The organism is Mycobacterium paraffinicum (genome assembly GCF_001907675.1).
Lineage (GTDB): Bacteria > Actinomycetota > Actinomycetes > Mycobacteriales > Mycobacteriaceae > Mycobacterium > Mycobacterium paraffinicum_A.
Genome location: NZ_MPNT01000002.1, coordinates 167330 through 224372, shown reverse-complemented (window position 1 = coordinate 224372; position 57043 = coordinate 167330). Strand labels below are relative to the sequence as shown.

Annotated in this window: 57 protein-coding genes (2 of these 57 cut by a window edge); 40 read left to right on the top strand and 17 right to left on the bottom strand. The window is 69.7% G+C overall.

Features of this window, described 5'->3' with window-relative positions; translation table 11 throughout:
* Positions 1–1171, bottom strand: the 5' portion of a protein-coding gene (locus tag BRW65_RS03765; RefSeq protein WP_073871421.1) for an LLM class flavin-dependent oxidoreductase. Its footprint begins 17 nt before the window's first position; only the first 1171 of its 1188 coding nucleotides appear in the window; the start codon lies at positions 1169–1171; the stop codon falls past the left edge of the window.
* A complete protein-coding gene (locus BRW65_RS03760) occupies positions 1168–2136 on the bottom strand; it encodes an alpha/beta fold hydrolase (protein ID WP_139272870.1) in 969 nt (322 codons plus the stop codon). The genes BRW65_RS03765 and BRW65_RS03760 overlap by 4 nt, the downstream gene beginning before the upstream one ends.
* 134 nt (positions 2137–2270) lie before the next feature.
* Between BRW65_RS03760 and BRW65_RS03755 the strand changes: the two genes are divergently transcribed.
* The 20 genes from BRW65_RS03755 to BRW65_RS03655 all read left to right on the top strand — a co-directional run bounded on the left by BRW65_RS03755 (position 2271) and on the right by BRW65_RS03655 (position 21051).
* Positions 2271–2687, top strand: coding sequence for a VOC family protein (locus tag BRW65_RS03755; RefSeq protein WP_073871743.1), 417 nt, complete (start codon positions 2271–2273; stop codon positions 2685–2687).
* A gap of 292 nt (positions 2688–2979) precedes the next feature.
* Positions 2980–5388: an ATP-dependent zinc metalloprotease FtsH gene (gene ftsH / locus BRW65_RS03745; RefSeq protein ID WP_073871417.1), complete on the top strand. Its 2409-nt coding sequence runs from the start codon at positions 2980–2982 to the stop codon at positions 5386–5388.
* 15 nt (positions 5389–5403) lie between these two features.
* Positions 5404–6018: a GTP cyclohydrolase I FolE gene (gene folE / locus BRW65_RS03740; protein ID WP_073871415.1), complete on the top strand. Its 615-nt coding sequence runs from the start codon at positions 5404–5406 to the stop codon at positions 6016–6018.
* 19 nt (positions 6019–6037) lie between these two features.
* Positions 6038–6871 (top strand): dihydropteroate synthase, encoded by an 834-nt coding sequence (gene folP / locus BRW65_RS03735; RefSeq protein WP_073871739.1) that lies wholly within the window; start codon positions 6038–6040, stop codon positions 6869–6871.
* Positions 6864–7265, top strand: a complete 402-nt coding sequence (folB, locus tag BRW65_RS03730; RefSeq protein WP_073871413.1) for a dihydroneopterin aldolase — start codon at positions 6864–6866, stop codon at positions 7263–7265. Before folP ends, folB begins: the two co-directional genes overlap by 8 nt.
* The gene (gene folK / locus BRW65_RS03725; RefSeq protein ID WP_073871411.1) at positions 7262–7795 is read left to right on the top strand and encodes a 2-amino-4-hydroxy-6-hydroxymethyldihydropteridine diphosphokinase; all 534 of its coding nucleotides are present in this window, start codon (positions 7262–7264) and stop codon (positions 7793–7795) included. The genes folB and folK overlap by 4 nt, the downstream gene beginning before the upstream one ends.
* Complete coding sequence (locus BRW65_RS03720) at positions 7795–8271, top strand: DUF3180 domain-containing protein (RefSeq protein WP_073871409.1); 477 nt, start codon at positions 7795–7797, stop codon at positions 8269–8271. The genes folK and BRW65_RS03720 overlap by 1 nt, the downstream gene beginning before the upstream one ends.
* Positions 8272–8357: 86 nt before the next feature.
* Positions 8358–9743: a DUF6779 domain-containing protein gene (locus BRW65_RS03715; protein ID WP_073871407.1), complete on the top strand. Its 1386-nt coding sequence runs from the start codon at positions 8358–8360 to the stop codon at positions 9741–9743.
* Positions 9744–9870: 127 nt separating this feature from the next.
* Complete coding sequence (locus tag BRW65_RS03710; protein WP_073871405.1) at positions 9871–10782, top strand: Rossmann-like and DUF2520 domain-containing protein; 912 nt, start codon at positions 9871–9873, stop codon at positions 10780–10782.
* Entirely contained in the window at positions 10779–11717 is a 939-nt protein-coding gene (gene panC, locus BRW65_RS03705) for a pantoate--beta-alanine ligase (protein ID WP_073871403.1), read from the top strand. The genes BRW65_RS03710 and panC overlap by 4 nt, the downstream gene beginning before the upstream one ends.
* Positions 11717–12136 carry an aspartate 1-decarboxylase gene (gene panD / locus BRW65_RS03700; RefSeq protein ID WP_073871401.1) on the top strand — a complete coding sequence of 140 codons (420 nt, stop codon included), beginning with the start codon at positions 11717–11719 and terminating at the stop codon, positions 12134–12136. Before panC ends, panD begins: the two co-directional genes overlap by 1 nt.
* 2 nt (positions 12137–12138) lie before the next feature.
* Positions 12139–12954 (top strand): type III pantothenate kinase, encoded by an 816-nt coding sequence (locus BRW65_RS03695; protein ID WP_073871399.1) that lies wholly within the window; start codon positions 12139–12141, stop codon positions 12952–12954.
* A 119-nt stretch (positions 12955–13073) separates the two neighbouring features.
* On the top strand, positions 13074–14585 hold the full coding sequence (lysS, locus tag BRW65_RS03690) for a lysine--tRNA ligase (RefSeq protein ID WP_073871397.1): 1512 nt from the start codon (positions 13074–13076) through the stop codon (positions 14583–14585).
* Positions 14586–14709: 124 nt separating this feature from the next.
* A complete protein-coding gene (lsr2, locus tag BRW65_RS03685; RefSeq protein ID WP_003875617.1) occupies positions 14710–15048 on the top strand; it encodes a histone-like nucleoid-structuring protein Lsr2 in 339 nt (112 codons plus the stop codon).
* A gap of 316 nt (positions 15049–15364) precedes the next feature.
* Positions 15365–17899, top strand: coding sequence for an ATP-dependent protease ATP-binding subunit ClpC (gene clpC1, locus BRW65_RS03680; RefSeq protein WP_073871395.1), 2535 nt, complete (start codon positions 15365–15367; stop codon positions 17897–17899).
* A gap of 78 nt (positions 17900–17977) precedes the next feature.
* Positions 17978–18358: a YbjQ family protein gene (locus BRW65_RS03675; protein ID WP_067268786.1), complete on the top strand. Its 381-nt coding sequence runs from the start codon at positions 17978–17980 to the stop codon at positions 18356–18358.
* 139 nt (positions 18359–18497) lie between these two features.
* Complete coding sequence (locus tag BRW65_RS03670; protein ID WP_073871737.1) at positions 18498–18707, top strand: CbtB domain-containing protein; 210 nt, start codon at positions 18498–18500, stop codon at positions 18705–18707.
* Between the two features lie 4 nt (positions 18708–18711).
* Entirely contained in the window at positions 18712–19488 is a 777-nt protein-coding gene (locus BRW65_RS03665; RefSeq protein WP_073871393.1) for a CbtA family protein, read from the top strand.
* Positions 19485–20015: a histidine phosphatase family protein gene (locus tag BRW65_RS03660; protein ID WP_073871392.1), complete on the top strand. Its 531-nt coding sequence runs from the start codon at positions 19485–19487 to the stop codon at positions 20013–20015. The genes BRW65_RS03665 and BRW65_RS03660 overlap by 4 nt, the downstream gene beginning before the upstream one ends.
* Positions 20016–20061: 46 nt before the next feature.
* Positions 20062–21051 (top strand): alpha/beta fold hydrolase, encoded by a 990-nt coding sequence (locus BRW65_RS03655; RefSeq protein WP_244167976.1) that lies wholly within the window; start codon positions 20062–20064, stop codon positions 21049–21051.
* A gap of 14 nt (positions 21052–21065) precedes the next feature.
* On the opposite strand, the gene BRW65_RS03650 is transcribed toward BRW65_RS03655, so the two are convergent.
* Complete coding sequence (locus tag BRW65_RS03650; protein WP_073871391.1) at positions 21066–22430, bottom strand: serine hydrolase; 1365 nt, start codon at positions 22428–22430, stop codon at positions 21066–21068.
* Positions 22405–22725, bottom strand: a complete 321-nt coding sequence (gene mhuD, locus BRW65_RS03645) for a mycobilin-forming heme oxygenase MhuD (protein ID WP_068076877.1) — start codon at positions 22723–22725, stop codon at positions 22405–22407. Before mhuD ends, BRW65_RS03650 begins: the two co-directional genes overlap by 26 nt.
* Before the next feature lie 63 nt (positions 22726–22788).
* Here mhuD and BRW65_RS03640 point away from each other — a divergent pair, with 63 nt between their 5' ends.
* The 8 genes from BRW65_RS03640 (at position 22789) to BRW65_RS03605 (ending at position 31008) form a co-directional block, all read left to right on the top strand.
* Complete coding sequence (locus tag BRW65_RS03640) at positions 22789–23559, top strand: alpha/beta fold hydrolase (protein WP_073871390.1); 771 nt, start codon at positions 22789–22791, stop codon at positions 23557–23559.
* Between the two features lie 96 nt (positions 23560–23655).
* Positions 23656–23994, top strand: a complete 339-nt coding sequence (locus BRW65_RS03635; RefSeq protein WP_139272868.1) for a lsr2/espR transcriptional regulator — start codon at positions 23656–23658, stop codon at positions 23992–23994.
* Positions 23995–23999: 5 nt separating this feature from the next.
* Complete coding sequence (locus tag BRW65_RS03630) at positions 24000–24479, top strand: NADH-quinone oxidoreductase subunit B family protein (protein WP_073871388.1); 480 nt, start codon at positions 24000–24002, stop codon at positions 24477–24479.
* Entirely contained in the window at positions 24422–26452 is a 2031-nt protein-coding gene (locus BRW65_RS03625) for a proton-conducting transporter membrane subunit (RefSeq protein ID WP_084187692.1), read from the top strand. Before BRW65_RS03630 ends, BRW65_RS03625 begins: the two co-directional genes overlap by 58 nt.
* On the top strand, positions 26449–27408 hold the full coding sequence (locus tag BRW65_RS03620) for a respiratory chain complex I subunit 1 family protein (RefSeq protein WP_073871387.1): 960 nt from the start codon (positions 26449–26451) through the stop codon (positions 27406–27408). The genes BRW65_RS03625 and BRW65_RS03620 overlap by 4 nt, the downstream gene beginning before the upstream one ends.
* The gene (locus BRW65_RS03615; RefSeq protein ID WP_073871386.1) at positions 27405–28067 is read left to right on the top strand and encodes a hypothetical protein; all 663 of its coding nucleotides are present in this window, start codon (positions 27405–27407) and stop codon (positions 28065–28067) included. Before BRW65_RS03620 ends, BRW65_RS03615 begins: the two co-directional genes overlap by 4 nt.
* Positions 28067–29533 carry a proton-conducting transporter membrane subunit gene (locus BRW65_RS03610; RefSeq protein ID WP_073871385.1) on the top strand — a complete coding sequence of 489 codons (1467 nt, stop codon included), beginning with the start codon at positions 28067–28069 and terminating at the stop codon, positions 29531–29533. The genes BRW65_RS03615 and BRW65_RS03610 overlap by 1 nt, the downstream gene beginning before the upstream one ends.
* The gene (locus tag BRW65_RS03605) at positions 29530–31008 is read left to right on the top strand and encodes an NADH-quinone oxidoreductase subunit C (protein ID WP_073871383.1); all 1479 of its coding nucleotides are present in this window, start codon (positions 29530–29532) and stop codon (positions 31006–31008) included. Before BRW65_RS03610 ends, BRW65_RS03605 begins: the two co-directional genes overlap by 4 nt.
* A gap of 29 nt (positions 31009–31037) precedes the next feature.
* Here BRW65_RS03605 and BRW65_RS03600 read toward each other — a convergent pair whose 3' ends face one another.
* Positions 31038–31949 carry an A/G-specific adenine glycosylase gene (locus BRW65_RS03600; RefSeq protein WP_073871381.1) on the bottom strand — a complete coding sequence of 304 codons (912 nt, stop codon included), beginning with the start codon at positions 31947–31949 and terminating at the stop codon, positions 31038–31040.
* On the opposite strand from BRW65_RS03600, the gene BRW65_RS03595 reads away from it, so the two are divergent.
* Together BRW65_RS03595 and BRW65_RS03590 are read left to right on the top strand one after the other, a co-directional pair.
* Positions 31948–32565 (top strand): carbonic anhydrase, encoded by a 618-nt coding sequence (locus BRW65_RS03595; RefSeq protein WP_073871379.1) that lies wholly within the window; start codon positions 31948–31950, stop codon positions 32563–32565. The genes BRW65_RS03600 and BRW65_RS03595 overlap by 2 nt on opposite strands.
* A 136-nt stretch (positions 32566–32701) precedes the next feature.
* A complete protein-coding gene (locus BRW65_RS03590; RefSeq protein WP_139272840.1) occupies positions 32702–33508 on the top strand; it encodes a hypothetical protein in 807 nt (268 codons plus the stop codon).
* Here BRW65_RS03590 and disA read toward each other — a convergent pair.
* From disA to BRW65_RS03575, 3 genes are read right to left on the bottom strand one after another with little or no spacing between them, the layout of a single operon-like run.
* Positions 33505–34578, bottom strand: coding sequence for a DNA integrity scanning diadenylate cyclase DisA (gene disA, locus BRW65_RS03585; protein ID WP_073871375.1), 1074 nt, complete (start codon positions 34576–34578; stop codon positions 33505–33507). The genes BRW65_RS03590 and disA overlap by 4 nt on opposite strands.
* Positions 34575–36002, bottom strand: a complete 1428-nt coding sequence (gene radA / locus BRW65_RS03580; RefSeq protein ID WP_073871373.1) for a DNA repair protein RadA — start codon at positions 36000–36002, stop codon at positions 34575–34577. Before radA ends, disA begins: the two co-directional genes overlap by 4 nt.
* Before the next feature lie 59 nt (positions 36003–36061).
* Positions 36062–36628, bottom strand: coding sequence for a hypothetical protein (locus BRW65_RS03575; RefSeq protein WP_073871371.1), 567 nt, complete (start codon positions 36626–36628; stop codon positions 36062–36064).
* Positions 36629–36926: 298 nt separating this feature from the next.
* Between BRW65_RS03575 and carD the strand changes: the two genes are divergently transcribed.
* The 6 genes from carD to BRW65_RS03545 are packed head-to-tail and all read left to right on the top strand — an operon-like array spanning position 36927 to position 41968.
* Positions 36927–37415 carry an RNA polymerase-binding transcription factor CarD gene (carD, locus tag BRW65_RS03570; protein ID WP_003419482.1) on the top strand — a complete coding sequence of 163 codons (489 nt, stop codon included), beginning with the start codon at positions 36927–36929 and terminating at the stop codon, positions 37413–37415.
* Between the two features lie 16 nt (positions 37416–37431).
* Complete coding sequence (gene ispD / locus BRW65_RS03565; protein WP_073871369.1) at positions 37432–38118, top strand: 2-C-methyl-D-erythritol 4-phosphate cytidylyltransferase; 687 nt, start codon at positions 37432–37434, stop codon at positions 38116–38118.
* Positions 38115–38594 carry a 2-C-methyl-D-erythritol 2,4-cyclodiphosphate synthase gene (ispF, locus tag BRW65_RS03560; protein WP_073871367.1) on the top strand — a complete coding sequence of 160 codons (480 nt, stop codon included), beginning with the start codon at positions 38115–38117 and terminating at the stop codon, positions 38592–38594. Before ispD ends, ispF begins: the two co-directional genes overlap by 4 nt.
* A gap of 48 nt (positions 38595–38642) precedes the next feature.
* Positions 38643–40052 (top strand): cysteine--tRNA ligase, encoded by a 1410-nt coding sequence (cysS, locus tag BRW65_RS03555; protein ID WP_073871365.1) that lies wholly within the window; start codon positions 38643–38645, stop codon positions 40050–40052.
* The gene (gene rlmB, locus BRW65_RS03550; RefSeq protein WP_073871363.1) at positions 40053–40985 is read left to right on the top strand and encodes a 23S rRNA (guanosine(2251)-2'-O)-methyltransferase RlmB; all 933 of its coding nucleotides are present in this window, start codon (positions 40053–40055) and stop codon (positions 40983–40985) included.
* Between the two features lie 5 nt (positions 40986–40990).
* Positions 40991–41968 carry a glycerophosphodiester phosphodiesterase gene (locus tag BRW65_RS03545; protein WP_073871361.1) on the top strand — a complete coding sequence of 326 codons (978 nt, stop codon included), beginning with the start codon at positions 40991–40993 and terminating at the stop codon, positions 41966–41968.
* Positions 41969–41970: 2 nt separating this feature from the next.
* Here BRW65_RS03545 and BRW65_RS03540 read toward each other — a convergent pair whose 3' ends face one another.
* Complete coding sequence (locus tag BRW65_RS03540) at positions 41971–43368, bottom strand: FAD-dependent oxidoreductase (RefSeq protein ID WP_084187691.1); 1398 nt, start codon at positions 43366–43368, stop codon at positions 41971–41973.
* 179 nt (positions 43369–43547) lie between these two features.
* Between BRW65_RS03540 and BRW65_RS03535 the strand changes: the two genes are divergently transcribed.
* Both BRW65_RS03535 and BRW65_RS03530 read left to right on the top strand, forming a co-directional pair.
* Positions 43548–46166 (top strand): LuxR C-terminal-related transcriptional regulator, encoded by a 2619-nt coding sequence (locus BRW65_RS03535; protein WP_073871359.1) that lies wholly within the window; start codon positions 43548–43550, stop codon positions 46164–46166.
* Between the two features lie 89 nt (positions 46167–46255).
* Positions 46256–46567 (top strand): DUF3303 domain-containing protein, encoded by a 312-nt coding sequence (locus BRW65_RS03530; RefSeq protein ID WP_067279019.1) that lies wholly within the window; start codon positions 46256–46258, stop codon positions 46565–46567.
* Here BRW65_RS03530 and BRW65_RS03525 read toward each other — a convergent pair.
* Genes BRW65_RS03525 through BRW65_RS03495 form a run of 7 tightly spaced genes read right to left on the bottom strand, consistent with a single transcriptional unit; the run spans position 46564 to position 52901 of the window.
* Positions 46564–47805, bottom strand: a complete 1242-nt coding sequence (locus tag BRW65_RS03525) for an SLC13 family permease (protein WP_073871357.1) — start codon at positions 47803–47805, stop codon at positions 46564–46566. The two genes, BRW65_RS03530 and BRW65_RS03525, sit on opposite strands and share 4 nt — an antisense overlap.
* Before the next feature lie 15 nt (positions 47806–47820).
* Positions 47821–48738, bottom strand: a complete 918-nt coding sequence (locus BRW65_RS03520; protein WP_073871355.1) for an MBL fold metallo-hydrolase — start codon at positions 48736–48738, stop codon at positions 47821–47823.
* Positions 48738–49496 carry a LamB/YcsF family protein gene (locus BRW65_RS03515; RefSeq protein ID WP_073871353.1) on the bottom strand — a complete coding sequence of 253 codons (759 nt, stop codon included), beginning with the start codon at positions 49494–49496 and terminating at the stop codon, positions 48738–48740. Before BRW65_RS03515 ends, BRW65_RS03520 begins: the two co-directional genes overlap by 1 nt.
* A gap of 50 nt (positions 49497–49546) precedes the next feature.
* On the bottom strand, positions 49547–50260 hold the full coding sequence (locus BRW65_RS03510) for a sensor domain-containing protein (protein ID WP_073871351.1): 714 nt from the start codon (positions 50258–50260) through the stop codon (positions 49547–49549).
* 36 nt (positions 50261–50296) lie between these two features.
* The gene (locus tag BRW65_RS03505; RefSeq protein ID WP_073871349.1) at positions 50297–51157 is read right to left on the bottom strand and encodes a metal ABC transporter permease; all 861 of its coding nucleotides are present in this window, start codon (positions 51155–51157) and stop codon (positions 50297–50299) included.
* On the bottom strand, positions 51154–51978 hold the full coding sequence (locus BRW65_RS03500) for a metal ABC transporter ATP-binding protein (protein WP_073871347.1): 825 nt from the start codon (positions 51976–51978) through the stop codon (positions 51154–51156). The genes BRW65_RS03505 and BRW65_RS03500 overlap by 4 nt, the downstream gene beginning before the upstream one ends.
* Entirely contained in the window at positions 51975–52901 is a 927-nt protein-coding gene (locus tag BRW65_RS03495) for a metal ABC transporter solute-binding protein, Zn/Mn family (protein ID WP_073871345.1), read from the bottom strand. The genes BRW65_RS03500 and BRW65_RS03495 overlap by 4 nt, the downstream gene beginning before the upstream one ends.
* A gap of 129 nt (positions 52902–53030) precedes the next feature.
* On the opposite strand from BRW65_RS03495, the gene BRW65_RS03490 reads away from it, so the two are divergent.
* A complete protein-coding gene (locus BRW65_RS03490) occupies positions 53031–54155 on the top strand; it encodes a LacI family DNA-binding transcriptional regulator (RefSeq protein ID WP_139272839.1) in 1125 nt (374 codons plus the stop codon).
* Here BRW65_RS03490 and kstR read toward each other — a convergent pair.
* Complete coding sequence (kstR, locus tag BRW65_RS03485; RefSeq protein WP_040621610.1) at positions 54152–54751, bottom strand: cholesterol catabolism transcriptional regulator KstR; 600 nt, start codon at positions 54749–54751, stop codon at positions 54152–54154. The genes BRW65_RS03490 and kstR overlap by 4 nt on opposite strands.
* A 336-nt stretch (positions 54752–55087) precedes the next feature.
* On the opposite strand from kstR, the gene BRW65_RS03480 reads away from it, so the two are divergent.
* A protein-coding gene (locus BRW65_RS03480; RefSeq protein WP_073871340.1) for an acyl-CoA dehydrogenase crosses the window boundary here: on the top strand, positions 55088–57043 show its 5' portion. Its footprint extends 162 nt past the window's final position; the window shows 1956 of its 2118 coding nt (coding positions 1–1956); it begins with the start codon at positions 55088–55090; the stop codon falls past the right edge of the window.

Sequence of the window (57043 nt, the reverse complement as noted above, 5' to 3'; positions counted from 1 at the left end):
TCTGTTCGTCGACATGTTCGGTGATGGCCTTCACCACGGCCTCACCGGCCCGTCCGATCAACTGATCGCGATTGCCCTTGGCCCAGTCGTGCGACGAGCGTGACGCTTCGAGCTGCCCCTTGAAATGGGGAATCACCTTGCGCGCCATCAGGTCATAACAGTGGTACGTCGCATCGGGGGAAGCCCAGTCGTGGCCCAGCATCAGCAACGTGCCGAAACCGCCGGAGCGCTCGAGCAGGTCTTCGATGTGGGCGATGGCGTCGTCGGGGGTGCCGATGCAGCAGTTGCCCTTGGCTGCGTAGTCCTCGACGAACTCGTGCGGTGACTGGGCACCTTCGACGGAGTTGGCCAACGGCACGAACCCGGCCGCGCCGAAGTAATTGGCGAAATCCTGCAATCCGTAAGTGCAGTCGTCGATGGCCTTCTCGCGGCTGTCCGCGATGTGCATGATGCTGAGAACACGCCAGTCGGCCCGGTCCGGCTCGTCGCGGCCGACTTTGGCGGCCTGCTCGCGCACCACGTCCCAGGTGGTTTCCAGGGCGGCGAAACCGCCCGGCACCGACATGGACAGCGACAGCAATGACGTGCCCAACGCGCCTGCCAGTCGTGGTCCGGACGGCGAAATCATTGCCGCCGTGGAAATCTCCGGGTAGGGCCAGGTGTAGGGCCGGATGTGCAGTTGCGCATCGCGCAATGTGAACCAGTCGGTGTGGCGGTCGATCCGCTCCGACGGGCCCGCCCGGAACAGAGCGAGGATCGCCTCGAGCGACTCCTGCATCATGTGCCGTTGATCGACTGGGTCGATGCCCATCATGTAGGCGTCCGACGGCAGCGCGCCTGGGCCGGTGCCGAACATCACCCGGCCGCGGGTGAGGTGGTCGAGCAGCACCCACCGATCGGCCACCATGAGTGGATGGTGGTAGGGCAGCGAGACCACTCCGGTGCCCAGCCGGATGTGCTTCGTCCGCTCCGCGGCGGCCGCGATGAACACCTCCGGGCAGGCGATCAGTTCGTAGCCGCCGGAGTGGTGTTCGCCGAACCACGCCTCATCGAAGCCGAGCCGATCCAGCGCGACGACGCGTTCCATGTCGTATTCCAAGGCCACCGTTGGTGATTGGCCGATCGGGTGGAACGGTGTGATGAAGACACCGAACCGGAGGGGGGCGGTCATCGCAGCTCCAATCCGTTGAGGAAGTCCAGCAGGGCGGCGTTCACCTCGTCCGGCCGTTCCTGCTGCAGCCAGTGCCCCGCGTCGTCGATCATCACCTGGCGGTAGGGGCCGGTGATCAACTCCGACGCGCGGTCGGGGCGGGTGAACGTCAGCACCGGATCGGCGGTCCCGCCGATAAAGAGTGCGGGGACAGTGATCTTGGCGTCGGCCAGCTCTGGCGTGGTCTCCCAGTTGCGGTCGAAGTTGCGGTACCAGTTCAGGCCACCGGTGAACCCGGTGCGGGAGAACTCGCTGATGTAGTGGTCGAGCTCGCCCTGGCTCAGCCAATCGGGCAGGTGGTCGGGTTCGGGAAGCCGGTCGATGAAACCCTCGGTGCCGGGCGCCACCATGCGCGACGAGGCGAGCGGGTCACCCGACGTCCGCAGGCCGCCCAGCATCCTGCGCATGGTGCGGGCCGGATCACCGTTGAGCTCCGCGTCGGCGACGCCCGGCTCCTGGAAGTACAGGATGTAAAAGAAGTTCTGGCCGAACATCTTGCGCCACGCCTTAGTCGGTGCCGCGTGCGAGCGGGGCACCGCGGGCACGCTGAGCGCAGCGACGGCCGCGACTCGATCCGGGTGCAGCAGCGGCGCATTCCAGACCACGGCGGCGCCCCAGTCGTGTCCGACCCAGACAGCGCGCTCGGCGCCGACGTCGTCGAGCAGACCGACCAGGTCGGCCGTCAGCTGGTGGATGTCGTAGGCCTCGATCGGTTCGGGGCAAGAGGAGCCGCCGTAGCCACGCTGATCGGGCGCCAGCACGTGGTAGCCGGCCTCGGCGAGGACGGGAATCTGGTGGCGCCACGAATAGGCCAACTCGGGAAAGCCGTGGGCCAAGATGACCACGGGCGCGCCGCGCTCTCCAGCCTCGACCACCCGTAGCTGTACACCGTTGGTTTCCACTAACCGTTCGGTTGATCTGGGCACCATGTCACCAAAGCACACCCCCTCCGGTGCTGAAAAGAAATCGCGCTGATTGCGAATAGCATTCCAACGGCTTTGGTCGCCTGGTAGATATCGCCGTGAAGCCCACGGATTTCTTGGAAGTAGGTGGAGGCGACATGAGGCGGCTCGATCACGTCGTCGTCTGGACGAATAATCCGCGCGCGTCGATGGATTTCTATGCAAGGGTGGTCGGGTTGGCGCCGGTCCGGTTTGCCGAGTTCGAGGCGGGCGACGCGCCGTTCCCGAGTGTCCGGGTGTGTGAGGACTCGATCATCGACCTGTCGCCGATTGCCAATATCGCTGACACCGAGACGCTGACGCGGGTGGACGGCAGCGCCGGCCACCCGGTGAATCATGTTTGCCTTGCGCTGTCGAAGTCGGAGTACGACGCATTGGATGACCGCCTGCGAGCGGAGGGGGTGGACACCAGCGCGCGGTTGGGCCCTACCTTCGGGGCGCATGGCTGGGCGCCGCAGGCGTTCTACTTTGCCGACCCGGACGGCAACGTGATCGAGGCCCGCTATTACGAGTGATGCGATCCCGACGGCTGTGATCGCCACCGAGCGTCACGCTGGCGTGACCGCCGCAGCCGACCGCCGCGCTGGCGTGACGCTAGGCGCGACGAGCGGGAACCCCTGCTCGTTATATCGACGGCGACCCGCTGCGCCCCGGCTCTGCCGGGGCTGGCGATCGCCACGGTGCAAAACGGTGGCGACCCGCTGCGCCCCGGCTCTGCCGGGGCTGGCGATCGCCACGAGCGGTAACCTGGACTTTTCCAGCTGCGTGAATATCGGGGAAGGACCTGGCCAGCAAGGCCGATGATTGATGAACCGGAAAAACGTTATCCGCACCATCACGGCGATTGCCGTCGTGGTGCTGCTCGGTTGGTCGTTCTTCTATTTCAGCGACGACACCCGCGGCTATAAGCCCGTCGACACGTCGGTGGCGGTGGCCCAGATCAACGGCGACAACGTCAAGAGCGCCCAGATCGACGACCGCGAGCAGCAGCTGCGGCTGACCCTGAAGAAGGGCAACAACGACACCGAGAATTCCGACAAGGTCATCACGAAATACCCGAGCGGGTACGCGGTCGACCTGTTCAACGCGCTCAGCGCCAAGAATGCGAAGGTCAGCACGGTCGTCAACCAGGGCAGCATCCTGGGCGAGCTGCTGGTCTACGTGTTGCCGCTGCTGTTGCTGGTGGGCCTGTTCGTGATGTTCTCCCGCATGCAGGGCGGGGCCCGAATGGGCTTCGGGTTCGGCAAATCGCGAGCCAAGCTGCTCAACAAGGACATGCCCAAGACCACGTTCGCCGACGTCGCCGGCGTCGACGAGGCGGTCGAAGAGCTCTACGAGATCAAGGACTTCCTGCAGAACCCCGGCCGCTATCAGGCACTGGGGGCCAAGATCCCCAAGGGCGTGCTGCTCTACGGCCCGCCGGGGACGGGTAAGACGCTGCTGGCCCGCGCCGTCGCCGGTGAGGCCGGAGTCCCGTTCTTCACCATCTCCGGCTCCGACTTCGTCGAGATGTTCGTCGGTGTCGGCGCATCGCGGGTACGCGACCTGTTCGAACAGGCCAAGCAGAACAACCCGTGCATCATCTTCGTCGACGAGATCGACGCGGTGGGCCGCCAGCGCGGCGCCGGCCTCGGCGGCGGTCACGACGAACGCGAGCAGACGCTGAACCAGCTGCTGGTCGAAATGGACGGCTTCGACCCACGCGCCGGTGTCATCCTCATCGCGGCCACCAACCGGCCCGACATCCTGGACCCGGCGCTGCTCCGGCCCGGCCGCTTCGACCGGCAGATCCCGGTGTCCAACCCCGACCTGGCGGGCCGGCGGGCCGTCCTGCAGGTGCATTCCAAGGGCAAGCCCATCGCCCCGGACGCCGACCTCGACGGGCTGGCCAAGCGCACGGTCGGCATGACCGGCGCCGACCTGGCCAACGTCATCAACGAGGCCGCGCTGCTGACCGCCCGGGAGAACGGCACCGTCATCACCAGCGCCGCGCTCGAAGAGGCGGTGGACCGGGTGATCGGCGGCCCGCGCCGCAAGGGCCGGATCATCAGCGAGCAGGAAAAGAAGATCACCGCCTACCACGAGGGCGGGCACACCCTCGCCGCCTGGGCGATGCCGGACATCGAGCCGATCTACAAGGTGACCATCCTGGCGCGCGGGCGTACCGGCGGGCACGCGGTCGCGGTGCCCGAGGAGGACAAGGGCCTGCGGACCCGCTCGGAGATGATCGCGCAACTCGTGTTCGCGATGGGCGGGCGTGCCGCCGAGGAACTGGTGTTCCGGGAGCCGACGACGGGCGCGGTGTCCGACATCGAGCAGGCCACCAAGGTGGCCCGCGCCATGGTCACCGAATTCGGGATGAGTTCCAAGCTGGGCGCGGTCAAGTACGGCACCGAACACGGCGACCCCTTCCTGGGCCGCACCATGGGGACGCAGGCCGACTACTCCCACGAGGTCGCCCGCGACATCGACGACGAGGTCCGCAAACTGATCGAGGCGGCCCACACCGAGGCGTGGGAGATCCTCACCGAATACCGCGACGTGCTCGACACCTTGGCCGGCGAGCTGCTGGAGAAGGAGACGCTGCACCGCGCCGAGCTGGAGGGCATCTTCGCCGACGTCGAAAAGCGGCCCCGGCTCACCATGTTCGACGATTTCGGTGGCCGCATCCCGTCGGACAAGCCGCCGATCAAGACACCCGGCGAGCTGGCGATGGAGCGTGGCGAGCCGTGGCCGCCGCCGGTCCCCGAGCCGGCGTTCAAGGCGGCCATCGCGCGGGCCAGTCAGGCCGCTGCGGCCGCGGGAGCGGACGCCGACCGAAACAACAACGGCGGCAACGGTTCTCAGGGCTCTCATGGATCCGGCCATCGTCCGGGCGCGCCGCACGCCCCCACCCAGCCGGATTACGGTGCGCCGGCCGGCTGGCACGCGCCGGGATGGCCGCCCCAGGACCAGCAGCCGAATTACTGGTATCCGCCGCCGCAGGCCCCACAGCAGCCGTACTGGCCTCAGCCGGCGGGGCACTACCCGGGCTATCCGGGTCAGCAAGGCCACCCGGGCCAGCAGGCCCACCCCGGTCAGCATGGTCAGGCGCAGCCCCCTTACCCGCCGTATCCGCCCTACCCGCCGCCGAGTCTGCCCGACCCCGACGGGGCAAGGTCTCCCGACCAGCAGGACGACGACGTAAGCCGGTCCAACCCGCCCGCTCACGGCTGACGAACGGAGGATTCGATGGCAGTAACCGGTTTTGGCCCGGACACCGCCTCTGCATCGACCCGGGTGTTCGACCAGGACCGCGCCGAGGCTGCGGTCCGCGAGTTGCTGTACGCCATCGGCGAGGACCCGGACCGGCACGGCCTGCGGGAGACGCCGGCCCGCGTCGCGCGCGCCTACCGCGAAATGTTCGCCGGTCTCTACACCGACCCCGACAGCGTGTTGAACACCATGTTCGACGAAGAACACGACGAACTGGTGCTGGTCAAGGAGATCCCGCTGTACTCCACCTGCGAACACCATTTGGTGTCGTTCCACGGGGTCGCCCATGTCGGGTACATCCCCGGCGCCGACGGACGTGTCACCGGGCTGTCCAAGATCGCCCGATTGGTCGACCTTTACGCCAAGCGCCCGCAGGTGCAGGAACGACTGACCAGCCAGATCGCCGACGCCCTGATGAAAAAGCTCAACCCGCGCGGGGTCATCGTCGTGATCGAGGCCGAGCACCTGTGCATGGCCATGCGGGGCGTTCGCAAGCCCGGCGCGACCACCACCACCTCGGCGGTGCGCGGGCAGTTCAAATCCAACGCTGCGTCTCGAGCCGAAGCGCTCGACCTCATCCTGCGTAAGTGAGCCGGCGCCTGTGCGGGTGATGGGAGTCGTGAACGTCACTGACGACTCGTTCTCCGATGGCGGCCGCTATCTCGACACCGGCAACGCCGTGGCGCACGGGGTGGCGCTGGCCGCCGAGGGTGCCGACATCGTCGACGTCGGGGGCGAGTCGACCCGGCCCGGCGCCACCCGGATCGACGCCCAGATCGAGACCTCCCGCGTGATCCCCGTCGTCAAAGAGCTTGTGGCAGAGGGTCTTACGGTGAGCATCGACACCATGCACGCCGATGTCGCACGCGCGGCGCTGCAGAACGGCGCGCGGATCGTCAACGACGTGTCGGGCGGGCGAGCCGATGCCGCGATGGCGCCGCTGCTGGCCGACGCGGGCGTGCCGTGGGTGCTGATGCATTGGCGCTCGGTGTCCGCCGAGCGCCCGCACGCGGCCCCCCACTACGGCGACGTGGTGGCCGAAGTGCGCGCCGAGCTGCTCGGCAGCGTCGACGCCGCGGTGGCCGCGGGCGTCGACCCCGCCAAGCTGGTGATCGACCCCGGACTCGGGTTCGCCAAGACGGCTCAACACAATTGGGCGCTGCTGCGCGCGTTGCCGCAGTTGGTGGCGACCGGAATCCCCGTGCTGCTGGGCGCATCACGCAAACGGTTCCTCGGTACGTTGTTAGCCGGGCCGGATGGCTCGCCGCGACCGCCCGCCGGCCGCGAGACGGCGACCGCGGTGATCTCGGCGTTGGCGGCGCTGAACGGGGCGTGGGGCGTTCGCGTTCACGACGTGCGGGCCACGGTCGACGCCCTCAGGGTGGTGGGGGCGTGGACGCAGACCGAAACGCAGCGGACCGAGCTGGCTGGAGACGATGGCTGATCGAATCGAATTGCGGGGGTTGACGATTCGTGGGCGACACGGAGTTTTCGATCACGAGCGCGCCGACGGGCAGGACTTCGTCATCGATATGACGGTGTGGATCGACCTCGCGGAGGCCGCCGCCAGCGACGAGCTGGCCGATACCTACGACTACGGCCGCCTGGCCGAACTGGCGGCCGACATCGTGGCCGGGCCGCCGCGAAACCTGATCGAATCGGTCGGGGGTGAGATCGCCGACCGGGTGATGCAAGACGAGCGCGTGCATGCCGTCGAGGTGGTGGTGCACAAGCCGCAGGCTCCGCTCCCGCAGCAGTTCGCCGACGTCGCGGTGGTGGTGCGGCGGTCGCGGCGCGGCGGCCGCGGCGCGGTGATCCCGGCGGAGCGGCGCCTATGACTTGGGTGGTCCTCTCCATCGGCTCCAACCTGGGCGACCGCCTGGCCCGTCTGCAGTCCGTCGTCGACGGGTTGGGCGAGACGGTGCTCGCGGTGTCCCCGGTCTACGAGACCGACCCCTGGGGCCGGGTCGACCAGGCGCCCTTCCTCAACGCGGTGCTGATCGCCAACGACCCGGCGTGCGACGGGCAGTGCTGGTTGCGCCGGGCCCAGGACTTCGAGCGTGCCGCGGGCCGCGTACGCGGCGAGCGCTGGGGCCCGCGAACCCTCGACGTCGACCTGATCGCCTGCTACGGCGACGCGGAGGTGATCTCCCGCGAGAACAACCTGACGTTGCCGCACCCACTGGCCCACTTGCGGGCCTTCGTGATGATCCCCTGGCTCGCCATCGACCCCGATGCCCAGTTGACCGTCGCCGGCGAGTCCCAGCGGGTCTCGGGCCTGCTCGCCCAGCTGGACCCCGCCGACCGGGAAAGCGTCCGGTTGACCGACCTGAAGCTGCACCGGGCCGGCGGGAAACCGGAAAACTGATGGGACCGACCAGGAAACGTGACCTGACGGCCGCGGTGGTCGCCGCCGCGGTGGTGGGCTATTTGCTGGTCAACGGCCTCTACCGGTGGTTTCCGCCGATCACGGTATGGACCGGCCTGTCGTTGCTGGCGGTCGCCGTCGCCGAAGCCCTGTGGGCGCGCTACGTGCGGACGAAAATCAACGAAGGCGAAATCGGCGTCGGCCCCGGCTGGCTGCACCCGCTCGCGGTGGCGCGCAGCCTGATGGTCGCCAAGGCGTCGGCCTGGGTAGGCGCGCTGATGCTGGGCTGGTGGGTCGGCATCCTGGTGTATTTCCTGCCGCGACGATCCTGGCTGCGGGCGGCCGCCGAGGACACGACCGGCACCGTGGTCGCGGCGGCCAGCGCGCTGGCGCTGCTCCTCGCCGCGCTGTGGCTGCAACATTGCTGCAAGTCGCCGCCGGACCAGACCGAGCACGGTGAGGGCGCCGAAAATTAGGCCCGTTGTGACCCGGCCAACACCAGCGTGAGAATCGCCGGACTAGGGCGACACGCGGATTGACCTCGCGCAGGTACAGTCAGGCCATGACCGTTCTGTCCCGCGGCGCCCGCGTTCGGCGCGGCGGCCGCAGGCCGGGTTGGGTGCTCTTGACCGCGTTGCTGGTCCTTGCGATGGGGGCCAGTTCCGCATTGGTTTTCACCAATCGGGTGGAACTCCTCAAGCTCGCTGTAATCCTGGCCCTGTGGGCCGCAGTTGCCGGCGCCTTCGTCTCGGTGCTGTATCGCCGCCAGAGCGACGCCGATCAGTCCCGCGTCCGCGACCTGAAGCTGGTGTACGACTTGCAGCTGGATCGGGAAATCTCGGCCCGCCGGGAGTACGAGCTGACGGTCGAGTCCCAGCTGCGCCGGGAGCTGGCGTCCGAGCTGCGCGCGCAGGCCGCAGACGACCTCGCCGAGCTGCGGGCGGAGCTGAGCGCGCTGCGGACCAGCCTGGAAATCCTGTTCGACACCGACCTCGCCCAGCGCCCGGCGCTGGGGACTCCGGAGACCGAGGCGGCACCCGAGCGCGCGTACAGCGAGTGGGACCGCAACGGCGAGACCCCGCGCGACGCGCCCTACGACTGGGTCGCGAGCGACCGGGTCACCTCCGTCCCTGCGGAGAGCCCGCCGGGACGCGCCGACGAAACGGCGATCATCGACGTGCCCGAGGAGCCGTTGTTGCCGCCCCGGCAGGCCCAGAGCCAGCCGCAAGCCCGCCGCGACCGGATCCCCTACCAGTACGAACCGCCGCAGCAGCCGCCACCCCCGGCCCCACCGCAGCCGTCGTACAGCGCCGCACCGCCCGAGCCCGAGCCGCGCTTCGAACCTCGTCAGCCGCCGCCGGCGCCACAGCCGGAGCCGCAGGTGCAAGGTTGGCAGCCCGCGGGCGCGTCCGGACTGTGGTTGCCGCCCGGCGCGCCGGGCAGCAACTGGGCCGGCGCCGACCAGTCCGCCACGCCGGCGCAGGAGACGTCGGGCCGGCGGCGACGCGCCCGGCACTCCGAACCGGACGAGGCCTGGGCCCCACGGGACGAGTCGGCGCCCCCGCCGCCGTACGGGGAACCGGGACGTAGAGCGCGGTCGCGCCACTCGGCCGAGTACCGCGACTACGGCGCCCGCACCTTCGCGCCGGAGCCCCCGAGCGAGCCGACGTTCGCGCCCGGCCCCATTCCCGCGGCGGCCACGCCCCCACCTCCCTCGCCACCGCAGTCGCCGTCACCCCACACCGAAGCGGAGCCGCCACCGCCGCGGCTCGCCCCGCCGCCACCTCCGGAGCACGCGCCCCGGCACGGCGGCGCCGACCCGCTGGCGCAGGGCCCGGAGAGCCCGGGCGAAGGCCCTCCGACCGGCGGCCAGTCGGTTGCCGAGCTGCTGGCGCGGCTGCAGGTCCAGCCGTCGGAAGGCGGCCGGCGGCGGCGCCGCGACGGCTGAGCTGGGAGCTTCCTCACATCTGGCTTGCATTGGTCGGGGCCTGCTAATCGACTACAGTTTGAGTGACCGAACGGTACCCACGCGGTGGGACCGGAACGAACGAAAGAAATCTGTGAGGTCGTCTGCGATGGGGCAGCTCGACGGTTTGCGCCCGGCCAGGCTCAAGGTGGGAGTCATCTCGGCCGGCCGGGTGGGCACCGCGCTCGGCGTCGCGCTCGAGCGCGCCGACCACGTCGTGGTCGCGTGCAGCGCCATCTCCCACGCGTCGCGCCAGCGGGCCCAGCGTCGGCTGCCCGACACCCCGGTCGTGCCGCCGCCGGACGTGGCCGCCGACGCCGAGTTGCTGTTGCTGGCGGTTCCCGACAGCGAGCTGGCCGGCCTGGTGTCCGGGCTGGCCGCGACGTCGTCGGTGCGGCCGGGCACGATCGTCGCCCACACCTCCGGCGCCAATGGCGTCGGCATTCTCGCGCCGCTGACCCGGGACGGTTGCATTCCGCTGGCGATTCACCCGGCGATGACATTCACCGGCTCCGATGAGGACATCAACCGGCTGCCGGACACCTGCTTCGGCATCACCGCTGCCGACGAGGTGGGCTATGCGATCGGGCAGTCGCTCGTCCTCGAGATGGGCGGCGAGCCGTTCTGCGTGCGTGAGGAAGCGCGGGTGCTCTACCACGCCGCCCTGGCGCACGCGGGCAACCACCTGGTGACGGTCCTCGCCGACGCGCTCGAGGCGCTGCGGTCCGCGCTGCGCGGCAGCGAACTGCTCGGGCAACAGTCCGTCGATGACCAGCCGGGCGGCATCGCCGAACGCATCGTCGGGCCGCTGGCGCGGGCGGCGCTGGAGAACACCCTGCAACGCGGGCAGGCCGCGCTCACCGGTCCGGTCGCACGCGGTGACGCGGCCGCGCTCGCCGGGCACCTGGCCGCGCTGAACCAGGTCGACCCCCAGCTCGCGCAGGCGTACCGCGTGAACGCCCTGCGGACCGCCCGGCGCGCCCACGCTCCCGCCGACGTCCTCGAGGTGCTGGCGGGATGAGACCGGGCAAGCCACCCGCCTTCAAGGCCGGCGAACTCAACGTCTACTCGCGTCCGCGCGACGTCACCGACGTCTCCCGCGCGCTGCGCCACACCGGCCGACGGGTGATGCTGGTGCCCACCATGGGCGCCCTGCACGACGGCCACCTCGCACTGGTGCGCGCCGCCAAGAGGGTGCCCGGCTCGGTGGTCGCCGTGTCGATCTTCGTCAACCCGCTCCAGTTCGGTGCCGGGGAAGACCTCGACGCCTACCCTCGGACCCTCGACGACGATGTGGCGCTGCTGCGCGGCGAGGGCGTCGAAATCGTGTTCGCGCCGACGGCCGCGGAGATGTACCCCGACGGCCTGCGCACCACCGTGCAGCCCGGCCCGCTGGCCGCCGACCTCGAAGGCGGCCAGCGACCGACCCACTTCGCCGGTGTGCTGACGGTGGTGTGCAAGCTGCTGCAGATCGTGCGCCCGGACCGAGTGTTCTTCGGCGAGAAGGACTATCAGCAGCTGGTGCTCATCCGGCAGCTGGTCGCCGACCTGAACATCGACGTCACCGTGGTGGGCGTGCCCACCATTCGCGAGGCCGACGGGCTGGCCATGTCGTCGCGCAACCGCTACCTCGATCCGGCGCAGCGCGAGGCGGCCGTGGCGGTGTCGGCGGCGTTGACGGCCGCGGCGCACGCCGCCGATGGCGGGCCGCAGGCCGCGCTGGACGCGGCGCGCGCGGTGCTCGAGGCGGTGCCCGAGCTCACGGTCGACTACCTCGAGTTGCGCGATCAAGAGCTGGGCCCGTTGCGGGCCAACCGATCCGGCCGGCTGCTCGTGGCCGTCCGGCTGGGCAGCACCCGGCTGCTGGACAACATCGCGATCGAGATCGAAACTTCGCCGGCACCCGTGGGGCCGGACGGATATCGGGACCCCCGTGAATCATCTTGGAGGAATTGATGTTACGGACCATGCTCAAGTCGAAGATCCACCGCGCCACCGTGACGCAGGCCGATCTGCACTACGTCGGCTCGGTGACCATCGACGCCGATCTGATGGACGCCGCTGACCTGCTGGAGGGCGAGCAGGTGACCATCGTGGACATCGACAACGGTGCCCGCCTGGTCACCTACGCGATCACCGGCGAGCGAGGCAGTGGAGTGATCGGGATCAACGGCGCCGCCGCCCATCTCGTGCACCCCGGTGATCTGGTGATCCTGATCGCATACGGGACGATGGAAGACGCGGAGGCGCGGTCCTACCGGCCGCGAATAGTGTTCGTCGACGCCGACAACAAGCCGATCGACCTGGGCCACGATCCGGCCTTCGTTCCCGAGGACGCCGCCGAGCTCCTCGACCCCCGAATCACTGTGCGGTAGCCGTGCTGCTGGCGATCGACGTCCGTAACACCCACACCGTCGTGGGGCTGATCTCCGGGTCCAAGGAGCACGCAAAGGTCGTGCAGCAGTGGCGGATTCGGACCGAGTCCGAGGTCACCGCGGACGAGCTGGCCCTGACCATCGACGGCCTGATCGGCGACGACTCCGAGCGGCTCACCGGCGCCGCCGCGCTATCCACCGTTCCGTCGGTGCTGCACGAGGTGCGGATCATGCTGGACCAGTACTGGCCGTCGGTGCCGAACGTGCTGATCGAGCCCGGCGTGCGCACCGGCATCCCGCTGCTCGTCGACAACCCGAAAGAAGTGGGCGCCGACCGAATCGTCAACTGCCTGGCCGCCTTTCACCGCTTCCAAAGCGCCGCGATCGTCATCGACTTCGGTTCCTCGATCTGTGTGGACGTCGTGTCGGCCAAGGGTGAATTCCTCGGAGGCGCGATCGCGCCAGGCGTGCAGGTCTCTTCGGACGCCGCCGCGGCCCGCTCGGCCGCGCTACGCCGGGTGGAGCTGTCCCGCCCCCGTTCGGTGGTGGGCAAGAACACCGTCGAATGCATGCAGGCCGGTGCGGTATTCGGCTTCGCCGGGCTGGTCGACGGCCTGGTCGGACGGATCCGCGAGGACGTGGAGGGCTTCGCCGGCGACGACGTGGCCGTGGTGGCGACGGGACATACGGCACCGTTGCTGCTGCCCGAACTGCACACCACCAGCCATTACGACCAGCATCTGACCCTGCACGGCCTGCGGCTGGTCTTCGAACGCAACCGGGACGTCCAGCGCGGCCGGTTGAAGACCGCGCGCTGAGTTTTCGCCGCCGAGCTGGCCCCAGTGGTCATGGCCGCGACCGGAACCACGACCGTGCCGGCAATCCCGGCGGGCCGCCAGTAAGAGCCGCCCCGCGAGGTCATTTAAGCTGGCACGTCGTGAGTGACGCCAGCGAGGATGCAGCAGCAGACCTGCCCGAGCAGTTCCGCATCCGCCGGGACAAGCGCGCTCGCTTGTTGGCGGAGGGCCGTGAGCCCTATCCGGTCGCCATCGAACGCACCCACACCCTGGCGCAGGTGCGCGCCGACCACCCCGACCTGCCGGTCGACACCGCGACCGACGACGTCGTCGGCGTCGCCGGCCGGGTGATCTTCGCGCGCAACTCCGGGAAATTGTGCTTCGCGACGCTGCAGGAGGGTGACGGCACCACGCTGCAGGTGATGCTCAGCCTCGACAAGGTGGGCTCCGAATCGCTGGACGCGTGGAAGGCCGACGTCGACCTCGGTGACATCGTCTACGTGCACGGCAACGTGATCAGCTCACGGCGCGGCGAATTGTCCGTGCTCGCCGATTCGTGGCAGATGGCCGCGAAGTCGTTGCGGCCGCTGCCCGTGGCCCACAAGGAGATGAGCGAAGAGGCGCGGGTGCGGCAGCGCTACGTCGACCTGATCGTCCGTCCCCAGGCCCGCACGGTGGCGCGGCAGCGGATCGCCGTGGTCCGCGCGATCCGCAACTCGCTCGAACGCCGGGGGTTTCTCGAAGTCGAAACGCCTATGTTGCAGACGTTGGCGGGCGGGGCGGCGGCGCGGCCGTTCGTGACGCATTCCAATGCTCTGGACATCGATCTGTACCTGCGGATCGCACCGGAACTGTTCCTCAAGCGCTGCATCGTCGGTGGTTTCGACAAGGTCTTCGAAGTAAATCGAGTGTTCCGAAACGAAGGCGCGGATTCGACGCATTCTCCGGAATTTTCCATGCTCGAGACCTACCAGGCCTACGGAACCTATGACGATTCGGCAGTCGTCACGCGTGAGCTTATTCAAGAGGTCGCCGATGAGGCGATCGGAACCAGACAACTGCCGCTGCCCGACGGGAGTGTCTACGACATAGACGGAGAATGGGCGTCGATTGAAATGTACCCGTCGCTGTCCGCGGCGCTCGGCGAAGAGGTCACCCCCGAGACGCCGGCGGAGCGGCTGTGGGCCATCGCGGATCGGCTGCAGCTCGAGATTCCCCGTGACCGGGGCTACGGGCACGGCAAGCTCGTCGAGGAACTGTGGGAGCACACCGTCGGAAACACGCTGACGGCGCCCACCTTCGTGCGGGACTTTCCCGTGGAGACAACGCCTTTGACGCGTCAGCACCGCAGCATCCCGGGAGTGACCGAGAAGTGGGACCTCTACGTGCGTGGGGTTGAATTGGCCACCGGGTATTCCGAGTTGAACGACCCCATCGTTCAGCGGGAAAGATTCGCCGCCCAGGCCCGCGCGGCGGCGGCGGGCGACGACGAGGCCATGGCGCTCGACGAAGACTTTCTTGCCGCCCTCGAGTATGCGATGCCGCCGTGCACGGGAACGGGAATGGGTATCGATCGGTTGTTGATGACTTTGACTGGACTGTCAATTCGCGAGACAGTTTTGTTCCCGATTGTTCGGCCGCACTCCACTTGAAAAGCGCAACTGTGCGCCTTGCCGTCGGATTGAGTATGCTGCCTTGTTATGGCAGATTGGTGACCCGGGGAGGCTCACCCAAACTGCTCGGCAACTGCTCAGGACGAAATGCGAGGATAAGCTAATGGCGAAAAAAGTGACCGTCACCTTGGTCGATGATTTCGACGGTGCCGGCGCAGCGGACGAAACGGTCGAATTCGGCCTTGACGGGGTGACGTATGAGATTGACCTTTCGTCCAAGAATGCCGCAAAACTCCGCAACGACCTGAAGCAGTGGGTGGAGGCCGGTCGCCGGGTCGGTGGTCGGCGGCGCGGGCGGTCCGGCTCCGGCCGCGGCCGCGGCGCGATCGACCGCGAGCAGAGCGCCGCGATCCGCGAATGGGCCCGCCGCAACGGGCACAACGTCTCGACGCGCGGCCGCATCCCGGCCGACGTCATCGACGCGTTCCACGCGGCGACCTGACAAACCTCTGACCGGCGCCCCGGGCTGCACCGGCCCGGGCGCCGGTTTGTCATTTCGCTGGCGGCGAAAGGGTCGTCGGGGAGAGCAGGAAACGAATTGGGAGCCGGCCACGTTGGTTCGGTTACGGCGCTGTAATCACAGGGGAAATCGCTCGATGGGGCCCGGCGGGTCTTGAACAGCAAGGAACCGCAAGGTTATGCCCCCTGGCAGGCCGACCATTACAGTGGATGGCAGGTATGAGACTCCGGCCCCAACGGGGACCGGTGGGCCACGCAGAGGCCAAGTACCGATGGTGAGGGAGAGCAGGTAGCCACCGATGTTTGAACGATTTACCGACCGTGCCCGCAGGGTCGTCGTCCTGGCGCAAGAAGAGGCCCGGATGCTCAACCACAACTACATCGGCACCGAGCACATCCTGTTGGGTCTGATTCACGAGGGCGAGGGCGTCGCGGCGAAGTCGCTGGAGTCGCTGGGGATCTCGCTCGAAGGCGTTCGCAGCCAGGTCGAGGAGATCATCGGCCAGGGCCAACAGGCGCCGTCGGGGCACATCCCGTTCACCCCGCGCGCCAAGAAGGTTCTCGAGCTGAGCCTGCGTGAGGCGCTGCAGCTCGGCCACAACTACATCGGTACCGAGCACATCCTGCTCGGACTCATCCGTGAGGGTGAGGGCGTCGCCGCCCAGGTGTTGGTGAAGCTGGGCGCCGAACTGACGCGGGTGCGCCAGCAGGTCATCCAGCTGCTGAGCGGCTACCAGGGCAAGGAGGCCGCGGAGGCCGGCACCGGTGGCCGTGGCGGTGAGTCGGGCAGCCCGTCCACCTCGCTGGTGCTCGACCAGTTCGGGCGCAACCTGACGGCCGCCGCGATGGAGGGCAAGCTCGACCCGGTCATCGGCCGCGAGAAGGAAATCGAGCGCGTCATGCAGGTGCTGAGCCGGCGCACCAAGAACAACCCGGTGCTGATCGGCGAGCCCGGCGTCGGCAAGACCGCCGTCGTCGAGGGCCTGGCGCAGGCCATCGTGCACGGCCAGGTTCCGGAGACGCTGAAGGACAAGCAGCTCTACACGCTTGACCTCGGTTCGCTGGTGGCCGGCTCGCGCTACCGCGGTGACTTCGAGGAGCGCCTGAAGAAGGTGCTCAAGGAGATCAACACCCGCGGCGACATCATTCTGTTCATCGACGAGCTGCACACCCTGGTGGGTGCGGGCGCCGCCGAGGGCGCGATCGACGCCGCGTCGATCCTGAAGCCCAAGCTGGCGCGCGGCGAGCTGCAGACCATCGGCGCCACCACGCTCGACGAGTACCGCAAGTACATCGAGAAGGACGCCGCGCTGGAGCGCCGCTTCCAGCCGGTGCAGGTGGGGGAGCCGACGGTGGAGCACACCATCGAGATCCTCAAGGGGCTGCGCGACCGCTACGAGGCGCACCACCGGGTGTCGATCACCGACTCCGCGCTGGTGGCCGCCGCCACCCTGGCCGACCGCTACATCAACGACCGGTTCCTGCCGGACAAGGCGATCGACCTGATCGACGAGGCGGGCGCGCGGATGCGGATCCGACGGATGACCGCGCCGCCAGACCTGCGCGAGTTCGACGAGAAGATCGCCGACGCCCGGCGGGAGAAGGAATCGGCGATCGACGCCCAGGACTTCGAGAAGGCCGCCAGCCTGCGTGACCGGGAGAAGACCCTGGTCGCCCAGCGGGCCGAGCGGGAAAAGCAGTGGCGCTCGGGCGATCTCGACGTGGTCGCCGAGGTCGACGACGAGCAGATCGCCGAGGTGCTGGGCAACTGGACCGGCATCCCGGTGTTCAAGCTCACCGAGGCCGAGACCACCCGCCTGCTGCGCATGGAGGACGAGCTGCACAAGCGGATCATCGGCCAGGAGGACGCCGTCAAGGCCGTCTCGAAGGCGATCCGCCGTACGCGCGCCGGGTTGAAGGACCCCAAGCGCCCGTCGGGTTCGTTCATCTTTGCCGGCCCATCCGGTGTCGGTAAGACCGAGCTGTCCAAGGCGCTGGCCAACTTCCTGTTCGGCGACGACGACGCGCTCATCCAGATCGACATGGGCGAGTTCCACGACCGGTTCACCGCGTCGCGGCTGTTCGGTGCCCCGCCCGGATACGTCGGCTACGAAGAGGGCGGCCAGCTCACCGAGAAGGTGCGGCGCAAGCCGTTCTCCGTGGTGCTGTTCGACGAGATCGAGAAGGCGCACCAGGAGATCTACAACAGCCTGTTGCAGGTCCTCGAGGACGGTCGGCTCACCGACGGTCAGGGCCGCACGGTGGACTTCAAGAACACCGTGCTGATCTTCACCTCGAACCTCGGTACGTCGGACATCAGCAAGCCGGTCGGCCTGGGCTTCACCCAGGGTGGCGGTGAGAACAACTACGAGCGGATGAAGCAGAAGGTCAACGACGAGCTGAAGAAGCACTTCCGCCCGGAGTTCCTCAACCGCATCGACGACATCATCGTCTTCCACCAGCTGACCAAGGACGAGATCATCCGGATGGTCGATCTCATGATCGCCCGCGTCGCCGGCCAGCTCAAGGCCAAGGACATGGCCCTGGAGCTGACCGACAAGGCCAAGGCCTTGCTGGCCAAGCGAGGCTTCGACCCGGTGCTGGGTGCCCGCCCGTTGCGGCGCACCATCCAGCGCGAGATCGAGGACCAGCTGTCCGAGAAGATCCTCTTCGAGGAGGTCGGACCGGGACAGGTCGTCACGGTCGACGTCGACAACTGGGACGGCGAGAGCGCCGGCGAGGACGCGGTGTTCACCTTCACCGGGACCCGCAAGCCGCCGGCCGAGCCGGACCTGGCGAAGGCCGGAGCGCACGCGGCGCCGGAAACGCCCTAGCACGACAGCAAACGGGTGGTTAGTCTCTGACCGGACTAACCACCCGTTTTGCTGTGCTGAGAGCGAAGGGGCCCGCCCGTGCTGATCGTCACCACCAACGACCTTCCCGGCTGGGAGATCCAGCGGGTCTGCGGCGAGGTCTTCGGCCTGACCGTCCGGTCGCGCAACGCGTTCTCCCAGATGGGCGCGGGGTTCAAGGCGATGTTCGGCGGCGAGCTGGCCGGCATGACCAAGAACCTGGCCGAGAGCCGCAACGAGGCGATGGGGCGGCTGATCACCGAGGCGCGCAATCGTGGCGGCAACGCGATCGTCGCGATGCGGTTCGACACGACCGAAATCGGCGATGTCTGGACCGAGATCTGCGCCTACGGCACGGCGGTTCAGGCGACCCCGGTCACCGAGGCCGCGAAATACACGGCGAGCCAGCTGGGCTACGGCTCCCCGCCGCCGCAGCATTGACCGCCGGTTTACACTGACTCTCGTCCTGACGGGCAACGGAATCTGGTGAAATTCCAGAACGGTCGCGCCACTGTCGATAGTCAGACCCATGGCCCGTCATCAGCAGCGGGGACGCGGATATCCCCGGAAGGAGTCGATCGTGCCGAATCTTGAGACGACCCGCACCCGAGCGGTGGATCTGTCGGCGGCCAGCGCCGCGGTCTGGTTGGCGGCAACCGCCTTCCTGGCGCTGTTGGCGCTGTACTTCGTCGGCATCGACCAGGGCGCGGTGTCGCTGTTCGGCAGCGATTCGCACGTGCACGAATTCGTGCACGACGCCCGGCACCTGCTCGGCTTCCCCTGCCACTGATCGCGTGGAGAAGCGTCTGATCGGACGCGGCTTGCTGGCCGGTGCAATCGGCGCGGTGTTGGCGTTCGCCTTCGCCCGTCTGTGCGCCGAGCCGGTGATCGGCCGCGCGATCGCCTTCGAGGACGGCCGGATCGACGCCGAGAACGCGCATGGTGTGCACGAGCACGGCGCCGAGTTGTTCAGTCGCGGGGTGCAGTCGAACGCCGGGTTGGGTTTCGGTTTGCTCATTTTCGGTGTGGCGATGGGCGCGCTGTTCAGCGTCCTGTTCTGTGTGATCGCCGTGCGCGTGAGAAGCGTTGGGCCACAAGCGCTTTCGCTGCTCCTGGCCGCGGGTGCTTTCGTCGCGCTGTACCTGGTGCCGTTCGTGAAGTATCCGCCGAACCCACCGGCGGTGGGCCAGGCCGACACGATCGGGGCCCGCACAGGCTGGTACCTGGTGATGGTGCTGGCCTCGGTGGTGCTGACCATCGCGGCCGGGTGGCTGGGGCGGTTGCTGGCGGCCCGCCTCGGTGCGTGGAACGGCTGGCTGCTCGCCGCGGGGGGTTACGTCGCGGCGGTTGCGGTGCTTTCGGTGTTGCTGCCCGACGTGGATGAGACCCCCGGACCGCTGCGCGACGCGTCGGGCGCGATCATCTATCCGGGCTTTCCCGCCGACGTCCTCTACGATTTCAGGCTGCTGTCGTTGGCGGCGCAGTTGGTGCTGTGGGTGACCATCGGCGTGGTGTTCGCGACGCTCGCCGGGCGGTTGCTGGAGGAGCGCGCGCCGAGCGTCAACGCGTGACCGGTGTCCTGCGGCTGACGATGGTGTCGCACGCGATGACCGACGCCATGGCTTGCGCGCGATTTCCGCTCGACGAACCGCTCAGCGACGTCGGACGTGGACAGGTGAAAAAGGTTGGCTTCAAACCCAAGAGGCACCTCGCCGCGCCCGAGCGGCGCGCATGTGAAACCGCGGAGCTGCTGGGCCTGGCGGCCAGCGTCGAGCCCCGGTTGGCCGACATCGATTGCGGGACATGGCGCGGACAAGCGCAGGAGACAATCGACCCGCGGGACCTCGAGGCGTGGCTGACCGATCCGGGCCGCGCGCCGCACGGTGGTGAGTCGATCGTCGCCCTGATCGAACGGGTGGCGGGATGGCTGCAGTCGGTGAACCAGCCGACCGTGGCGGTGACGCATCCAGCCGTCATCCGGGCGGCGATCCTGCTCGCCTTGGCCGCACCGCCGGAATCGTTCTGGCGCATCGACATTGCCCCCGTCAGTCATACCGTCATGCATCTGCGCGACGGCCGTTGGACGCTGCGGCTGTGAGATGCTCGGTGTCGAACCTCCCAAATCCATCGACGGAGAAGCGCCAGTGGCCACACGCACCCTAACGAAGCCGGTCGGCGCCGTAACGCTGTTCGGGCTACTCGCCCTGGCCGCTCGCTATGCCGCCCTTTCGGTCGTCGCCCGGATCGAGAACAACCCCGATCCCTACCCTCGTGAGCGCCTCGCCGCCGAACAGCCCGGCGAGCAGCACTTCATCAGCCGCGCAGACGGAACCGTGCTGCGCGCCGTCACCGCCGGCGCGGGTCCCGCGGTCGTTTTCGCCCACGGCTACAGCGGCACGCTCGGGGAGTGGAACATCGTCTGGGATCAGCTGGTGGCCCGAGGCTACCGCCTCATTGCCTTCGATCAACGAGGCCACGGTAGCTCCACGCTTGGTTCGGCGGGCGCGGGGTCGGCGCCCATGGCCGAAGACTATGCGGCGGTCCTGCAGCACTTCGGCGTTGAGGACGGCGTACTGGTCGCCCACTCCATGGGCGGCTTCATCGCGGTCCGCGCGGTGCTCGACCACGAGGACGTCGCCGGCCGGTTGCGGGGGTTGGTGCTATTCGCGACGTGGGCGGGCCGGATTAACGACGGAGCGCCGCAGAACAGGCTGCAGATCCCGCTGATGGAGTCGGGGCTCATGGGTTGGCTGGTACGAACGCGGGTCGGCGGGGTGCTTTTCGGTGCCGCGCAATGCGGGAAAAACCCCTCGCCGGCAATGATTTCGGTGTTCATCGAGTTCTTCGACAGACACATGCGCGAGCATGGGCCCCTGACGCCGATCCTGCGGGCGTTCGGGCGTGAGGATCGTTACCCCCGCCTGGGGGAGATTTCGATTCCGACAGTCGTCATGGTCGGTTCAGCCGATCGCAGCACCCCGCCGATTCACTCCCGACGTCTCGCCGCCGGGATACCCGGCGCACGGCTGGTCACGGTGCCGGACGCCGGCCACCTGCTGAATTGGGAGGGCGCCGACGCGCTCGTCGCTGTTGTGGGATCGCTGTCCCCTGGATCGCAAGTCGGCCAGCGGTGACTGGAGGGTAGCGCTCAGCGCGGTGCGATCAGCGCGAACGCCTGCTTGGCCACCTGCAGCATCCACCAGGTCACGTTGGGCCCGTGGTCGCGCGGCCAGTTGAGTTGAAAGCTGACCACGTACGGCTGCCGCGTCTTGTCGACGGCGTACCAGCTGAAGGTCAGGTCACCGGGCAGGCCACCGGCTTTCGCGCCGATGTAAGGCCAGACGTCACGGTCCAGCGGGATGCCCGACACCGCCGAGAGGATCTGCCTGACCGGTGCGGCCGCGCCGACGGCGTCGGCCTGCAGGGCCGTGTGGATGCGGCAGATGTCCTCCGAGTTGCCGTACCACTCCGCGCCGTACGACGACGCCGGCGTGTGGGCGCGCGTCGGATCCGGTTCGTAGGGAGTCGCATTCGCCTGGGCCAGCAGCTGGGCGCGGACTTGCGGCGATCCGTGCTGCCACTGCGTGCGCAGGTCCGGCTTGCCCCAGCCGACCGAGAACAGCTCGTACATCGTCGGGAACGGCGTCATGCTGGCCGGATCGTGGTGGCCGGCCGTGACGAGCGCCTGCTCGATCGCGTGGGTGCCCAGCTTGTCGATCAGCAGGTCGGTGGCCATGTTGTCACTGGTCGCGATCATCTTCTCGGCGGCCGTTCGGACCGAAACCTGCGCCCCGGCGGGCAAAGCCAAGCCGGACGAGCCCACCGCGCGGCTCTTGTCGGTGACGGTCAGCTGATCGTCCCAGGAGACCGTTCCGTCCTTGATGGCACCCGCCAGCGCGTGCAACACGTACAACTTGAAAATCGAAGCCAGCGGCAAGGATTCGGCGGTGTTGGTTCCCGCCACGGGGTCGCAGTGCCCGTTGTCGACCTTGGCGACCTGATAGGAATAGCGGGCCCCCGTCTTGCTCAACACCGCGTCGATGTCGTGCCACGAATCGATCTTCGGCGCCTGCGTTTCGAGGTCGAACCGATCGACCCACCCGCCGTCGTCGGTGTGGATCCGGATGTCTTGGCGCGCACCGTAGGAGGACGTCAGGTGCAAGGTGGCCACGCTGGCCCGCAGATCCACGCCGTCGAGGGTGAACGGGCGGTCCCACCACAGCCCCTCCATGGTGGTCTGCACCGATTTGACCATGTCGGGCGAGGCGAGCGTGCCGACGCCGACCGGGCCGATCGGCCAGTCGGAATTGAGCATGTCGAGCGTCTGCTGCGCGCGGATGCCGGGCGGCGTCCGCACGTCGATCTGCCGGCCGGGATTGGCCGCGTTCGCCTGCGGTGAGGGGGAGGAGGTGCAACCGGGGGCGAACGTGACTACCAGCGCGGCGGCGGCACTCAACGCTACCGCGCGGCGCCGGGCCGAGAACCCGCTAGCCAGCCTGCTTGTTGCCGGCAACGTCCATCACAACCTCGAATTCCAGCAGCGACGCCCCGGTCGCCACCGGGTTGGCCCGCTCGCCCGCGTGCGCCTGGATGGCGGGCCCTTGCGCCCATGCCTGAAATGCCTCTTCGGACTCCCACTGCGTGACGACGAAGTAGCGGTTCTCGCCCTTGATCGGGCGCAGCAGCTGAAACCCGAGGAAGCCGGGCTGGTTGTCGACCGCGTGCGCACGGTGTGCGAACCGCTTCTCCAGCTCGGGGCCGGCGTCGGCGGGTACTTCGATTGCGTTGATCTTCACCACTGGCGACATGCCGCTAGGCTACCCCTTCGCCCGGCCTGTCCAACTGCAGGGCGGGGCACGCAGGATGGTGACATGGCCGGTGATCTGCTGACTCGCCGCGGCGGGCAAGGCGAGCCGTTGGTGCTGGTGCACGGCCTGATGGGGCGGGGCACCACGTGGTCGCGGCAGCTGCCGTGGCTGACCCGGCTGGGCGCGGTATACACCTACGACGCCTTGTGGCATCGGGGCCGCGGCGTCGACGACCCGCACCCGATCAGCACGGAGCGGTTCGTGGCCGACCTGGCCGACGCGGTGAGCGCGCTCGAGACGCCCGCCACGCTGATCGGGCATTCGATGGGCGCCCTGCACTCGTGGTGTCTGGCCGCCCAGCGTCCGGAGCTGGTTTCCGCGCTGGTGCTCGAGGACATGGCGCCGGACTTCCGCGGGCGCACCACCGGTCCGTGGGAGCCGTGGCTGCACGCCCTGCCGGTCGAATTCGATTCCGCGCGGCGGGTATTCGACGAGTTCGGTCCCGTCGCCGGGCAGTATTTCTTAGAGGCCTTCGACCGCACCGCCACCGGCTGGCGCCTGCATGGGCACACCGCGCGCTGGATCGAGATCGCCGCCGAATGGGGCACCCGCGACTACTGGGAGCAATGGCGGGCGGTGCGCGCCCCGGCGCTGCTCATCGAGGCCGGCAACTCGGTCACCCCGCCGGGGCAGATGCGAGAAATGACCGAAATAGGCGCTGCAGCAAGTTATTTGCATGTGCCAGACGCCGGTCATCTGGTTCACGACGAAGCGCCGCGGGTGTATCGCGACGCCGTCGAAACGTTCGTCGCGACGGTGCGCGCCATCGACTGAGTCCCCAGCCGAACCGCCCGGGATGAGAAACGCAGCACCATCTGATAAATTGTTCAATTGCTCATTCCTAGGAAGTTTGTAGTTTTCAGGAGACCGATCGTGACGAAGCCGCTGTACAAGCTCAAGGCGGAGTTCTTCAAGACGCTGGGGCACCCGGCGCGGATCAGGATCCTGGAACTGCTGGTGACGGGCGACAAATCGGTCGCCGAACTGCTGCCGGAGGTGGGGCTCGAGGCGTCGAACCTGTCGCAGCAACTGGGTGTGCTGCGGCGGGCGGGCGTCGTCGACGCGCTGCGCGACGGCAACACGATGATCTACTCGATCGCCTCCCCGGACATCGCCGAGCTGCTGATGGTGGCGCGCAAGGTGCTCACCGGCGTGCTCAGCGACCGCGTGGCGATGCTGGAAGGCCTGCGCGCCGGCGGTGCGGAGTAGCGTCCATGGGTTGGATCAGCAAAGCGTTCCGGGTCGGCCGGATCGTCGAACCCGCCCCGCCCGCACCGGGGCCGGTGACCGAGCCGCCCGCCGGAGTGCGCGGCTCACTGCAGATTCGGCACGTCGACGCGGGCTCGTGCAATGGGTGCGAGGTGGAGATCGCGGGCGCGTTCGGGCCGGTCTATGACGCCGAGCGGTTCGGCGCCCGCCTGGTGGCCTCCCCGCGACATGCGGACGCGCTCCTGGTGACGGGTGTCGTCACGCACAACATGGCCGGACCCTTGCGTGCCACGATCGAGGCCACACCGCGGCCACGTCGGGTGATCGCCTGTGGGGACTGCGCCATCAACCGAGGGGTCTTCGGCGACGCATACGGTGTGGCCGGCGCGGTCGGCGAGATGGTAAGCGTCGATGTGGAAATCCCGGGATGTCCGCCGACACCGGGCCAGATCGTCGCGGCGCTGCGGTCGGTGACCGGCAAGTGACCGCGGGGCTGGCGGCCAGGGCCGCGACCGAGTCAAACCTGTTGGACCGCAACGACTCCAGTCCCATCTGGGCGGGCTTGCTGACCTCGCTGCTGGGCGCGTGTGGGATATGGGCGGGCGCGCTCGGGATGTTCGGTTCGGTGCGCGGGGTCCGCATCGGATGGTTGCTTCCGCTGGCGGGCGTCCAGCTGGGTGTCGATCCGCTGGGTGGGTTCTTCATGGCGCTCACCGGGGCGGTCGCGGTCGCGGTCGGGCTGTACACGATCGGCTATGCCCGGCGCGAGCGTTCGGGACCCGTCACGCTTGCGGTGTTGCCCGCGTTCGTCGCCGCGATGCTGCTGGTGCCCGCGGCGGCGTCGATCACCACCTTCCTACTGGCGTGGGAGGCGATGGCGATCGCATCGTTGGTGTTGGTGCTGGCCCATCACACCCGCCCGCAGGTTCGCTCCGCCGCGTTGGTGTACGCGGTGATGACCCAGCTGGGGTTCGTGGCGATTTTGATTGGCCTGATGGTGTTGTCGGCCGCGGGCGGCGCGGACCGGTTCGCCGACTTGCACCGGATACCGCAAGGCGCGTGCACCGCGGTGTTTCTGTTGACGCTGGCGGGATTCGGGTCCAAGGCCGGGCTGGTGCCGCTGCACGCGTGGTTGCCGCGCGCCCACCCGGAGGCGCCGAGCCCCGTGTCGGCGCTGATGAGCGCGGCGATGATCAACCTCGGCATCTACGGCATCTGCCGCGTCGACTTGCAGCTGCTCGGGCCGGGGCCCCGGTGGTGGGGGCTGACCCTGATGGTCGTCGGCGGGGTATCGGCGCTCTATGGTGTGGTACAGGCCTCGGTGGCCACGGATCTCAAACGGCTGCTTGCCTATTCGACGACCGAGAACCTCGGGCTGGTCACGCTGGCCCTCGGGGCCGCGACCCTGTTCGCGGCCACGGGCGCGAGCGGCCCGGCCGCGATCGCCGTCGCCGCCGCCATGCTGCACCTCGTCGCGCACGCGGCGTTCAAGAGCCTCGGCTTCCTCGCCGCGGGGTCCGTGTTGGCCGCGACCGGGCTGCGTGACCTCGACCGGCTGGGCGGCCTGGCCCGCCGGATGCCGGCGACGACCGCCCTGTTCGCGGTGGCCGCGCTCGGTGCGTCCGGGCTACCGCTGGGCGCCGGCTTCGTCAGCGAATGGCTGCTGGTGCAGTCGCTGATCCACACGGCCCGAGTGCATTCCACAGTCCTGGCGTTGACGACGCCGCTGGCCGTGGGCGCGGTCGCGCTCACCACGGGTCTGGGCGTGGCGGCGATGGTCAAGGCGTTCGGGATCGGGTTTTTGGCGCGGCCGCGTTCCGAGCGGGCAGCCGACGCCCGAGAGGCGCCGCGCACCATGCTGGCCGCCATGACAATCGCGGCGGCTGCTTGCCTGATCTTGGCGGTGGCCCCCGAGGTCGTGGCACCCGCGCTGCGCCGGGCGGTCACCGCATTGCCGGCCGCGCGGGCGATCGGATTCACCGGCCTCGGGGCAGTGGTGCGACTGCCCGGCCTGCAGGGGTCGATCGCCCCGGGCGCGATCGCCATCGGCGTTGTGGTGGCCACCCTGTCCGCGGCCGTGCTGGCGCGTTGGCGCCGAACCCGGCGCCCGGCGCCGGCCATTTTGCCGCTCTGGGCTTGTGGCGCAGACGATCTCACCGCGCGGATGCAATACACCGCCACGTCGTTCGCCGAACCGCTGCAACGGGTGTTCGACGACGTCCTGCGCCCCGACACCGACATCGAAGTCACGCATGCAGCCGAGTCGCGTTATCTGGCCGAAAAGATCACCTACCGCACCAGAATCGTGGACGCGATCGAGGAGCGCTGCTACACCCCGGTGATCCGGGCGGTCGTGGCGGCGGCGGACTTGGTGCGGCGCGCCCACACCGGCAGTGTGCACCTGTATCTGGCCTACGGCGCGCTCGGTGTGCTCATCGTGCTGGTGGTGGCCCGATGAATGTCTTTTCCTACGTTGCCGGCGCGGTCCAGGTCGGCGGCGTGATGGTCGGGGCGCCGCTGGTGGTCGGCCTGACTCGCCAGGTGCGCGCCCGCTGGGAGGGCCGCGCCGGTGGCGGAATCCTGCAGCCGTGGCGCGACATCGTCAAACAGCTTGGCAAGCAACAGATCACCCCGCGTGGGACGACGGTGGTGTTCGCGGCCGCGCCCGCGGTGCTCGCGGGATCGACGTTGCTGATCGCGGTGGTCGCGCCGCTGGTCGCCACCGGATCGCCACTGGACTCCAGCGCCGACCTGTTCGCCGTGGTGGGACTGCTGTTCGTGGGCACCGTCGCGCTCGCCCTGGCCGGCATCGACACCGGCACCTCGTTCGGCGGCATGGGCGCCAGCCGCGAGATCACCATCGCCGCCCTCGTCGAGCCCACCATCCTACTGGCGGTCTTCGCCTTGTCCATGCCGGTGGGATCGGCCAATCTCGGTGCCCTGGTGGCACATACGGCCACCCATCCCGGGCAGGTGGTGTCGCTGGCCGCGGTGTTGGCGTTCGCCGCCCTGGTGATCGTGATCGTCGCCGAGACCGGGCGACTGCCCGTGGACAACCCGGCCACCCACCTCGAGCTGACGATGGTTCACGAGGCGATGGTCCTCGAATACGCCGGCCCGCGGCTGGCCCTGGTCGAGTGGGCGGCCGGGATGCGGCTGACCGTGCTGTTGGCCCTGCTGGCAAACCTGTTCGCGCCCTGGGGGATTGCCGGCAGCCAGCCGGGCGCGATCGACGTTGTCGTCGGCGGCGCGGCGGTGGCGGCCAAGGTCGCGGTGCTGGCGGGATCGCTGGCCACCGTCGAGGTGTTCGTCGCCAAGCTACGGCTGTTCCGGGTGCCCGAGTTGCTGGCCGGATCGTTCCTGCTGGCGCTGCTCGCGGTGGTCGCGGCCAACTTCTTCGTGGTGCCGGCATGACGTACAGCACGTTTTCGGTCCTGGTCGACCTCGCCGCCGGCGGGCTGCTGTTGGCCGCGGTGCTGATCGTATGGCGCCGCGACCTGACCGCCATCATCCGGCTGCTGGCGTGGCAGGGCGTCGCGCTGGCGGCCATCCCCCTGCTGCGCGGCGCGTACGACCGCGACGGCGCGCTGATCGGAGTCGGGGTGGCCGTGCTGGTCTTGCGGGTTGCGGTGCTGCCCCGGCTGCTGGCCCGCGCGGGCGGGCCCGCGTCGCGGTCGCGCCGGGAAGCCACTCCAGTGGTCAACACCGCCACGTCGCTGCTCATCACGGCCGCCCTGACGCTGACCGCGTTCGCCGCCACCCGGCCCCTGGTCAACTTGCAGCCGGCCGCGACCACCTCGGCGGTCCCGGCCGCTACCGCGGTCGTGCTCATCGCGCTGCTCGTCATGGTCACTCGGCGGCACGCGGTGTCGCAGGCCGCGGGATTCCTGATGCTGGACAACGGAATTGCCGCCACCGCGTTCCTGCTCACCGCGGGTGTGCCGCTGATCGTCGAACTCGGCGCCTCGTTGGACGTGTTGTTCGCGATCATCGTGATCGGCGTACTCACCGGCAGGTTGGCTCACGCCTTCGGCGGTGCCGACCTGGACGCGTTACGGGAGCTGCACGACTGATGACCGGCCTGCTCCTTGCCGCGATCCTCGCGCCGATCGGCGCGTCGGTCGCCGTCCTGGTCGCGGGTTGGCGCCGGGTGACCGCGACCATGATCGTGTTCTCGGCGGTGACGGTGCTGGCATGTGGCGCGGCGCTCGCCGTCGGTGTCGGATCCGGCACCCGGCTCGCATTGGGCGGCTTGCTGCGACTCGATGCGCTGAGCGCGACCATGCTGATCGTCATCGGAGTCGTTGCCACGCTGGCCACTTGGGCCAGCATCGGCTACCTCGACGCCGAACTCGCGACCGGCCACACCGACATGCGCGGCGCTCGGGTGTACGGGGCCCTGACGTCCGGCTTCTTAGCGGCGATGGTTGTCGCGGTGTGCGCCAACAACATCGGCGTCATCTGGATCGCGATCGAGGCGACCACGGTGATCACCGCCTTCCTGGTGGGGCACCGCCGTACCCGCAGCGCCCTCGAAGCGACCTGGAAGTACGTCGTGATCTGTTCGGTCGGGATCGCCGTCGCATTCCTCGGCACCGTGCTGCTGTACTACACCGCCGAGCATGCCGGCGCCCCGGCGGCCGCCGCCCTGAACCTCGACGTACTGGCGGCACACGCCGGCGGGCTCGATCCCGACATCGCGCGGCTGGCCGGCGGCCTGCTGCTCGTCGGGTACGGCGCCAAGGCCGGACTGTTTCCGTTCCACACCTGGTTGGCCGACGCGCACAGCCAGGCCCCGGCACCGGTTTCCGCGCTGATGAGCGGCGTCCTGCTCTCGGTGGCCTTCTCGGTGTTGATCCGCCTCAAGCCGATCGTCGGCGCCGCCACCGGACCCACCTTCATGCGCTCGGGCCTGCTGGTGATCGGGCTGGCAACGCTGGTGGTCGCCGCCCTGATGCTGACAGTGACGCCCGACCTCAAGCGCATGCTCGCGTACTCCTCGATGGAGAACATGGGCCTGATCGCGATCGCCGCGGCGGCCGGAACCTCGCTGGCCATCGCTGCGTTGCTGTTGCACGTCCTCGCTCACGGGATCGGCAAGACGGTCCTGTTCCTGGCCAGCGGCCAGCTGCAGGCCGCGCACAATTCCACCGCGATCGCCGACATCGGCGCCGTGCTGCGACGCTCCCGGCTCATCGGCGTGTCACTCGCCGTCGGCGTGATCGTGCTCCTCGGCCTGCCGCCGTTCGCGATGTTCGCCAGCGAACTGGCGATGGTCCGATCACTGGCCGACGCCCGGCTCACCTCGGCGCTCGCCGCGGGCATGCTGCTGGTCGCGGTCGCCTTTGCCGCGCTGGCGCGCAACTCGGGCCGCATCCTGCTGGGCGCTGCGCCCGGCGCGCCCGAAATCACTGTGCCCCGGACGGTGGCGGCGGCCCTGATCGTCGGTGTCGCCGCATCGATCGCGCTCGGCGTCACCGCCGGCCCGCTCAGCGGCTTGCTCGCCGCCGCGGCCAGCGACGTCGGGGGACCGCGGTGAGACCCGAATGGCAGCGTCGCCGGCTGTCTCAGGGCGGCCTGGCGGAGGCGGCGGAGGACCTGCTGGGCAAAGGATTTCGATTGGCCCTGGTGGCCGCACACGACGACCCCACCACCTACCGCGTCGTCTACCTGTTCCTGGCCGGCCGGCCGGATCGCCGCGTCGAGCTCGAATGCACAGCGCCGAAGGACGATCCAGCGGTTCGATCGCTGGCCTACCTGTCGTTTCCGGCCAGCCGCTTCGAGCGCGAAATGGCCGACCTGTATGGCATCCGGTGCACGGGCCATCCCAAGCCGCGCCGCCTGGTACGGCATGCCCACTGGCCCGAGGACTGGTATCCGATGCGCCGCGCGGCGCCGGCCGCACCCGAATTCGATGGCAGCGGCCACTTCCCGTTCGTCCCCGTCGAGGGTTCCGGGGTCTACGAAATCCCGGTGGGCCCCGTGCATGCCGGCTTGATCGAACCGGGCCACTTCCGCTTCTCGGTCGCCGGCGAAACCGTGCTTCGCCTCAAGGCCAGACTGTGGTTCGTCCACCGCGGCCTGGAAAAGCTCTTCGAGGGCCGGCCGGCCGGCGGCGCGGTCGACCTGGCCGAGCGCGTCAGCGGCGACACCTCGGTCGCGCACGCGCTCGCCCACTGCCTCGCCATCGAAAACGCGCTCGGCATCGAACTTCCCGACGAGGCGCACCGGCTGCGGGCACTGCTGGTCGAACTCGAACGGCTCTACAACCACGCCGCCGATCTGGGCGCTCTGGCCAACGACGTCGGGTTCGGGATCGCCCACGCGCACGCGCAGCGCATCCGCGAACAACTGCTGCGGCTCAACTACGCGGTCGCCGGCCATCGGCTGCTGCGCGGCTCGATGCGACCGGGCGGGGTCGCACTGCGGGCGCTGCCCGACGCCGCCGCGCTGCGGCGCATCGCGGCCGACGTCGCCGAGGTCGCCGAACTGACCCTGCACAACACCGTGGTGTACGACCGGTTCTCCGGGACCGCCGTGCTACAGCACGAGGACGCCCACGCGCTCGGGTGCCTGGGCTATGTCGCGCGCGCCAGCGGCGTGCGCACGGACGCCCGAATCGAACACCCCACCACCGCGTTGCCGGTCACCGAGGTCGACGCGGCCGCGGGTGACGTGCTGGCCCGCTACACCGTGCGCCGCGACGAATTCGCCGCGTCCGTAGAGCTCGCCTGTCACCTGATCGAATCCCATAGCGGGCCAATCGAATACACCGAACCCCAGCCGCCGCCGCGCGGACCCCGCAGCGGCATCGGCATCGTCGAGGGCTGGCGTGGCACCATCGTCCACCGCGTCGAAACCGACGCCGACGACCGGATCACCCGCGCGAAGATAGTCGACCCGTCATGGTTCAACTGGCCCGCGCTCCCCGTCGCGATGGCCGACACCATCGTCCCCGACTTCCCACTGGCCAACAAGAGCTTCAACCAGTCCTACGCCGGCAATGACCTCTGAAGACCTCTGAAGACCTCTGATCCGCGTGGCTACGCCTCGCCGGCCAGCGCGAACCTGCCGTCGCTCGTCTGAGCGACCAGGCCGTCGGTAAGCAACGAATACAGGGCGCGGTCGCGCTGCGCCGTGTCGGTCAGCCACGCCACGTCCAGCTCCGCCCGAGTGACCGGAGAGTCCTTGGCGCGCAACACATCCAGCAGCCGTCCGCGGACCTGTCGATCGGTTCCGGCATAGGTCTGCACCCGCCGCGCCGGCCCCGGCGCCGGGGAATAGCCGGCGTCGCGCCACGCGCAGCGGGTGAGCGGGCACAGCCCGCACCGCGGCGCTCGCGCCGTGCACACCGTCGCGCCGAGTTCCATCAGGGCGACGGAAAACTGCGGCGCCGTCTCGTCTTCGGGCAGCAGGGCGGCGACGTCGGCCATGTCGCGCACCGCCGCCGGGGAGCCGGCATCGGCCAGCCCGCGCACGGCGCGTGCCACCACCCGGCGCACGTTGGTGTCCACCACCGGGACCGACTGCCGGTACGCGAAACAGGCGACGGCGCGGGCGGTGTAGCTGCCGATGCCGGGCAGGGTCAGCAGGGTGTCGACGTCGTCGGGAACCACGTCGTCGTGGTCGCGCGCGATGACGGTCGCGCATTCGTGCAGGCGCTTGGCCCGCCGCGGATAGCCCAGCTTGCCCCAGGCGCGCAGCACGTCGGCGGCGCTGGCGGCGGCGGTGGCCGACGGGGTGGGCCACCGCCGCACCCAATCCGACCAGATCGGCAGCACCCGCGACACCGGCGTCTGCTGCAGCATGAATTCGCTGACCAGGATCTGCCACGCGCTGACGCCGGGCTCCCGCCAGGGCAGGTCGCGGCGGGATCGTTCGTACCACTCGAGCAACTCATGGCCCGAAATATTTGGCCGCCCGTTTACCGGCGGATGCGGCATGATGTCAGCCATGCCTAACACCAGCCCAGTGACCGCGTGGAAAGCACTCAAAGAGGGTAACGAGCGATTCGTCGCCGGGAAGCCCCAGCACCCCAGCCAGAGTGTCGAGCACCGGGCCAGCCTGGCCGGCGGGCAGAAGCCCACCGCCGTCGTGTTCGGCTGCGCCGACAGTCGGGTGGCGGCCGAGCTCATCTTCGACCAAGGTCTGGGCGACATGTTCGTGGTGCGCACCGCCGGGCAGGCCATCGACTCGGCGGTGCTGGGCTCCATCGAGTTCGCGGTGACCGTCCTGGACGTGCCGCTCGTCGTCGTGCTGGGCCACGACAGCTGCGGGGCGGTCAAGGCCGCGCTGGCCGCGATCAACGACGGTGCCATCCCGGGCGGTTTCGTGCGGGACGTGGTGGAACGGGTCGCGCCGTCCGTGCTGATGGGCCGCCGCGACGGCCTGACTCGCGTCGACGAGTTCGAGGAACGGCACGTGCGCGAAACGGTCGCCCAGCTGGTGTCGCGTTCGAGCGCGATCGCCGAGCGGATCGAGGCGGGCACCTTGGCCGTTGCGGGCGCCACCTATCACCTGGCCGACGGGCGCGCGGCGCTGGTCGAGCACGTCGGTGACATAGGCGAGTAGCCGGCGAGTAGCCGGCGAATGGCCGGCTCTTGCGCGGCCGGCGCGGCCGTCACTAACACGGCCATCCGCCAGCAAACCCCGCGACACGCCGGGGCGGGTCAGGCAACTCGACGTGACCTGGGCCTACGCTGCAAACGTGCTGGATCTGGAACCGCGTGGCCCGCTACCCACCGAGATCTACTGGCGGCGCCGTGGCCTGGCCGTGGGCGTCGCGGTCGTCGTCGTAGGGATCGTGGTCGCCGCGGTCATCGCCTTCATGGGACACAGTTCGGGCGCCAAGCCCGCCAGTGCCGACAAGCCCAATTCCGCCCAGAGCAAGCCGGGATCGGCTGCCCCCCAGGCGCCTCCGCCCGCCGCCCCCGGTGAGCAGCCCACCCCGGCGGTGCCGCAACCGGGGCAGAACCCCGAGATGCCCACCCCGACCGCGGCGGTGCAGCCGCCGCCGGTGCTCAAAGAGGGCGACGACTGCCCCGACTCGACGCTGGCCGTCAAGGGCCTGACCAATGCGCCGCAATACTTCATCGGAGATCAGCCGAAGTTCACCATGGTCGTCACCAACATCGGCCTGGTGTCCTGCAAGCGTGACGTCGGCGCCGCGGTGCTCGCGGCCTACGTGTACTCGCTGGACAACAAGCGGCTGTGGTCGAACCTCGACTGCGCGCCCTCCAACGAGACGCTGATCAAGACCTTCACGCCGGGCGAACAGGTGACGACCGCGGTGACGTGGACGGGCATGGGGTCGGCGCCGCACTGCCCGCTGCCACGGCCGGCGATCGGGCCGGGCACCTACAACCTCGTTGTGCAGCTCGGCAACCTGCGTTCCCAGCCGGTCCCGTTCATCATGAACCAGCCGCCTCCGCCGCCGGGCCCGGTGCCCGGGCCGGGTCAGCCCGCGGCCCCGCCGCCGCCGGAGGCGCCACCGGCCCCGGTTCCCGCGGGTTAGCTCAGCGGGTCGGCGATCGTCGACTCCGCGAGCTGCGACAGTCCCTCCCGCACGTGGCGGGCCCACATCGCGCCGATGCCCTCGACCGACTGCAGGTCGCCGGCGCTGGCCGCCAGCAGGCCCTGCAGCGTCCCGAACGACCGGACCAGTAGGTCGGAGTGGGCGAACTGCAGCCGCGGGATGCTGGCCAGCGCGCGGTAGCCGCGCGGGCTGACCGCGGAGTCCTGCGCCTCGGCCGTGGTCGGATAGCCGAAAACCTTTGCCAGCGCGGTGAGTTCGAGCAGCTCGGTGTCCGAGAGCGCGTCCAGCTCGTCCAGGGTCGCCGTCATCTGCGCCTTGGACAGCGGCTCCGGGCTGGCGTGGTAGTCGCGCACGGTCAATTCCCGCGCGATGTCGTTGCCGCCCAGCAGCTCGTCGAGCTGCAGCCGCAGCTGGCGCCCGTCGGTGCCCAGCTCGACGACGTCGTCGTCGATCACCTGGCCGATCCGCCGCACCAGCTCCAGCCGCTGCACCACCGTCATCACGTCGCGCAGCGTGACGAAGTCTTCGATCTCGGCCAGCGACAGCTGCCTGCTGACCTCGTCAAGCCTCGTCTTGTACCGCTCCAGCGTCGCGATCGCCTGGTTGGCCCGCGACAGGATGGTGGCGGAATCGGCCACCACGTGTCGTTCCCCGCCCACGTAGACGGTCACGATGTTCATCGAATGGCTGACCGAGATAACCGCGTAACCGGTCTGAATCGCCGCTCGTTCCGCCGAGCGGTGCCGTGTGCCCGATTCGTCGGTGGGTATCGACGGATCCGGCACCAGCTGCACGTTGGCCCGCACGATGCGGCTGCCGTCGGTGGACAGCACCACGGCGCCGTCCATCTTCGCCAGCTCCCGCAGCCGGGTCGGCGCGTACCGAACATCGAGGGCGAAGCCGCCGTCGCAGATCGCCTCGACGTTCTCGTCGTTGCCGAGGACGATCAGCGCACCGGTACGGCCGCGAAGAATGCGCTCCAGGCCGTCGCGCAGCCCGGTGCCCGGCGCCAGGCGGGCGACGGTCTCACGCAGTGTCGGACGAGTCACAGCGTGTCATTGTGCGGCCCCAGGGCGTTTTGCGTCCAGCCGGTGCGGGACCCGGCGATGGCTTTCATGTGTTGCAGCGCGGCGACGATGGTCGGTGCGCGCAGCGCCTGCATCCCGCTCGGCACGATCTCGCGCCGGGGGTCGTCGCCGTCGGGGATGAGCGCGATGCTGAATCCCTGACGGGCGGCCTCACCGAGCCGCCGTTCCATGCCGCTGACCCGCCGCAGGTCACCCGCCAGCCCCACCTCGCCGATCATCACCGCCGTCGTGGGTAGCGGCAGGTCGGCGTAGGCCGACGCCAGCGCCATCGCGACGGCCAGATCCGAGGAGGGATCGGTCAGCCTCATGCCGCTGACGGTGGACAGGTAGATGTCGTTGACACCGACGGCCAGCCTGCCGTGCTTTTCCAGCACCGCGCTGATCATCGCGGCCCGGGAGTGGTCTATCCCGCTGACGGCCCGGCGGGGCGAGCCGCCCCCCGGGGTCGCGAGCAGCGCCTGAACCTCCCCGATGAGCGGTCGCTTGCCGTCCATCGTCACGGTGATCGCGGTCCCGGCCACCGGCGCCGGCCGTTGATCCAGGAACAGGTTCGACGGATCGGACACGTCCTCGATCCCGTTGTCGTGCAACAGGAAACAGCCAACCTCGTCGGCCCCGCCGAACCGGTTCTTGACGCCCCGAACCATCCGCAACGACCCGTTGCGGTCGCCCTCGAAATGCAGCACGACGTCGACCAGGTGTTCCAGCGAGCGCGGTCCCGCGATGGCCCCGTCCTTGGTGACGTGACCGACCAGGATCAGCGCGACGCCGTTGGCCTTGGCGGCCGCGGTCAAGGCGGCGGTGACGGCGCGCACCTGCGTGACGCCGCCGGCGACGCCGTCGGCCTCGGTCGTGGACATGGTCTGCACGGAGTCGACGATCACCAGCGCGGGCTGCACCGTCGCGATGTGGTCCAGCACCGTGTGCACGTCGGATTCGGCGGCCAGATAGACCTCGTCGGCGCCGCACCCGGTCCGGTCCGCGCGCAGCCGGATCTGCCCGGCCGACTCCTCACCGGAGATGTACAGCGCGCGCCGGCCCGTCATCGCCCAGCGATGGGCCACCTTGAGCAGCAGCGTCGACTTGCCCACGCCCGGATCGCCCGCCAGCAGCGTGACCGAACCGGGCACCACGCCGCCCCCGAGCACCCGGTCGAGCTCTCCGATGCCGGTCGAGCGGTGCCGGCTGGCGTTGGGCTCGACGGAGGTGATCGGGACCGGTCGCGAAGCCGGTCCCGCGACGACCGCGCGACGGCCGCCGACCGCGCTCAGCACCGGCACCTCGTCCACCGCGCCCCAGGTGCCGCATTCCATGCAGCGGCCCACCCACTTGGCGGTGACGTGCTGGCATTCGGAGCAGCGGTATTGGGAGCGCGGATTTGCCACGCCATGACGGTATCGAGCCGGTACGACAAATCCCGGCTATGACAGGCGGTTGCCCCCGCCTAGCTTGGCTGCGTCGCGGCCAGCCCGGCCGAAACGGGCACCAGGACGCTGGCCTGACCGGCCTTCTCGAAATTGAACGTGAAGTTGTACAGCAGCCCGTTGCTGATCGGCTTGGCCAGCGTCACGGTCGCCTTGGACGCATTGCTGGAGCCGACCGGGCCGGGCGCCACCTTCTGGCCCTCCGGGGTACCGATCAACAACATGCCGCCGGCGGGCAGCCGACCGTCACCGCTCAGCGTCACCGAGCCGACGTCGCTGGTGATGCTCACCAGCCGGTCCGGCACGTCCGGCGACTGGTTGATCGCCACCAGCACGAGGTCCACCGCCTGCCCGGGCTGCACGAAGGCGCCGGTCTGGGACGCCTGCATGCGGATGTCGCGCAGCGCCACGTTGTTGATGGTCACCTTGTTGCCGTTGATGGCGGGCTCTTGGACGGCCATCTGCGAGACCTGGCCGGCCCCGCAGCCGCTGAGGAGCATCGCGACCACCGCGATGAGGCCGACGAGCGCCGCCCGGACGGTCAGCACCGGCGCGCGGAGGGGGAGGCCGATCTCGAAGCGGTTCACTCAATGCCTCCTGCTGGGCCGGTTCGACGGATGCAACTATGCACAGTAGTAGGAAGGTTTCCCGCGCGGTAGCGCGGGGCTTAGGACCAGCCAGGGAGGCCATCTGGGGAGGCCCGTCGGGGCGCTCGGGGGCCGCTTTCCGGGCCGGAATAAGGCGGGAGTAATGTGCATCACTGCACGTTCTACTCCCCCTGTCAACCCCTAATCTGCGCGTGTTGTGCCCCTGACCTGCATCGTTGCTCCGCACGCGATTGGGTGGCCGTGTTAGGATTGAAGTAACGAAAGGGGCTCGAATCAGATGATCTTCAAGGTCGGCGACACCGTTGTTTACCCGCATCACGGTGCTGCGTTAGTCGAGGCGATTGAAACCCGCACCATCAAAGGGGAACAAAAGGAATATCTCGTCTTGAAGGTGGCGCAGGGAGACCTGACCGTTCGAGTGCCCGCCGAGAACGCCGAATACGTGGGCGTCCGCGACGTCGTCGGCCAGGAAGGCCTCGACAAGGTCTTCCAGGTTCTGCGCGCTCCCCACACCGAAGAGCCCACCAACTGGTCGCGCCGGTACAAGGCCAACCTCGAGAAGCTGGCCTCCGGTGACGTCAACAAGGTGGCCGAGGTAGTACGCGACCTGTGGCGTCGCGACCAGGAACGCGGCCTGTCCGCAGGCGAGAAGCGCATGCTGGCCAAGGCCCGCCAGATCCTGGTCGGTGAATTGGCCCTCGCCGAAAGCACCGACGACGCCAAAGCGGAAACCATCCTCGACGAGGTTCTGGCCGCCGCTTCCTGAAGGCCCTGACGCTTCGGTGGTCACGGGGACGGTCTCCTCGGGCACGGTCGTAGCAGTGGTTCCCGCCGCAGGGTCGGGAGAACGACTGGGCGTCGGCATTCCGAAGGCTTTCTGTGAGCTCGACGGGCGCACCCTGCTGGATCGCGCCGTCGGCGGTCTGCTGGCCTCCGAGGTCGTCGATCACGTGGTGGTCGCCGTTCCGGCCGCCCTGGTCGACGAAGCCAAGCTATCCCTGGGCGAACGAGCGACCGTCGTCGCGGGCGGGGCCGACCGCACGACGTCGGTGAGTCTGGCGCTGGCGGCCGTCGCCGGCGACCCCGAGTTCGTCCTGGTGCATGACGCTGCCCGCGCCCTGACGCCCCCCGCGCTGATCGGGCGCGTGGTGGACGCCCTGCGGGCCGGGCACGCGGCCGTCGTGCCCGCGCTGCCGCTGCATGACACCATCAAGGCCGTGGACGCCAACGGTGTGGTCCTGGGCACGCCCGAGCGGGCCGGCCTGCGCGCCGTACAGACGCCGCAGGGCTTCGCGATGGAGCTGCTGCTGCGCGCGTATCAGCGCGCCGGCACGGCCGCGTTCACCGACGACGCGTCGCTCGTCGAGCAGGTCGGAGGCCAGGTCCAGGTGGTCGACGGCGACCCGCTGGCGTTCAAGATCACCACTCCGCTCGACCTGTTGCTGGCCGAAGCGATCGTGCGCCGGTGAACGGTCTGCCGCGGGTCGGCCTGGGCGTCGATGTGCACCCGATCGAACCGGGCCGGCCCTGCTGGTTGGTGGGCTTGCTCTTTCCCGAGGCCGACGGCTGCGCCGGTCACTCCGACGGCGACGTGGGCGCGCACGCGCTATGTGACGCCCTGTTGTCGGCCGCCGGGCTGGGTGACATCGGCGCCGTCTTCGGGGTCGACGACCCGCGCTGGAAAGGCGTCAGCGGCGCCGACATGCTGCGCCACGTGGTCGAGTTGGTGTCGCGGGACGGCTTTCGCGTCGGAAACGCCGCCGTTCAGCTGGTCGGCAACCAGCCCAGGGTCGGCCCGCGACGCGCCGAGGCGCAGCGCGTGCTCTCGGAGCTGCTGGGGGCGCCGGTATCGGTTTCGGCGACGACGACCGACGGGCTGGGCCTAACCGGTCGCGGTGAGGGCCGCGCCGCCATCGCCACCGCGTTGGTTGTGTCCGGCGGGTAAGGCGCGCAGCGCCGGGCGACCGGGAACCACCAGGTAAGCTGGCACGTCGTGACCGATCGCGCCCCCTTGCGGCTCCACGACACGGCAGCCGGTGCCGTGCGGGATTTCGTCCCGTTGCGCGAGGGCCACGTCTCCATCTACCTGTGTGGCGCCACGGTCCAGGGCCTGCCGCACATCGGCCACGTCCGCAGTGGCGTGGCCTTCGACATCCTGCGCCGATGGCTGATGGCGCGCGGCTGCGACGTCGCGTTCATCCGCAACGTCACCGACATCGAGGACAAGATTCTGGCCAAGGCCGCCGCGGCCGGCCGGCCGTGGTGGGAGTGGGCGGCCACCTACGAGCGCGCGTTCAGCGCCGCCTACGACGCCCTCGACGTCTTGCCGCCGTCCGCCGAACCGCGCGCCACCGGCCACATCACCCAGATGGTCGAGCTAATGGAACGCCTGATCGAAACCGGCCACGCGTACGCGGCGGCCGGCGACGTCTACTTCGACGTGCTCAGTTACCCGGACTACGGCGCGCTGTCCGGGCACCGCATCGACGACGTCCACCAGGGCGAGGGCGTGGCGACGGGAAAGCGCGACCAGCGCGACTTCACCCTGTGGAAGGGCGAGAAGCCCGGTGAGCCGTCGTGGCCGTCGCCGTGGGGCCCCGGCCGGCCCGGCTGGCACCTGGAATGCTCGGCGATGGCCCGCACCTACCTCGGCCCGGAATTCGACATCCACTGCGGTGGGATGGACTTGATCTTCCCGCACCACGAGAACGAGATCGCTCAGAGCCGCGCCGCCGGCGACGGATTCGCCCGCTACTGGCTGCACAACGGCTGGGTCACCATGGGCGGCGAAAAGATGAGCAAGTCGCTGGGCAACGTGCTGGCCATCCCGGCGTTGCTGCAACGTGTGCGGCCGGCGGAGCTGCGCTACTACCTGGGCAGCGCGCACTACCGCTCGATGCTGGAATTCTCCGACACCGCCCTGCAGGATGCGGTGAAAGCCTATGTGGGAGTTGAGGAATTCCTGCACCGCGTCCGCGTCCGGGTCGGCGCGGTAGAGCCGGGCGAGTGGACGTCGCGGTTCGCCGAGGCGCTCGACGACGACTTGGCGGTCCCGGCCGCGCTGGCCGAGGTGCACCGCGCCCGCGCCGAGGGCAACCGCGCCCTCGACTCCGGCGACCACGAGGGCGCCCTGCAACACGCCCGGTCGATCCGCGCGATGATGGGGATCCTGGGCTGCGACCCACTCGACGAGCGCTGGGAAACCCGTGACGAGACGTCCGCCGCGCTCGCGGCCGTCGAGGTGCTGGTGCGGTCCGAACTGGAGAACCGGGAAAAGGCACGCGAGCAACGCAATTGGGCGCTCGCCGACGAGATCCGGGACCGGTTGAAGCTCGCCGGCATCGAGGTCACCGACACCGCCGACGGGCCGCAGTGGTCGCTGCAGGCCGGTCAGACCCAGTAGATGGCCGGCAATTCGCGCCGCCGCGGCGCAATACGCAAGGCGGGCACCAAGAAGGGGCCCACCGTCGGCTCGGGTGGTCAGCGCCGGCGCGCGCTCGAGGGGCGCGGGCCCACCCCCCCGGCGCACCTGCGACCGAACCATCCCGCCGCCAAGCGCGCTCAATCGCCGCCGCGGCGCCCCGCCAAGCGGCCCACCGACGAGACGGAAACGGTGCTCGGCCGCAACCCGGTGCTGGAGTGCCTGCGCGCCGGTGTGCCGGCTACGGCGCTCTACGTGGCGCTGGGCATCGACGCCGACGAGCGGGTCACGGAATCCGTTGCCCGCGCTGCGGATTCGGGTATCTCGATCCTCGAGGTGCCGCGTGCCGACCTGGACCGGATGACCAGCAACCACCTGCATCAGGGCATCGCGTTGCAGGTCCCGCCGTACGACTACGCCCACCCTGACGACCTGCTGGCAACCGCCATCAACTCCCCGCCCGCGCTGCTGGTCGCGTTGGACAACATATCCGATCCGCGCAACCTGGGCGCGATCGTGCGGTCGGTCGCGGCCTTCGGCGGCCACGGTGTGCTGATCCCGCAACGGCGTTCGGCGTCGGTGACGGCCGTGGCCTGGCGCACCAGCGCGGGCGCGGCAGCCCGCATCCCGGTCGCGCGGGCCACCAATCTCAACAGGACGCTCAAGGATTGGGCCGACCGCGGGATCCGGGTGGTCGGCCTCGATGCCGACGGTGACACCGTGGTCGACGACCTGGACGGCGCCGACCCGCTGGTGGTGGTCGTCGGCTCGGAAGGTAAGGGCCTGTCGCGGCTGGTGCGGCAGAACTGTGACGAGGTGGTGTCCATCCCGATGGCCGGGCACGCCGAATCGCTGAACGCGTCGGTGGCCGCCGGGGTGGTGCTCGCCGAGATCGCCCGGCAGCGCCGGGTTTAACTGCGGTGCGCCGCTGGCCCAAGCGCCTGGTTGTTGCTCTGGCCGCGGTCGTTTTCCTGGCGTCGCCCGCCGCGGCCGCCCAAGCGCCGGAGTTCGACCTGCAGGCGCATCGCGGCGGACGCGGGGAGACCACCGAGGAGTCGTTGCGGGCCTTCGCGAAATCGCTCGAATTGGGCGTCAGCACACTCGAACTCGACATCAACATCACCGGAGACGGGCAACCGCTGGTGTGGCATGACCCGACGATCGACCCCGAGAAGTGCGCCGACACCGGCCCCGCCTTCGCCGGGGATCCGCAGTACCCCTACGTCGGAAAGCTGGTGCACGAGCTCACCCTGGCACAGATTCGGACCCTGGACTGCGGACGGCGGCTGGCCGAGTTTCGCGACGCCGAGGTGGTGCGGGGCAACAAGATAGCCGTCCTGCCGGAGGTGTTTACGCTCGCCGATTCCTATCGCGCCGCCGTCCGCTACAACATCGAGACGAAGGTGGCGGCCGACCGCCCCGGCACTTCGGCCGAGCCCCAAGAATTCGTCGACGTGATACTGGCGGCCGCCCGGTCGGCCGGCAAGGTCGGCCAGGTCGAGATCGAGAGCTTCGACTGGCGGACCCTGCCGTTGGTTCGCCGAGCCGAGCCGTCAATCCCGTTGGTGGCCCTGTACGACGAGGAGACTTGGGCGCCGGGCTCGCCATGGCTGAACGGCATCGACGCCGCCGCCGTCGGCGATCCACTCATCGGTGCGCTCCTGGTGGGTGCGGACATCGTCTCGCCGAGGTACCAGCTGGTCACCGGCAAGCCGTATGTCGACCGCGCGCATGCGTTTGGGCTGCAGGTGATCCCGTGGACCGTCGACGATGCGGCCGCCATGCGCGAACTGATCGCCGACGGGGTCGACGGGCTCATCACCGACTATCCGACGTTGTTGCGCGGCGTGCTGGCCGAACTCGGGATGCCGCTGCCGCCCGCCTACCGCCGCGCTTAGCGTCAGGGCCCCGCGTTCACCAGAGCGTCGGCGTGCACGACCTGGGCGCCCATGCCGGGTCGGCGCCCGCGGGCGGCGCGCCAGATCATGTTCGGGCGCAACAGTCGCGTCGCGGGGTCGACCAGCGAGGTCACCCTGATGAACTGATTCAGCGCGGCGGTGTCGGTTTCGGCCGCGCTGAGCACCCGATCGACGTACTTGTTGAACAGCCGCGCCATCAGCGGTGCGGTGCCGTGGATCTCGGGCAGGGCAAGGTCGGGGTTCGTCGACAACTGCCAGGCCTGGCGGATCGGCGCCGCCGCGGCGCGGAAGAAGCGCCGTGCTAAATCGTCGGGGCCGGCGGACAAGCAGTGCCGCAGCGCCAACGCCTCGAGCGCGGCGACCGTCATGCCCTGGCCGTAGATCGGGTTGAAGCTGCAGATCGCGTCGCCGATGACCAGCAGGCCCTCGGGGAAGCGGCCCAGCTTGTCGTAGCGGCGCCAGCGACTGCACGGCATCCGGTGTCGTATCGGTTCCCCGATGGGTTCCGCGGCCCGCACCGCGGCGAGCAGATGCGCCGGTGCGCAGTCGGCGACGAAGTCGCACATCTCCGCGAGGTCGAGCGCCGCGGGCTCCTGGCCGGCCACCCCCATCACCGTGAACAGCCACGTGTCGTTCTCGCAGTGCAGCAGGCCGCAACCCCTCGGCCGGCCCGGCACGATCCCGACGAGGAAGCCAAGCTCCCGCGGCACCTCCGCCGTCATGCGCAGCGCCTGGCTCGCGTAGGTCAGCTGCACGTCGACGCGATCCTCTTGCGGGCGTTCGTAGCCCAAGTTGTCCAGCCACGTCGGGGTGCGGGCGGCACGCCCGGTGGCATCGACGACCAAGTCGGCGGGCAGCGTGGTGGGCTCGTCGGTGCGACCGCAGACCACCCGCACTCCCGTGACGCGGTGGCGGTCCGGCGTCGACACCGGGCCCAGAATGACGTGCTCGTCGAGCAGGGTGACGTTGGGAACCCCACGCAGCCGCGCGCGGACGTGGTCCTCGAGGAAGGGCCGGGTCGCGCTGTAGGCGGTCAGCCCGGTGGCGCTGCCGCGCCGCGCCATCAGATGCCCGCCGATGTCCCAGTAGAGCTCGGAGAGATCGCGGCCGTCGAAGCGCTGCGCGCCGTCGAGAACCATCTCGTCGAGGACGCCGGGGAACATCCCCTCGATCGCCTGGGCGCCCCGGGCCAGCAGGGCGTGCAGGTGCCGCCCCTGTGGCACGCCCCGGCGGGGGGTGTAGGCGTCGGGGAGGGGGTCACGCTCCACGACCGTCACCGTGTCGAAGAAGTCGGCAAGCGACCGCGCGGCCAGCAAACCGGCCATGCTCGCCCCCAACACCACCGCGTGACTGCCGATCCTGGCCTTCATGTCGGACATCGCACTCCGCCTCTCTGACCGCTGGCTGACGAACGTCATGCTCACAGCGGTCGGCGGGCGCCGATAGCGTAGTCGGGTACGCCAGTTGGGGACGCGCGCTGGACACCGGCCGGTCAACGCGCACGCGAAACGGTGGCAATCCGGCCCGCACGGTGCCGCCGCGCGGCTATAGTCGCCGCGTGATCAGCGGCGACCAGCTGATTGGGCGCGACGGCGAGTTGGCAACCATTCGCCGCGCCCTGAGCGGCGCTGGCCAGCTCTCCGGGGTGTTGATCGCGGGCGCCGCGGGGGTGGGCAAAACCCGGTTGGCCCGTGAAGCGCTGCGGCGCGCCGGGGCGTCGGGCGAACGCATCCAGTGGATCGTCGGCACGCAATCGGCCCGGCCGTTGCCCCTCGGTGCGTTCATCGGTCTGCTGGGCGAGGGCATGTCGGATCCGCTGACCAACGTCCGACGCGTGATCGAGTCGTTTGTGGCGCGACAACGTCGCGGCCGCGTGGTGGTGGGAGTCGACGACGCGCACCTGCTGGATGGGTTGTCCGCGCTCGTGATTCACCAGCTGGCGCAGTCCGGCGGGGCCCGACTGGTGGTCACGGTGCGCTCGGGCAGTGAAGAGCCGGATGCGGTGACGGCGCTGTGGAAGGACGGTCTGCTCGATCGCCTGGACTTGGAGCCGCTTTCGGCCGCGGCGACGCGTGAGGTGATCGAGCGCACGCTGGGCGGCCCGGTCGATGCGCGCTGTGCGGACCGGTTCCGGCGGCTCACCGGTGGGAACACGCTGTTTCTTCGGCAGCTGCTGAGCGACCAGATGGCGGCCGGGCGGGTGCGGCAAGTGGCCGGGGTGTGGATGTGGGACGGCGACGTCGCGGTCTCGGCCAGCTTGTCCGACACGGTGGGACGCCAGCTTGGTCGGCTGACCCCGCCGCTGGCGCTCGTGGTCGACACGCTGTCGCAGTGTGAGCCGCTGCCGGTTGATTTGTTGTGCGACTTGGTTTCTCGTGAGGAGTTAGTGGCGGCCGAAGCCATGGGCCTGGTGAACGTCGAACGCACCGCCGGCGGGTTGACGGCAAGGCTCGCGCACCCGCTGTTCGGTGAGCTTCGCCGCGCGGGAGCAGGCGAGATGTACTTGTCGAAGGTACGGGGCCGCTTGGCGACCCGGTTGGCGCAGGACGGCGACGCCGACATGCAGGCCACGGTGCGACGGGCGTTGCTGAACCTCGAGTCGGATCTGGACCCGCAACCCGACTTGTATCTGGAATCGGCGCGGCACGCGATGACACTGCTGGATCTGGAGTTGGCCGACCGGCTCGCCAACGCCGCGGCGCAGGCTGGGGCGCCGGGGGCGGCCGGGGTGCGGGCGATGAACCTGATGCTGCTCGGCCGCGGCGAGCAGGCCGAAGAGGCGTTGCGCGCGATCACCGAAAGTGATCCGCCGGATCGCCATTACTGGGCGACCCTGCGGGCGGCCAACCTGGTCTGGATGCTCGGCAGGCCGGCCGAGGCCGCGGCGATTCTCGACGATCTGGCCGCGGGCGATGAGACACCGGTCCAGCGTGCCGAGCGGCTGGCGGTGCAGGCGTGCCTGGATGCGGTGGCCGCGCGTTGCGAGGTCGCCGCCGAAAAGGCAAGGGTCGCACTGGATTCGGGCGAGCTGCCGGAGTTCCACGCGATGATGGCGTCGCTGGCGTTGATCATGGCCATGGGGGCGTTGGGGCGGGTCGACTGCCTGGCAACCGTGGCCGAGCAGGCGCTGCGCCGCGCGACGACGTCGTTCGAGGCGTCGCACATGCGGTTCTGGTTCGGCGCGGTGTACGGCCGGGCTTGTCGACTGACGGGCCGCATCGACGAATTCGTCAGCCTCGCAACCGAAGTAGCCGACTCGGCGCGCGACATCCCCGGCCTGGCCTACGCGAACCTGGCCCTGCTGCTTGGGAACGCCGCCCTGGCCCGCGGGGCCGTGGCCGACGCGGTCCGGTTGGTGCACGAAGCGCTTGCCGGGGCGCAGATACACGCGACCACAAGCGGTTTGCGCCCGGCGAGCTATTTCGCGCTCGCCGAGGCGCACGGCAAGCTCGGGCACGCGACGGATGCGAACGACGCGGTCGCTGGGGCGCGGTCCTGCGTGCCGGCGGACTACTTGTTCATGCATACCGGCCTGTCGTTGGCCGATGGGTGGGCGCTGGCGGCAAGCGGTCGGCTGGGCGAGGCCGTGGCGACGGCGCAGGCGGCCGCGCGAGCCGCCCGCGACCGCGGCCAGCCGGCCCATGAACTGGCCTGCATACAGGCCGCGGCGCAGTGGGGCGACGCCTCGGGCGCGGCGCGGGCCCGCGCCCTGGCCGACGCGCTGGCGCTGCCGCTGGCCGATGCCATCGCTTCACACGCCGAGGCCCTGCGGGCCAGCAACGGGGAAGGCCTCCTTGCGGTTTCGGCGGCCTACCGGGCGATTGGAGACCGGGCCGCGGCCGCCGACGCGGCCGCGCAGGCCTCCGTCGCGTTCATCGAAGGACAGCAGCACAAGCGCGGGCTTTATGCGTCGGCCTTGGCCGGCGAACTGGCCGAGGAGTGTGGCGGCTTGTGCACGCCGGCGTTGCGGACTCCGGCGGGTCTCAAACTCTCGGGTCGCCAGCGCGACGTCATCGAGCTCGTCGTGGCCGGTCTGTCGAACCGCCAGATCGCCGAGAAGCTGGTGATGTCGGTGCGCACCGTGGAGGGCCACGTCTACCGGGCCTGTCAGCGGGTGGGCGCCCAGTCCCGCGAGGAACTCGCGTCGATCATCCGATCGGGACCGGGGTCCGACTGACGCACCGCGGCATTCGAGTAGGCGACTACTCGTGCGCACAGCGGAAATCGGCCATACCGTTGCGATCCCGACTAGCAAAGGAGAGCGCGATGAAGTACGTAGTAGCGTGGACATACCGCCTGAACGGCACGGCAGCCGAGAACGACGAGAGCCTGCGACGCGGCTTGGCTGCCTACTCGAAGTGGTCGCAACCGCAGACCACGACGTATCACCAGTTCGTCGGTCGCATCGACGGTGGCGGCGGATTCGCGGTGGTGGAATCCGACAACCCGGCCGATTTGGTCGAGACCACAAGCCAATTCGCCACGATCCTGGACTACCAGATCTATCCGGTTGTGGACATCGCCGAAGCCGCGCAGGCGCTGCAGCAGGGAGTGGAATTCCGGGAGGCGATCGGCTAGGCGCCGAACACCCGCGCCGACGCCCACAGTGCGAGCACGGCGAGCACCAGGGACACCGGCACGGTACACACCCCGAGGCGGGTGTATTCGCCGACACCGGCGTCGACGTCGTGCTGGCGAAGCACCCGCCGCCACAACAGGTTCGACAGCGAACCGACGTAGGTCAGGTTCGGCCCGATGTTGACACCGAGCAGGACGGCCAGAATGGCGACCGGTCCGCTCGGCGCCACCAGGGGCAGCAGCACCAGGGTCGCGGGCAGGTTGTTCACCACGTTGGCCAGCACGGCGGCCACCGCCGCGATGGCCAGCAATGCGGGCAACGTCGAGCCGGACGGCAGCACCGCCGACATCGCCTTGTCCATGCCGTTGACCATGACCGCCCGCACGACCACACCCAGCGCGAGCACGAACACCAGGAACGACACGTGGGCCGACCGCGCGATGTCGATCACCGAAGTATGCCGACGGCTCAGGCTGCGCACCGCCAGCGCCGCCGCGCCGGCGAAAGCCACCCAGGCCGGGTCCACGCCGACGGACTGCGCCACGGCGAAGCCGGCCAGCGTGAGCCCCACGACCACCAGCACGAGCACCGGCGGCCGAGGCGCCGGCCCCGGTTGCTCCGGATGGGGCTGCACGCGCAGATCGCCGGCGAAGAACCAGCGGAATACCGCATACAACGTGACCACCACGCTGACCCATGGCAACGCCATCAACACGGTGAACCGAATGAACGAAAGGTTGGCGGTGTGAAACGCAAGCAGGTTGGTCAGATTGGACACCGGCAGCAGCAGGGAGGCGCCGTTAGCCAGGTGCGCGGTGGCGTAGGCGTACGGGCGCACCGGGGTCCGCAGCCGACGGACGGCGGCCAGCACCACCGGGGTCAGTAACACCACCGCGGTGTCCAGGCTCAGCACGGCGGTGATCAACGAGGCGATGACGAACACCCGGCGCAGCAGGCCCCCCGACCCGACGCTGCCGCGCGTGATCGCCGCACCCGCCGCCTCGAACAGGCCCTCGTCGTCGCACAGCTTGGCGAGCACCAGCACCGCGCCCAGGAACCCGACCACCCCGGAAAGCCCGGTCACCTCGTCGACCGCCTGATGCACCGATATCGCACCGACCGCGATCAGGACCAGGGCCGCGGGAACCGCCGCCACCGCCTCCGGCAAGCCCCGCGGGCGCACGACCGCGAAGGCCAGGACGGCAGCGAGCAGCACCAGCGCAAGGGTCAAAGTCAATGTATTAAAACCGTTTCAGGCCCAGGGGTTTTCGCGTCGCCAGACCGTCGGCAGGTGCAGCGCGACACCGTCCTGTGCGGCCAACTCGTCGAGGATCCGGATGGAGGAGTCCAGGTCGTCGCCGGCGTAGGGCAAGGCCCGCAGCGGCTTTGACAGCGGCCGGAAGAAATCGTCCCAGTGAATCATGATCACGCGGCGCGCCCCCACCGCGCGCACGGTCTCGGTCCAGTAGTCGGTCAGGTATGACCTCGGCTGTAGTCCCAGCTGCCCGACGGACAGGTAGGCGGCGTCGGCGCGGTGACCGGCCAGCGCACCCTTGACGAATCCGGCGCTGCCCTGGATCAACAGCCGCCGGTCCGTCCGACGGTGGTGGACCAGCGTCGACCAGGACTCGCCGCAGCGGTAGGCGGACGCCCTGACCGGCGGGGTCAGTGGCGCGTCGATCGTGCCGGGGAACCGGTCCGGCGGGCAATGGTGGGATTCCACCAGCGTCACGTCGTAGGCGCCCAACGTGATTGGCTCGCCGCTGGCGGCGATCACGAGACGGTCATCGGGCAGTCCGTAGCCACGCCCGACATTGGCGGCCGACCGTCCGCCCACCAGTCGCGCGCCGGTGCGGTCGGCGACGAGCGCGGAATCCAGCGCGTGGTCGATGTGGGTGTGCACCGGGACGACCGCGTCGAGCGCGGACACCTTGGCCCGCGCCAGGCAGCCGTCGACCCGGGCCGGCGAAGGTGCGACCTTGCCCGCGGCCACCCGCGCCAGGCTCGGCCGGGAGAAGTAGCCGTCGGTCAGCAGCGCCGACGAGCCGTCGTCGATCAGCAGCGTCGCGACGCCCATCCACATCGCCGATAGGGACCCGGCTTCGGCGGCGGGCGCGTCGAACCGATCCGCGTACCGCGCGATGTCGGGCCGACCGAGCTTGAGCCGCATCAGCTGAACGCCGCGATCTGGACGTCGGCGGCCGTAAGCCCGTCGCGCACGGCCGTGGCGATCTGCACCGCGCCGGGCGAATCACCGTGCACACAAACCGATTCCACCGCCACGGTGATCGGTGTGCCGTCGACGGCGGTGACGCGGCCCGACGTCACCATGCCCACCACGCGGTCGGCGATCGCCGCCGGGTCTCCCAGCACCGCGCCGGGTTCGCGGCGGGACACCAGCTGGCCGTCCGCCCGGTAGGCGCGGTCGGCGAACGCCTCGGCCACCGTGCGCAGCCCGCGCTGCGAGGCCTCGTCGAAGAACGCCGAACCCGCCATGCCCAGGACGGGTAGCGCGGGGTCCACCATCCGCACCGCCTCGGCGACCGCGCCCGCCTGGTCGTGGTTGGTCACAATCGTGTTGTACAGCGCGCCATGGGGTTTGACGTAGGACACCGCGGAGCCGGCCGCGCCGGCGATCGCCTGCAGCGCGCCGATCTGGTACACCACGTCGGCGATCAGGTCCTCGGCGGCGACGTCGATGAAGCGCCTGCCGAACCCGGCCAGGTCGCGATAGCTCACCTGCGCGCCGATGCGGACGCCGCGGTCGGCGGCCGACCGGCAGACCCGTAGCAGGGCGGCGGGGTCCCCGGCGTGAAACCCGCACGCCACGTTGGCGCTGGTGACGATCCGCAGCATGGCGTCGTCGTCACCCAGGCGCCAGACGCCGAAGCTCTCGCCCAGATCGGCGTTGAGGTCGATACGGGCCACCCGCCCAGCTTATGGGAGCGCCATCCGCAGAGGCGGTCGCCTTCCCGCCGCTACCGGGTGACGATCGCGGCCGCGATCTGCTGGGCGACGTCGACCGCGGCCGCACCGGGCAGGAAGGACCCGCAGGCCGCCACATCGATGACGATGTTGTTGCGCGCGGTCAACGCGCGCTGGCACCGCCAGCCGTCTTCGCTGCCTTCCTGCTCTTCGGACGTGCTGAGCGTGCCGCCGACCTTGTGGGAATCGGCCACCGCCCACGCGACCTCGGGCTGCCCCGGCGGATGGTCGACGAATCGGCGATTGGCGCAGGCGGACCACCTCCGGACCGACGCGTCGTAGAACGCGTTGGCCTGCCGGGCCGTGGGGTAGGCGATCACGGCCTGGTTGACGGAGTCGTTGCGCACGTTGGGGTCGTCGTAGCTGTCGTCCAGTCGCTCGCCGCGCACCGCGGTCCAGCCGGTGTCCGCATATACGGCCTGCTGCGCGGGCCCGGCCATGGCCAGGCAGCTCCTCTCGCTGAACGTCTGGCTGGAGTCCCACATGTCCTGCGTGCGGTACCGGACCCGCATTCCCGCACCCAGGATGTCGTTGACCTTCCTGTCGTCGAGCAACAGCGCGTCCAGGGCGGTGACGGCCACCGGGGCCTGTGACAGCGGCCCGCGCGTGTCCGCGGGCGCGGGGCTTCCGCCGACGACGGTGGTGCAGCCGGGCGTGAGGGCGCACACCGCCGCCTGCACGGCGATCGCGAATTGCCTACGCACCAGAGCCTTTCGGACGCGGGCCCGTCTGTGCCGACCAGCTTAGGCGGCGAACTCGTGTCGGCGCCCCAGCATCCAGCAGACCAGGTAGATCAGGAAGGAAATCCCCGCGACGAAGACGGACACCGGGACGCCGGGCGCCAGCGATAGCACGATGCCGCCGACGGCGGAGACCTCGGCGAAGACGACCGAGGTCATGATCGCCGCCGCCGGCGAGGCCACCACCCGGGCGGCCGCCGCCGCCGGCGTGATCAGCAACGACATCACCAGCAGCGCCCCGACGATCTGCACGGCCTGCGCGGCCACCACGCCGACCAGGGCGGCGAACACGATGCCCAGCGCCCGGACCGGCACCCCGCGGGCCGCGGCGACGTCGGGGTCGACGGTGGCGAACAACAGCGGGCGGTAGCACGTCGCGATGACGGCCATGACGAGCAGGCACACCAGCGCCAGCATGCCCAGCCCGGTGTAGCCGACGCCGACGATCTGTCCGGTGAGCAACGCGAAGCTGGTCGCGGTCCGGCCCGGGTAGAGGTAGATGAACAGCACCGCCAAGCCCAGCCCGAAGGCCAGCACCACGCCGATGACCGAGTCGCGTTCGCGGGCCCGCCGGCCCAGCACGCCGAACAGCGCGGCCGCCAAGGCGCTGCCGACCAGCGCGCCCACCCCCACCTCGGCGCCGACCAGCAGCGCGAAAGCCGCTCCGGTCAACGATAGTTCGCTGGAGCCGTGCACCGCGAACGACATCTGCCGCATCACGATGAACGGCCCGATAAGCCCGGCCACCAAGCCCAGCAGCGCGGCGGCGAGCAGCGCCTGCTGGACGAAGTCGTGGCGCAGGAGGTGGGCGGTGACGTCGAAGTCGAGCAGGTGGGCCAGCACGCCGGTGAGCCGGTGATTCACTGGTGGACCCGGTCGGTCGTCTCGCCGACCACCACGTAGCGGTCTTTGACCTTCACTACCGCAATGTCGGCCCGGTACAGCGTCGAGAGCGTCTCGGTGGTCATCACCTCGTCGACGGTGCCGATCCGGAACCGTCCGTCGACCAGATAAACCAGCCGGTCCACGTACGGCAGGATCGCGTTGAGGTCATGCGTGACGACGATGACGGCGGTCGCGGCATCCCGGCGGCGGCGGTCGATGAGCGCGGACACCAGTTTGGCGTTCGCCGGGTCCAGGGCCAGCAGCGGCTCGTCGCACAGCAGCAACATGGGGTCGCTGACCAGCGCCTGCGCGACGCGGATCCGTTGCAGCTCGCCGCCGGACATCACACCCACCCGGACGTCCGCCAGGTGTTCGGCGTTGACCTGCCGCAGGGCCTCGGCGACCATCGCGCGGCGGCGGGCGCGGTCGGCGGATCTCAGCGGAATGCCGCCCCAGCGGTGCCCGTCGACGCCCAGCCGAACCAGGTCGCGTCCTCGAAGCATCACGTCGTGGTCCATCGGCCGGTGTTGCGGCACGTAGCCGATGCGTCCGCTGCCGGAGCGCGTCGGCTGTCCGTCCACCAATGCGGCGCCGGCGGACAGCGGCAGCTGCCCCAGCAGCACCTTCAGCAACGACGTCTTGCCGCTGCCGTTGGGGCCTAGGACGGCGATGAATTCGCCCGGCGACACCGATAGGTCGAGGTGGTCCCACAGCACCCGGTCGCCGAACGCCAGCCGCGCGCCGCGCAGCGAGACGGTATCCGGTCGGCGGTCGACGGCGCGGACCGCGTCGAGGCTCACGGCTGCACTGACCGGCGCGACTGCAGCGCGATCAGCAGCTGGTTGACCGTGTTGCGCTGCCACGTCAGGTAATCCGTGCCGTCGGGCAGCGTCTCGCTCACTTCCGTCACCGGCACGCCCGCGCGTCGCGCGGCCTCCCGCACGCCGTTGATCGCGGGGGTCGACGTCTGCGGGTTGACCAACACCGCCGACACCTGATGGTGGTCGATCAGGTCGAGGACGACGGCCATGTCGGCGGGCGAGGGGTCCGTCCCGTTCTCGTTGGCCGCGGTGAAGGCGGCCGGCGTGCGGTTGACCAGACCGGACGCCGCCAGCAGGTAGTAGCCGACGGGTTCGGTTGCGATGACCCCGGTGCCGGGGAAGGCGCTGGCGATGGCGTGTTCTGAGATGGCGATCGCGTCGGCCCCGCGGCAGAACCCGGCGGCGTTGGCTCGGTAGTCGGTGGCGTGGGCGGGGTCGATGCCGGCGACCCGGTCGGCGATCGCGAAGGCGACCGATTTGGCGACGTCGAGGTCGTAGAAGACATGCTCATTGGCCGGCTGCTCCGCCGAGTCCTTGTGGAACGAATAGGCGCCGATCGCTTTGACGCCGGGGTGGTCGGCCAGCACCTGGTCCACCCAGGGGTCGTAACCGCCGCCGTTGTACACGACCAGGCTGGCGTCGGCGATGGCCGCGGCGTCCGCGGGGCTGGCTTGGTAGGAGTGCGGGTCTGTGTCGGACCCCGTCAGGACGGACTTGATCGCGAGGTGGCCGCCGGTGATCGCGCTCGCCACGCTGCCCCAGACCCCGGTGGAGGCCACGACCGCGGCCGCCCGCGGGTGCGCCGGGCCGCCGCAGCCCGTGCCGGCGGCCAGCAGGACCAGCAAGGCCGGCAGCCAGTGCCGCGCGCGGGCCACCGCGATTAGTCCCCGCGTCAGCGCCATGCGTGCGTCCGATGTCCTCTCGCCGGCCGGTCGGCCGACCCACAATACTAATGAAAATCGTTTCCATTACCAAGTGACGAGTGGAAGCCGCTTAGGCCCGCATGCGAATTCGCTGTAGCGTCACCGACTGTGAGTCCCGCACTCCCCCGCAAGCGGGAGGGGGCACCCCCCTCTGGGGGCGTACCCCCACGCCGGCGTGCGACTCTGGCATCGCTGGCGGACGAACTGAAGGTTTCGCGCACCACGATCTCGAACGCCTTCAACCGGCCGGACCAACTCTCCGCCGACCTACGCGAACGCGTGCTCGCGACCGCCAAGCGGCTGGGGTACGCGGGTCCCGACCCGGTGGCGCGCTCGCTGCGCACCCGCAAGGCCGGCGCGGTCGGCCTGGTGATGGCCGAGCCGCTGACCTACTTCTTCAGCGACCCGGCGGCGCGGGACTTCGTCGCAGGTGTCGCGCAGTCCTGCGAAGAGCTGGGGCAGGGCCTGCTGCTGGTGGCCGTCGGGCCGGGCCGCAGCATGGAGGACGGGACGGGCTCGGTGCTCGGCGCCGGCGTGGACGGCTTCGTGGTGTATTCGGTGTGCGACGAGGACCCGTACCTACAAGTCGTCCTGCAGCGCCGGTTGCCGGTCGTGGTCGTCGACCAGCCGAAGGACCTCTCCGGTGTGTCCCGGGTGGGGATCGACGACCGGGCGGCGATGCGTGAACTGGCCGACTACGTGCTCGGGCTCGGGCACCGCGAGATCGGGCTGCTGACCATGCGGCTGGGCCGGGACCGCCGGCAGGGGCTGGTGGACGCCGAGCGGCTGCGGTCGCCGGCGTTCGACGTGCAACGCGAACGCATCATCGGCGTCTGGGAGGCGATGTCGGCCGCCGGACTCGACCCCGCTGCGCTGACCGTGGTGGAGAGCTACGAACACCTGCCGGAGTCCGGGGGGACCGCCGCCAAAGCGGCCCTCGAGGCCAATCCCCGCATCACCGCGTTGATGTGCACGGCGGACATCCTGGCCTTGTCGGCCATGGATTACCTTCGCGCACATGGCATTTACGTGCCAGGCCAGATGACCGTCACCGGTTTCGACGGCGTGCCCGATGCGATCGGCCGGGGGTTGACCACGGTGGCGCAGCCGAGCTTGCAGAAGGGCCGCCGGGCGGGGGAGTTGTTGTTGCGTCCGCCGCGCTCGGGCCTACCGGTCGTCGAGATCCTGGACACCGAGCTGATCCGCGGCCGCACCGCCGGTCCGCCGGCCTAGCCGCCGTTCTGATCCCCGATCAGCAACCGCACGGCCAGATCCAGCCGCTTGCTGACGTCGGTCGCCGAGGCTCGCCTCGTGAGCCAGGCGAGCAGGTTGGACAGCCACACGTCGGAGATCACCCGGGCGATGTGGTACTGATCCTCGGTCGGTTCGCCGTCGGCCATCGCGCGGGCGAACATGGAGTCGATCAGCTTCTCGACCTGGTCGACCTCGCTGGCCGCCGACGCGTCCGCGAACACGTAGGCGCGCGTCATCGCCTCGGTGAGCAGCGGATTGCGCTGCATCGCGCGGTTGAGCTTGCCGACCATGAAGTTCAACCGCTGAAACGGCGTACCGCCGGCGACCGACGACCGGTCGGTCTTGGCGTCGATGCGGCTGAACTCCCGGCCCAGCGCCGATACCAGCAAGTGCACCTTCGACGGGAAATACCGGTACAGCGTGCCCACCGCCACATCGGCGCGGTCGGCGACGGCGCGCATCTGGACCGCCTCGTAGCCGCCCTTCGACGCGATCGCCATGGTGGCGTCCAGGATTCGCTTGCGGCGTTCGCGCTGTGCTTCGGAGCCCAGTTCGGATTCCGCCAATACCGCCACGTTCATCACCTCGCGCGGCTGCGAGTCGGAAGCGCGGCTCGCGTTGGGCCTCGAGTTGGCGCTGGCTGGCATGTGACGGTTTGCTCCTGTTCCTGGCGGCTCGCTTGCAAACGATACGCATGCTGAGTGTGAATTTCCCACCTCCGTACCGCCGGGACAGCCGCGTGTGCTGCTGTGATGGCGTTCGACTTGACGGTCGATCGCTGGCACTATTAGAACACGTTCTAGTCAGCGACGAGGCCGGTTGCGCAGCGAGCCGAGCCGAGCAGGAGAATCGAGAGCTAGGGGTCGTAGGCCCCGAGTCACGGCGAGTCAAAGGACGCGGAGGTCCCGAGGGTGGTAGCGACCGTCACAGACGAGCAGTTCGCGGCGCGTGCCCTGGTGCGCGACTGGGCCCGTAATTCGACGTCGGGGCCGGGCGGGACGACGGCGATCCGCGAGGTCGAGCGCGGGGACGCGGACGCGTGGCGCCCCGTCTTCGCCCGGCTTGCCGAACTCGGAATCTTCGGCGTCGCGATCGCCGAGGACCACGGCGGCGCCGACGGCAGCGTGGAGGACCTGTGCGCCATGGTCGAGGAGGCGGCCAAGGCGCTGGTTCCCGGCCCGGTCGCGACCACCGCGCTGGCGACGCTCGTCGTCACCGATCCCGAACTGTTGGCGGCACTGGCCGCCGGCGAACGCTTCGCCGGGCTGGCCCTGGAAGGCGACGCCCGGTTCGACGGCGAGCGGGCCTCCGGCACCCTGCCGCTCGCACTGGGCGCGGCCGAGGGCGGTGTGGTGCTCGTGCCGGCCGACGGGAAGTGGCTCCTCGTCGACACCGAGAGCGACGGCGTGCGGGTCGAGCCGCTGGAGGCGACCGACTTCTCCCGCCCGTTGGCCAGGGTGGTGCTGATGTCGGCGCCGGCCGCCGTCGTCTCGGAGTCGCGCGGGCGCGTCGACGAACTGGCGGCCACCGTGCTGTCCGCAGAGGCGGCCGGCCTGACCCGATGGGCGCTGGACACCGCGGTCGACTACGCCAAGGTCCGGGAGCAATTCGGCAAGCCGATCGGCAGCTTCCAGGCCGTCAAGCATCTATGCGCGGAGATGCTGTGCCGCGCCGAGCAGACCGAGGTGGCCGCCGCCGACGCCGCCCGCGCCGCGGCGGATCCCGATCCGGACCAGTTCTCCATCGCGGCCGCGCTGGCCGCGAGCATCGGCATCACCGCCGCCAAGGCCAACCTCAAGGACTGCATCCAGGTGCTGGGCGGCATCGGCTGCACCTGGGAGCACGACGCGCACCTGTATCTGCGACGGGCGCACGCCATCGGCCGGTTCCTCGGCGGCGCAGAACGCTGGTTGCGCCGCGTCACGGAACTGACCCAGGGCGGGGTGCGGCGCCGCCTCGGGATCGACCTCACCGGCGTCGAGGGCCAGCGCGCGGAGATCGCCGCGGCCGTCGCCGACATCGCCGCGCTGCCCGAAGAGAAGCGGCAGGCGGCGCTCGCCGAGGCCGGGCTGCAGGCGCCGCACTGGCCGGCGCCGCACGGGCGTGGCGCGTCACCGGCCGAACAATTGCTGATCGATCAGGAGCTGGCGGCCGCCGGCGTGGTGCGCCCGGATCTGGTCATCGGTTGGTGGGCGGCGCCGACCATCCTCGAGCACGGCACACCGGAGCAGATCGAGCGCTTCGTGCCGGGCACGCTGCGCGGTGAATTCCTTTGGTGCCAGCTGTTTTCCGAGCCGGGAGCCGGCTCCGACCTGGCGTCGCTGCGCACCAAGGCCGTGCGTGGTGACGGCGGCTGGCTGCTCACCGGGCAGAAGGTGTGGACGTCGGCGGCCCACAAGGCCCGGTGGGGCGTGTGCCTGGCGCGCACCGACCCCGACGCCCCGAAGCACAAGGGCATCACCTACTTCCTGGTGGACATGCGCTCGCCCGGCATCGAGATCCGCCCACTGCGCGAGATCACCGGTGACTCGCTGTTCAACGAGGTCTTTTTGGACAACGTGTTCGTGCCCGACGAGCTGGTGGTCGGCGCGGTGAACGACGGCTGGCGGCTGGCCAGGACCACGCTGGCCAACGAGCGGGTCGCGATGGCCACCGGCACCGCGCTGGGCAACCCGATGGAGGAGCTGCTCAAGGTGCTGGGCGAGCTCGACCTGGACGCCGCGCAACAGGACCGGCTGGGCCGGTTGATCGCCATCGCCCAGACCGGCGCGCTGCTGGACCAGCGGATCGCCCAGCTCGCCGTCGGTGGGCAGGACCCGGGGGCGCAGTCCAGCGTTCGCAAGCTCATCGGCGTGCGCTACCGGCAG

Coding starts and splice junctions, on each gene's coding strand:
- BRW65_RS03755 (WP_073871743.1), top strand. CDS start 2,271: ATGAGGCGGCTCGATCACGTCGTCGTCTGGACGAATAATCCGCGCGCG.
- ftsH (WP_073871417.1), top strand. CDS start 2,980: ATGAACCGGAAAAACGTTATCCGCACCATCACGGCGATTGCCGTCGTG.
- folE (WP_073871415.1), top strand. CDS start 5,404: ATGGCAGTAACCGGTTTTGGCCCGGACACCGCCTCTGCATCGACCCGG.
- folP (WP_073871739.1), top strand. CDS start 6,038: ATGGGAGTCGTGAACGTCACTGACGACTCGTTCTCCGATGGCGGCCGC.
- folB (WP_073871413.1), top strand. CDS start 6,864: ATGGCTGATCGAATCGAATTGCGGGGGTTGACGATTCGTGGGCGACAC.
- folK (WP_073871411.1), top strand. CDS start 7,262: ATGACTTGGGTGGTCCTCTCCATCGGCTCCAACCTGGGCGACCGCCTG.
- BRW65_RS03720 (WP_073871409.1), top strand. CDS start 7,795: ATGGGACCGACCAGGAAACGTGACCTGACGGCCGCGGTGGTCGCCGCC.
- BRW65_RS03715 (WP_073871407.1), top strand. CDS start 8,358: ATGACCGTTCTGTCCCGCGGCGCCCGCGTTCGGCGCGGCGGCCGCAGG.
- BRW65_RS03710 (WP_073871405.1), top strand. CDS start 9,871: ATGGGGCAGCTCGACGGTTTGCGCCCGGCCAGGCTCAAGGTGGGAGTC.
- panC (WP_073871403.1), top strand. CDS start 10,779: ATGAGACCGGGCAAGCCACCCGCCTTCAAGGCCGGCGAACTCAACGTC.
- panD (WP_073871401.1), top strand. CDS start 11,717: ATGTTACGGACCATGCTCAAGTCGAAGATCCACCGCGCCACCGTGACG.
- lsr2 (WP_003875617.1), top strand. CDS start 14,710: ATGGCGAAAAAAGTGACCGTCACCTTGGTCGATGATTTCGACGGTGCC.
- clpC1 (WP_073871395.1), top strand. CDS start 15,365: ATGTTTGAACGATTTACCGACCGTGCCCGCAGGGTCGTCGTCCTGGCG.
- mhuD (WP_068076877.1), bottom strand. CDS start 22,725: ATGTCGCCAGTGGTGAAGATCAACGCAATCGAAGTACCCGCCGACGCC.
- BRW65_RS03640 (WP_073871390.1), top strand. CDS start 22,789: ATGGCCGGTGATCTGCTGACTCGCCGCGGCGGGCAAGGCGAGCCGTTG.
- BRW65_RS03630 (WP_073871388.1), top strand. CDS start 24,000: ATGGGTTGGATCAGCAAAGCGTTCCGGGTCGGCCGGATCGTCGAACCC.
- BRW65_RS03625 (WP_084187692.1), top strand. CDS start 24,422: ATGTCCGCCGACACCGGGCCAGATCGTCGCGGCGCTGCGGTCGGTGAC.
- BRW65_RS03620 (WP_073871387.1), top strand. CDS start 26,449: ATGAATGTCTTTTCCTACGTTGCCGGCGCGGTCCAGGTCGGCGGCGTG.
- BRW65_RS03615 (WP_073871386.1), top strand. CDS start 27,405: ATGACGTACAGCACGTTTTCGGTCCTGGTCGACCTCGCCGCCGGCGGG.
- BRW65_RS03610 (WP_073871385.1), top strand. CDS start 28,067: ATGACCGGCCTGCTCCTTGCCGCGATCCTCGCGCCGATCGGCGCGTCG.
- BRW65_RS03595 (WP_073871379.1), top strand. CDS start 31,948: ATGCCTAACACCAGCCCAGTGACCGCGTGGAAAGCACTCAAAGAGGGT.
- BRW65_RS03600 (WP_073871381.1), bottom strand. CDS start 31,949: ATGGCTGACATCATGCCGCATCCGCCGGTAAACGGGCGGCCAAATATT.
- carD (WP_003419482.1), top strand. CDS start 36,927: ATGATCTTCAAGGTCGGCGACACCGTTGTTTACCCGCATCACGGTGCT.
- rlmB (WP_073871363.1), top strand. CDS start 40,053: ATGGCCGGCAATTCGCGCCGCCGCGGCGCAATACGCAAGGCGGGCACC.
- BRW65_RS03540 (WP_084187691.1), bottom strand. CDS start 43,368: ATGTCCGACATGAAGGCCAGGATCGGCAGTCACGCGGTGGTGTTGGGG.
- BRW65_RS03530 (WP_067279019.1), top strand. CDS start 46,256: ATGAAGTACGTAGTAGCGTGGACATACCGCCTGAACGGCACGGCAGCC.
- BRW65_RS03520 (WP_073871355.1), bottom strand. CDS start 48,738: ATGCGGCTCAAGCTCGGTCGGCCCGACATCGCGCGGTACGCGGATCGG.
- BRW65_RS03495 (WP_073871345.1), bottom strand. CDS start 52,901: ATGGCGCTGACGCGGGGACTAATCGCGGTGGCCCGCGCGCGGCACTGG.